Genomic DNA, 57,496 nt, shown 5'->3' on the forward strand with positions numbered 1-57,496 from the left:
GGTAATTGTATAGCAGCGGCTCGCGCTTTTCCTGAAAGAGCTGTACGGCTTCCGCAAAATTCTCAAGCCTCGCAACGGGAGCCGGAGCAGCTGAAGGCATTTCCACCGGACGGCTTACAACCTGGTTGGTCGTAATCAGTGAAACCGGTGCACGCCCCGGCGCAGGCGCGGATGGCGCAGGGCTTCCCGCCCCAGCTGCCCCTTCACCTTTGCGCAAACCACGAATAACATCGGATGGAGACGGAAGTTCGGAACTATGCGCGATGCGTATAAGCGTCATTTCCGCACTGGCAGCCGGGTCCGGCGCAACGCGCGTTTCCTGTAACCCTTTAAGCAGCATCTGCCAGAAGCGCGTCAGCACCGCCACACCGAGCTTCTGTGCAAGCCCTTTGGCAAATTCACGCTCGCCCTGCGAATAAGAAATATCTTCCGCTGCCGAGGGCGTAACCTTGATACGCGTGACAAAATGCACGAGCGCCAGCAGATCCTGCAACAAAATTGCCGGATCAGCACCGCCTGCGTAGAGTTTCCGGAACTCCGACAGGGATTCGCCAATATCGCCGGAGCATAATTTTTCGAGCAGGTTGAACAGCTGCGACTTATCGTTCATGCCCAGCATGTCGCGCACCGTTGCCGTGCGGATAACGTTGTCGCCTCCGGCATTATGGGCAATTGCCTGATCCAGCAGCGACAGCGAATCACGCGCTGAGCCTTCCGCAGCATTGGCAATCAGCGTCAATGCTTCCGGCTCGGCGGCAAGCGATTCTTTCGTGAGAATATTATTCAGATGCTGCGCCAGCTGTTCCGTCTCAATACGCTTGAGCTCAAATTTCTGGCAGCGCGACAAGATCGTCACCGGAATCTTGCGCAGCTCCGTGGTCGCGAAGATGAATTTAACGTGCGGTGGCGGCTCTTCCAGCGTCTTCAGCAGCGCATTAAACGCGCTATTGGAAAGCATGTGCACTTCGTCGATGATGTAGACTTTGACGCGCGCTGAACCGGGAAGATACTGCACCGTATTGATGATATCGCGGATACCCTCAACACTCGTATTGCTCGCAGCGTCCATTTCCAGCACGTCCATATGGCGGCTCTCGGCGATCATTGTGCAGTTCGTGCATACACCGCAAGGCTCGATGGTCGGCCCGCCCTGCCCATCCGTCCCGATACAATTGAGCGCGCGCGCAATGATGCGCGCAGTTGTCGTCTTGCCGATACCGCGAATCCCCGTCAGCAGAAAAGCATGGGCGATGCGTCCGGTGGCGAATGCATTGGTAAGCGTGCGCACTAGCACATCCTGCCCGACAAGATCGGCAAATGTCTGCGGGCGGTATTTACGGGCAAGAACGCGGTATTCCATTAGCAGCTATCGGTATCAGGCTGCAGACTTCAGCAAAACCAGGCAGATGCCTGATGACTGATAGCTGAAACCTTATGTTAAACTATGACTGACGGCGACCCGATAGCCTTATCCGTTACGGCTGCTTCCTCTCGGACCTGACCGGCTTCACGGGGGCACCGCCCGCCGCCAGCCATGCAGTACTATAGAGTAACTTTACGGCAAACTGCAAGCGGAAGAATTCGGCTACTTGCAAATCCGTGCATCCGTCTGCGGAGCGGCCGCACGATCGGAAGGCGGAGTCTGAAGCGCACATGCGCCGGAATCAGTCGAGACGATCACGTTAAACTGCGTACCGTTTGCCGAAGCCGTGCTTTTCATCGCATCTTTGAGTTTTCCCATCTGATCAGGTGAGGCAGCCGATACGCCTTCCACCGTCACACCCTGCTTAAACTGGGTAAACTTCCCTTCGGAAGATTGCTGAACAGCTTCCAATGCCTTGGATGCCGCAGCCGGATCGCCAGAAAAGTCGAATGTGAGCGATTGTGGCATGGTTTTAATCTGTTTTTCATCCACGAGCTTACCCAAATAATTCAAGGCTTCATCAATGCCTTCCGGAGTATTGGGATAAACGGGACTGGTATAATTGCCTATGGAAATCTGGATACCGTCAGATGCAGGGGCCGGATGTATGTTGGCATAAGCGGAGTAATGCGCCTGGGCAGCGGCAGCAGCGGCCGCTTGCTGGGCCCCAACCACTCTTTCATCGACTGCATAGCTGTTGCTGCATATTCCGGCGGCAAGCGCACAAGCTGTCGTGATTCTTAGGGCTACGCGGGCTTTTTTCATAAGATATCTCCTCTTATTAGTGGGCGAACACGCCGACCGCGAGTAAGCCCGGATTCTAACGCAATTATAGCATGCAATCATGACAGTCTCATGACCGGAATGCAATTTTATATTTGAGGATTAACCTAGTTACTAAAATGAAAAATTTGCTGATGCACTTTACCCTTTACACACCCTGCCAGCATCCGTCTGGGGCGCAACCGGCGTATTGTCAGGTGCAACAGGAATAACACATGCTCCCTGATCAGTTGTAACAATAGCATTAAATTGCGTTCCTTTGTTATGTGCAGCCGCGGTTTTCAACATTTCTTTAATATCTGCAACAGGAACTTTACCTCCGCTGGAAACATCCATTCCCTCAAGAATCACACCTTCGGACAAGTTGGAAAGTGTATCTTTCGGCAAACTGGAAATGGTACTTACAGCAGCGGAAGTTGCACCGGGGTTACCATGTAAATCTACGGTAAACGATTTATACCCTCCAGGCACAATCCCTTTTTTTGCCATGATATCTTCAATTGCTCCTCGAATACCTGCCGCATTATCTGGAAATGTCTTTCTGTAATCCCCAACCTCTGCTTCTACTGTGCCACTGCCGCGCGAGATGATATCCGGATAGGGAGAATCGGGAGTACCAACAGTAGGCGTAAGAGGATCTGCCGTTGCCCCTGGATCAGGCGTGGCATTCCCCCCGCCTCTCACGCTGGAAGTCGATGTGCCTCTGGGCGGAGCACCGTTACCGGAAGATGAATTACCACTAAAAACTCCCCCAAACAGAGAGGCAAACCCCGTAGTTGCGGTTAGCAGTCCGGCAGTCACCGCCAGCCCCACTCTAAGTCCCACCCCATGCTTCCGACCGGAATTTTCTGTAGGCGAAATAGAAGCCGCCGATTGCATCGCGCTCTGCGTCCCCTCGCCTGATGCAGGTTGAGGTGCTGATGGATAAGACGAATCAGGAGGCACCCAGCCGAATTGTATGGGTTGACGTGTACCGTCCGAGTCTGAATCCTGCATAAATATCTCTATAGTTCCATTACGGGAAACCGGTTAAGATAATATACCACAAAACGATGACAGAATTATGACAAAGAGCTGCTTATTAATAATTACTCTGCGATTTGCAAAGCTGCCAGAATCTCCTGATGGACGCTTTTTTCATCCTTAGACGCATCAACGATCCGGTAACGTGCCGCATTCGCCTTCGCAAGCGTCAAAAACCCTTCCCGGACTTTCCGGTGGAACGCAATATCGAGATTCTCAAAACGCATCTCTTCCCCCGGACGCGCTTTTGCCCGGCGCAGGCCTGTTTCAGTCTCGATATCCAGAATAATCGTGGCATCAGGTGCAAAATTGCCAATCGTCAAACGGTTGATCTGGCTTATGAATTCAACGCCAAGCCCTCTGGCCATGCCCTGATAGACCAGGCTTGAATCCAGAAACCTGTCGCACAGCACAATATCCCCTCGCGCAATAGCAGGCTTTATAACGCGCTCCATATGCTCCACGCGTGCGGCCTGAAAAAGCAGCACTTCCGCAACTGAACTCCATTTATCGCCGCTACCTGTCAGCAGCAGCTGTCGGATGGCATCGCCCCCTACACTGCCGCCGGGTTCGCGTGTAACCAGCACACGCCTGCCTTCACGCACAAGCGCCTGTTCCAGCAGGGAAATCTGCGTGGTTTTTCCACTCCCCTCACCACCTTCGAACGTAATAAATTTACCTGCCATAATCCCACTTGACGCTTGCAACTTGCTTGTGAGCACTTATAAATAGCCTCCATGATCATCGCAACCTATAATATCAATTCCATCCGCATCCGCCTGAATACTCTCAAGGAAGTGGTGGATAAAACCAATCCGGATATACTGTGCCTGCAGGAAACGAAGGTGGATGATTCCCTATTTCCGCTGGAGAGCGTACAGGCGCTTGGCTATCCCCACATATATTTCAGCGGCCAGAAAAGCTACAACGGCGTGGCGATTCTCTCCCGCATTCCACTGACCAATATACATAATTTAAGCATCGTTAATGACGACCACAAGCGTCACATCAGCGCCACGCTCCCTAACGGCACAGAATTGCATAATTTCTATGTGCCGGCAGGCGGTGACATTCCGGATCGCGAACTGAACGACAAATTCGACTTCAAACTGCGTTTCATGAACTTCATGGCCGAATGGGCGCAGGATATGCGCAACGACAAGAAATCCCTCATCGTGGTGGGCGATATGAACATCGCCCCGCTGGAGCATGATGTCTGGTCCCACAAGCAATTGCTGGGCGTCGTCTCGCATACGCCGGTAGAAGTGGAAGCCATGGAGCTATTCCGTAAGTCCTTTGATTTTGTTGATACTTCCCGGCATTTTGCTCCAGCTCCTGCCAAGCTTTACAGCTGGTGGAGCTACCGCAATCAGGACTGGAAAAAGTCAGATCGCGGCCGCAGACTTGACCATATCTGGGTCACATCCGACCTGCAGCCGAAGCTTAAATCCTCTTATATCCTGCGCGAAGCCAGGGATTTCTCCAATCCTTCCGACCATGTTCCGGTCGTTACCGAATTTGACTGGTAACGAATTCACGAACTGGAAGAAAGATCCACGAAGCCAGTAGGCTGAGCCCTTTAGTCGCGAAGCGTTAGGTTCATCGCGAAGGCCAGGAGGCCGAAGCGGGAACAAAAGAATATTTAAGGCACCGGATCGTGAGTGTATTTCCCCCACGGATGGCATCTCGAAATTCGCCTTACCGCCAGCCATCCCCCTTTAAAAGCACCATATTTTCCTACTGCTTCAGCGGCATATTCCGAGCAGGTCGGCGTAAAACGACAGGCTGCGGGGAGCCAGGGCGACAGGAAATATTTATAGAACCGGATGCAGGCAATCAATATATAGTGCATATTTTCGCTTGAAATACGGATTTGATCCCTATATAAAGCAACCAGTTTAAGAAAAGCAAGAAGGTGGGTCAAAAACCCGCCTTTTTTATTAGCTCAAGCTGCGGACGAGCTCCGCGAGGACTAGCGACCAAGGGGAGCGCAGCCCACGTGGCGCCAAAACGCAAAGCGTTGAACGCGAACTAAAAGAAAACATATGGAATTTTCGATACAGGATAAGATTGTTGCGATTATCGAGCCTTCGCTGAACGGCATGGGGTATAACCTTGTGCAGGTGAAGCTGATCGAAGGCGGAAGACGTACGCTCCAGATCATGGCGGAACGTATCGACGGTCGCAATATGACAGTGGATGACTGCGCCGATATCAGCTACAACGTCTCCGCCCTGCTGGACGTGGAAGACCCGATCAGCGATGCGTATCATCTGGAAATTAGCTCGCCGGGTATCGACCGCCCGCTCGTAAAGCTTCAGGATTTCGAGCGCTTCAGCGGATTTGAAGCAAAACTCGAGACAAAAATGCTGATTGATGGGCGCAAGCGCTTTAAAGGCAGGATCAAAGGAATTCAGGAACAGAATGTTCTGATGGAAACGGAGGAAGGCACGGCTTCCGTTATACCGTTTAATATGGTGCGCTCGGCAAAGCTGCTGCTTACAGATGAATTACTGAAGAAAGCAGCTGCCGGACAGGTAAACAATTAAGACTTTAACCAGAGGTGAATTATGGCTTTAGCGTTATCGACAAGTGGTAATACGGAAATTCTGCAGATCGCAGATGCGGTGGCCCGGGAAAAGGGCATCAGCCGCGAGCAGGTGATTGAGGCGCTGGAAAACGCCGTGCAGGTTGCAGGCCGCCGCAAATACGGCCACGAGCACAATATCCGCGCTGAGATCGACCGCAAGAGCGGAGAAATCAAGCTTTACCGCGTGATCGAAGTGGTTGAGACCGTGGAAAACGAAGTCACCCAGATTTCGCTCGCAGAAGCACATCGCCGTGATAAGACCCTTGAAATCGGCAGCGAAATCCGCGACCGCCTGCCGCCGATCGATATCGGCCGTATCTCCGCTCAGACTGCAAAGCAGGTCATTGTGCAGAAAGTGCGCGACGCAGAACGCGATAAACAATACGAAGAATACAAAGACCGCATTGCTGAAATCATCAGCGGCACCGTTAAACGTATCGAACATAACAACGTCACAGTCGATTTCGGTCGTACGGAAGCTTTCCTGCGCCGCGACGAACTGATCCCGCGCGAAACCTTCCGCGTCGGCGACCGCATTCGCGCTTACGTTTACGACGTGCGTCGCGAAAAATCCGGTCCGCAGATTTTCCTGACCCGCACCCGTCCTGAATTCATGGCGAAACTGTTCGCACAGGAAGTGCCGGAAATCTATGACGGCATCATCGAGATCAAAGCCGTTGCCCGTGACCCGGGTTCACGCGCTAAAATCGCTGTTTACTCGCATGACTCCAGCGTCAATCCCGTGCTTTCCTGCGTCGGTGTGCGCGGTGCGCGCGTACAGGCCGTAGTTGCTGAACTGCAGGGCGAAAAGATCGACATCATCGAATGGTCGCCGGATCCCGCTACCTTCGTCGTCAACGCACTGTCTTCCGCGGAAGTCAGCAAAGTTGTTATCGACGAATCCCGTGAGCGTATCGAAGTCGTGGTGCCGGATGACCAGCTGAGCCTGGCTATCGGCCGCCGCGGTCAGAACGTCCGCCTTGCCTCACAGCTCGTTGGCTGGAACATCGATATTCTGACAGAAGAAGTCGAATCCAACCGCCGCGCCGAAGAGTTCAACACCCTCTCCAAGATGTTCGTTGAAACGCTGAACGTGGAAGAAGTCATCGCGCACCTGCTGGTGACCGAAGGCTTCACAACGATTGAAGAAGTGGCTTACGTGCCGCTGGAAGATATCAGCGCGATCGAAGGCTTCGATGAGAACGTCGCTACCGAACTGCGTAACCGCGCTCGCGAATTCCTGGAAAACAAGAAACAGGAAGAAGAAGCAAAGCTGCGCAACCTCGGTCTGGACGAAAAACTCATCGCTCTGGGCCTGCCCAACGATGTGCTGATCCAGCTTGGCAACAATAAGATCCTCACGCTGGATGACTTTGCGGATCTGTCACAGCCGGAATTTCTGGACATCGTGCCACATTCGCATTTGTCACACGAGGAAATTGATAGTATGATCATGAAAGCGCGTGAACACTGGTTTGCGGAAGAAAAGTAAGGTCTTTGCAGGATAAAGGCGGAATTCCGCCTTTATCCTTAAGGCCGTTTGCTGCATCTGGAAATACCCAACCAACCGTTAGTCATTTAGGATTATGAACGATACAACAAAAAAAGAACCGCTGACAATGTCTCGACCCAACCGCCTCGAACTGACCAAAACAGTAGAAAGCGGCAAGGTTAAGCAGAACTTTCAGCATGGCCGTTCTAAAACCGTAACGGTGGAAGTCCGCAAAACCAGAACCTTCACCAGCAACGACAGTGGCAGCATGGTAGAGCTGAAACGTGCCGCTGCGCTGCAGGAACAGGCTGAAAAAGCGCTTCACAGCGCAACGGAAACGGAAGAGGATACAACGCTCACTTCCGAAGAACGCCTCTCCAGGCTGCGTGCGCTGGAACATGCGAAAACACGCCCCGCTTCTGAACCCAGGCTTATGCCCCTGCCGCCGACGGCACCGCCGGTCGTGGAAGAAAAGCCGGTTGTGGTTGCACCGTCAAAGCCTGCAGCCGCCCCTGCCCCGGCTCCAACCTCAGCTTCGCCGAGCGTAACCGCGGCCCAGGCTCCGATTTACAATAAGAAGCCCCTGAAAGAAATCGTCTTCAAAGAAGAGATCGCAGAAAAGGCTGCACGCAGCGCGGAAACACAATCCAACATCGTGAAACCCATCACGAGCAAGCATGTCGTGAAGTCTCCGGTCTTCCAGGCGGAAGAAGAACCGCGTGCGGCAGAACCCAAACAGTCTAAGATCAAACTGCGCCGCGCCGACGAAGAAAGGCGCAGCTCCGGCAAGATCACGGTCACCCAGGCGCTCAGCATGTCGGATGAACGTGTGCGCAGCCTTGCCTCCTTGCGCCGTCAGCGTGAAAAAGCCAAGCGCTCGGAGCATGGCAACAGCTCAGCCAATCAGGAGAAAGTCTTCCGCGAAGTGGTCATTCCTGAAATCATCACCGTGCAGGAACTCGCTAACCGTATGGCGGAACGTGCGGTCGACGTTGTGAAAGCACTGATGAAGATGGGCACCATGGTCACGGTGAACCAGAATATTGATGCGGATACGGCGGAACTCATCGTCTCCGAATTCGGCCACAAGATGAAGCGCGTCAGCGAAGGGGACGTGGAAAACATCCTGAAGCAGGAAGATGCGCAGGAAGATGCATCCCTGCTGAAACCGCGCGCGCCTGTCGTGACGATCATGGGCCACGTGGACCACGGTAAAACCTCATTGCTCGATGCACTCCGCAAAACGGACGTAGCCGCAGGTGAAGCCGGTGGTATCACGCAGCATATCGGCGCATATCAGGTCACGCTCGGCAACAACCAGAAAATCACCTTCCTCGACACCCCGGGCCATGAAGCTTTCACGGCTATGCGTGCACGCGGCGCCAAGGTAACCGACATCGTAGTGCTCGTTGTGGCAGCTGATGACGGTATCATGGAACAGACGAAGGAAGCGATCAGCCACGCAAAAGCGGCTGGCGTTTCCATTATCGTGGCTGTTAACAAGATCGACAAGCCCGGCGCAGATCCGTCCCGTGTGAAAAACGAACTGATGCAGTATGAACTCGTACCCGAAGAATACGGCGGTGACGTGATCGTGATCGAAGTATCGGCCAAAACCGGTCAGGGCCTGGATAAACTCGAAGAATCCATCCTGCTGCAGGCAGAAGTGCTTGAACTCAAAGCCAACCCGGACCGCACGGCCTCCGGTGCCGTGGTGGAAGCCAAGATTGACCGCGGTCGCGGTGTTGTGGCAACGCTACTCATCCAGAAAGGTACGCTGCGCGTCGGCGATATCGTGGTGGCAGGCGGTGCATACGGCAAAGTCCGCGCCATTATCGACGATAAGGGCCGCACGATTACCGAAGCTCCTCCGGCGCTCCCCGTCGAGATTCTGGGTCTCACCCAGGCTCCCGAAGCGGGCGATGAATTCAACGTGGTGGAAAACGAAAAGATCGCGCGCGATATTACGGAATACCGTCAGCAGCGCAGCCGTACGGCTCAGGCAATGCTGGCCACCAAGTCGCTCGACAGTCTTTTCGCTGCCTCTGCAGGCACAAAAGCCAAGGAATTGCCCGTCATTATTAAGTCCGACGTGCAAGGATCCGCCGAAGCCATTACGCAGAGTGTGCAGAAATTCTCGGGCGAAGAAGTTACTGTCCGTGTACTGCATTCCGGCGTCGGCGCTATCACTGAGTCGGATGTGACGCTCGCTAACGCAACGAATGCGCTGGTGATTGGCTTCAACGTCCGCGCCACCGCGCAGGCACGCGACATGGCCGCACGTGACAAGGTCAATATCCGCTACTACTCGATCATTTATGATGTAGTGGAAGATATCAAAGCCGCGCTTTCGGGCATGCTCTCGCCGACGCTGAAGGAAAACTTCCTCGGCTACGCGGAAATCCGCGAAGTGTTCAACCTCTCCAAGGCTGGCAAGGTCGCAGGCTGCATGGTCACCGAAGGTATCGTCAAACGCGGCGCCAAAGTTCGCCTGCTGCGCGACAACGTGGTCATCCATACCGGCGCGCTCAAAACCCTCAAGCGCTTCAAGGACGATGTCAAGGAAGTCAGCCGTGGCATGGAATGCGGTATGGCGTTTGAAAATTACGACGATATGCGTGTCGGCGACATGATTGAGGCGTACGAGATCGAAGAAGTGGCCAGAACGGTTTAAGTTAAGGCCGCCAGGAAGGAAGTGTAATGTCAGTAGGAAAGCCGCCCAATCAGCGCCAGTTGCGCGTAGGAGAAGAAATCCGCCATGTATTGGCTGATCTCTTCATGCGCGGGGAATGCCATGACCGTGACATTAACAGCACCCCCATCACGGTCTCGGAAGTGCGCATCAGCCCGGACCTGAAAAACGCTACGGCCTATGTAATGCCGCTGGGTGGCCAGAACCGCGATACGGTCATGAGCGCTTTAGAGCGCAATGCCCCTATCCTGCGCAAACTGGTTTCCGATCGTATGAAGCTGCGCTATGCGCCGCGTATCAGTTTCCGCCTCGACACCTCGTTTGAGGAAGCGCACCGGATCGAAACGCTGCTCAACAAGCCGGAAGTGGCGCGCGACCTGGAAAAAGACCATATTAAGTAACCGGGTAGATGCCTAATACCATAACCTCCCCCTCGCCGCTTGAAGCTGACAAGCAACCGTTATCCCACGGGTTCCTTGTCCTCGATAAACCATACGGCATCTCCTCCGCCAAGGCGGTATCGGACGTCAAACGACTACTGAAATGCGCAAAGATCGGTCATGGCGGCACGCTCGACCCACTGGCCTCCGGTATCCTGCCACTTGCCATTGGCGAAGCAACCAAGGCATTCGACTATGTCGCAAGCGCAACCAAACAATATCGTTTCACCACCACCTTCGGTGAAGAACGCACGACTGGGGATGCGGAGGGCGAAGCCACTGCGACTTGCGACTATATTCCCATGCGGGCAACGCTCGAGGCAGTTCTTCCGGCCTTTACCGGCACGATTATGCAAACGCCTCCCGTCTATTCCGCTCTCAATGTCGGCGGCAAACGCGCCTATGAATTGGCAAGACAGGGCCAGGAGGTGCAGCTGGAAGCCCGTCCCATAGAGATTCACCAGCTTGAACTCGTTTCGTTTGCAGACAGAACTGCAACTTTCGGTGTTACCTGCGGCAAAGGCACTTATATCCGCTCGCTCGCGCAGGATATAGCAAGAAAATGCAATAGCTTAGGCTATGTTTCCATGCTAAGGCGTACGTCTGTAGGTAAATTTACCGAAAACATGGCGATTTCACTGGATAATTTGCGGGAAGTTGTGCATAATGCCGCGCCGCTTGAAGCTTGGCTTTCGATTGAATTGGCGCTGGACGACATCCCGGCAATCAATCTGGACGCGAACGAAACGGTAGCGCTGCGCCATGGCAAACAACTTCGTATGGATAAACCGGACGGAACTTACATGGGGCTTCACCAGGGCAAAATAGTAGCTTTGGCGGAAGTGAAAAACGCGACGCTCAGATCGAAACGTATATTTAATTGTTAATTTGTAAGGAGAACTATCGATGTCGATTACTACTGAAAAGAAGACAAAGCTGATTAAAGATTTCGCAACCGGCAAAAGCGACACAGGGTCGCCGGAAGTACAGATCGCCCTGCTGACGGAGCGTATCACCAATCTTTCAAAGCATTTTGAAACGCATAAAAAAGACCACCATTCGCGCCACGGGCTGCTGATTCTGGTCGGTCGCCGCAAAAGGCTCCTGGAATACCTCAAGAACAAAGATTTTGACGGTTATTCCGCTCTCATCAAGAAGCTGGGCCTGAGAAAATAACGAATACCATCCCCGCCACTTTCAACGAGTGGCGGGGAAAATTTTTTGGATGGGCAATTCTCCCCGGCCCGTTTGGAATTGTAGGAAAAAGGGGACGTAGGAAAAGGAAACAAGAATGTTTAAAATTGCAAAGAGACAAATTCAGTGGGGAAATAGCACGCTTACCCTGGAAACGGGGAAGCTGGCACGTCAGGCAGACGGCGCCGTGCTCGCCACTTACGGGGAAACGGTCGTACTGTGTACGGTCGTGGGTCAGAAAAAAGCGAAGCCGGAGACGGATTTCTTTCCGCTCACCGTGAACTACCAGGAAAAAGCCTTTGCCGCCGGTAAGATCCCGGGTGGCTTCTTCAAGCGTGAAGGCCGTCCGACGGAAAAGGAAGTACTGACCTCCCGCTTGATCGACAGGCCGATCCGTCCGCTCTTCCCGGACAATTTCTTTAACGAAGTCCAAGTTGTTTGCACGCTGCTGTCGCACGATCTGGAAAACGATCCGGATGTTGTGGCAATGGTCGGCGCTTCCGCCGCGCTCACCCTCTCCGGCATCCCGTTCATGGGCCCGATTGCCGGTGGCCGCGTAGGCTATATCGACAACCAGTACGTCATCAACCCGACCCGCAGCCAGCTCGCCGACAGCAAGCTCGACCTCGTGGTCGCAGGCACGCAGACCTCCGTGCTGATGGTGGAATCCGAAGCGAAAGAACTTTCCGAAGAAGTGATGCTCGGCGCTGTCATGGCAGGTCATAAGGCATTCCAGCCGGTGATCGAAGCGATCATCTCGCTCGCCGAAGAAGCTGCGAATGATCCGTGGGAACTTGAAGTTAATCCACAGGAAGATGAAATCAAAAGCAAGCTTAAGGAAGCTGGCGAAGCCAAACTGCGTGAAGCCTTCAAGATCACCGCAAAACAGGCTCGTTCCGGGCGTCTGGATGAGATCAAGAAGGAAATCTGCGAACCGCTCGTGGAAGCTGGCCTCCCCGCTGTACAGGTAAAACGCCTGTTCAAGGCACTGGAAAGCGAAGTGGTGCGTCATGATATGGTCGCCACCAAGAAGCGTATCGACGGACGCGGCGAAGCTGACATCCGCCAGATCGTTTCCGAAGTAGGCATTCTGCCGAAAGTGCACGGTTCCGCTCTCTTTACGCGCGGTGAGACCCAGGCACTCGTGGTTGCAACGCTCGGCACCAGCATGGACGAACAGGTGATCGACGCGCTCGACGGCGAATATAAGGAATCCTTCCTGCTGCATTACAACTTCCCGCCTTACTCGGTCGGTGAAGTGGGCCGCATGGGCTCCCCGGGCCGCCGTGAAATCGGCCACGGCAAGCTCGCATGGCGCGCTGTTCGCCCGCTGCTGCCGGCGAAGGAAAACTTCCCCTACACACTGCGTATCGTTTCCGAAATCACGGAATCCAACGGTTCCTCTTCCATGGCCACCGTATGCGGCACCTCGCTCGCGCTGATGGATGCAGGCGTACCGCTGGAACGTCCGGTTGCGGGTATTGCAATGGGCCTTATCAAAGAGAAGGAAGGTTTCGTTATTCTGTCCGACATCATGGGTGACGAAGACCATCTCGGCGACATGGATTTCAAGGTTGCAGGCACTGAAAGCGGCATCACCGCCCTGCAGATGGACATCAAGATCGACGGCATCACCGAAGAGATCATGCAGGTTGCGCTGACGCAGGCGAAAGCAGGCCGTAAGCACATCCTCGGTGAAATGGCAAAGGCACTGACCGGTGCACGCGACAGCGTCAACGATAATGCTCCGCGCATCACCACGATCTCGATCCCGAAAGATAAGATCCGTGAAGTGATCGGCTCCGGCGGCAAGGTCATCCGCGAAATCGTGGAAAAGACCGGCGCGAAGATCGATATCGAAGATGACGGCACCGTCAGGATCGCCGCTGTCAACACCGACCAGGGCCAGGCTGCGCTGGACTGGATCAACGGTATCGTCGCGGAAGCGGAAATCGGCAAGATCTACACCGGTAAGGTTGTACGTATCGTTGATTTCGGCGCATTCGTGAACTTCCTGGGCAGCAAGGACGGCCTCGTACATATCAGCGAGCTGGCCGAAGGCCGCGTAGGCAAAGTAACCGACGTGATCAACGAGGGCGACACCGTGAAAGTGAAAGTCGTCGAAATCGAGCGTGGCAAGGTTCGCCTGTCAATGCGCGTCGTAGACCAGCAGACCGGTGAAGATATCACTGAAAAAGTGGGCGGTGTAAAGCCGCGCCGTGACGACCGCGAAAAGAAACAGGCTTAATTCGCGGGCTATAAGTAACAAGTGACGAGCGGCGGGTAAGGGTTTATACTCGCCGCTTGAAACTCCCAAAGCCTGTTACTGATTATGCCTGAAATCCATTTCTACCATCTGACATCGACTCCGCTGGAACGCGCTCTTCCCAAGCTACTGGAAAAAGCATTGCAGGGTGGCTTTAAATGCGTAGTGCAGGTGGGCTCGGAAGAACAGGCCGAGCATCTTAATAACGCTCTGTGGACCTACGATCCCAATTCCTTCCTGCCGCACGGCAGCGCCAAAGACGGCAGCCCCAACGAACAGCCCATTTATCTGACGACAAGTATGGAAAACCCGAACCAGGCAAACCTGCTTGTAGTGGCAGACGGCTCGGAAATCAGCCAACCGGACGGCTATACGCGCATACTGGATATTTTCGACGGTACGGATGCTGATGCCACCACCAAAGCCCGCAGCCGCTGGAAAGCCTATAAGGAACGCGGGTTTACGCTGGAATACCGCCAGCAAAGCGAGTCCGGCGCTTGGAAAACCGCTTGAAAATAGCGCATATTCCTTTATGACATCGGCCATGACAACATCCCAGGCAGAAACCAGACGTACCTTTGCGATTATTTCGCACCCTGACGCAGGTAAAACCACGCTGACCGAAAAGCTGTTGCTGTTCGGAGGTGCGATCCACCTTGCCGGCGCGGTAAAAGCCCGTGGCGCAGCGCGTAGCGCGCGTTCGGACTGGATGGCGATCGAACAGCAGCGCGGCATTTCCGTGACCGCTTCCGTCATGACGTTTGAATATGGCGGCAATACGGTGAACCTTCTGGATACTCCCGGCCATAAAGACTTCTCTGAAGATACGTACCGCACGCTCACCGCTGTGGATTCCGCCGTGATGGTACTGGATGCCGCTAAGGGTATTGAAACGCAGACGCGTAAGCTGTTTGAAGTCTGCCGCCTGCGTGACACGCCGATCATTACCTTCATCAACAAGATGGACCGCGAAGCACAGGAACCGTTTGCCCTGCTGGACGAAATCGAAAAAACGCTCGCGATTGACGTGACTCCCGTCACCTGGCCCATCGGCATGGGCAAGACGTTCAAGGGATCGTTTGACCTTATTAACGACAAACTGCACCTGTTTGATGCCGGTGAGGGCGCGACCATCGCCGAAAGCATCGAATGCAAAGGCATTGACGACCCCAAGCTTGATGAGTTGATTCCCAGCGGCGAACTCTCCAAGTTCCGCGAAGAAGTGGAAATGATCCGTGCGGCCTGCAAGCCGTTTGACCGTCAGTCCTATCTGGAAGGACATCTGACGCCGATCTTCTTCGGCAGCGCCCTGCATAATTTCGGCGTACGCGAATTGCTGGAAGCGCTCTGCGCATTCGCCCCCTCCCCGCGCCCGCAAAAGACCGACACACGTGAAGTACTGCCAGAAGAACCTAAATTCTCCGGCTTTGTCTTCAAAGTACAAGCGAACATGGACAAGAACCACCGCGACCGTATTGCCTTCGTGCGCATCTGTTCCGGGCGCTATACGCGCGGCATGAAAGTCTATCACGGACGCACGGAAAAAACACTGACGCTGAACAACCCCGTGCTTTTCCTTGCGCGTGAGCGCGAACTCGCGGAAGAAGCTTTCCCAGGAGACATTATCGGCATCCCGAACCATGGCGGCCTCTCCATCGGTGACGCTCTGACCGAAGGCGAAAAACTGCATTTCACCGGCATTCCAAGCTTCGCACCGGAACTCTTTAAGCGCGCACGCCTGGATGACCCGATGCGCGCCAAGCAGCTCAAGAAAGCGCTTGAAGAACTCTCGCAGGAAGGCGCATCGCAGATCTTTAAACCGCTCAACGGCAGCAACTGGATCATCGGCGTGGTCGGCGCGCTACAGTTTGAAGTGATCGCCTCGCGCCTCGACAGTGAATACAAGGTCAAAGGCAGCTTCGAAGAAGTGAGTTACACCACGGCCCGCTGGATCAAATGCGATGATGCGGCACTGCTCAAGCAATTCACCGAACGCAACCTGCACAGCCTCGCAGAAGACGGCGCAGGCGCGCTTGCCTATCTCGCTCCAAACGAATGGCACCTAAACCGCATCCAGGAAGACTGGAAAGGCGTCACCTTCGCCAAGACACGCGAGAACCGCTAGTTTTCTACCCCACTAATTGCCTATAAATTACGTCCTGCACACGCGCGGCACATAGCAGGAAACTTTTGTTCCCCTGCCAGGCATGGAATCCAGTTCCACGCGCCCGCCATGCAGCGCCACAAAGCTCTTCACCATGGAAAGGCCGAGCCCTGCGCCAGATTTATGGGTACTGGTATTGCTGCCGCGCTGGAATTTGTTGAAAATTTCTTTCTGCTCCTCCGGTGAAATACCGATGCCATTATCCTCAATTGTGAATACCAGCTCGTCCCCGCTTTCACCAGTCACCTGCGCCGCCAGCGTAACCTGTCCGCCCGGGTTGGAATATTTGATCGCATTGGAGAGCAGGTTAAAGATAATCTGCTTGATACGCGTTTCATCTGCTGCCATACGACCGATATTGTCGGGGCATTCAATATTGAACTGCAGATTACTCTCGCGCATGCGCTCGCTTACCAGCGAAACGACCGACTGCAGCATCGCCTGGATATCGAACTCGCTGATATTGAGCTTCATATAGCCCGCCTCGATACTCGCTATATCCAGAATATCGTTGATGAGATTCATGAGATGCTGCGACGCTTCATGAATACCCGACATATATTCGCGCTGTTTAGGCGAAAGCGTGCCGAAATAATTCTGCGTCAGCATCTCCGAGAATCCGCTGATAGAAGTCAGCGGTGAGCGCAATTCGTACGATACATTTGCAAGGAACTCTGTCTTAAGTCTGTCCGCCTCCGAAAGCGCTTCATTGCGCTCACGCAACGAGCGCTCCACCAAGATAGAATCCGTCACATCGAAGAAGGTAATAAGATTCGCGCCGTCAGGCAACGGCACCACCACGGAATCCAGCAACGAGCCATCCGTACGCTCGATGCGCTTATGCTGCACTTCACGGCTGAGCAGGCCGCTAATGAATTTTTGCTTATAGCTTTCCCAGTCATCCGCAAAATGCAGCGGTCTGGTTTTTTCAAACAGATCGGCAATGTGCGTGGCAGGTGACAGTACCACCTTTTCCAGCTTCCATAACTGCAGGAAGCGTGGATTATAAAGCCTGAGCCTGCCATCTTCGCCGAATACGACCACACCTTCATGCAGATTATCCAGCGTCGCGCGCTGTACGGCAATGAGCGTATTATAGGATCGCTCCAGCGCCAGCCTGTCGGTCACGTCTTCATAGACGAACAACACACCGCCCAACGCATGCGGAATCGCCAGCACGCGCAACGTTCTGCCATCCGGCAGATAGAAGATTTCTTCCGTCGGCTCTATCAGATCCTTGAACGCCTTCATGCGCTGCTGCTTGAACTGCGGGAAGTTCGCCTGTTCCGGCAGACGGCGTTTCTCGCGCAGCAGTTCCAGAATCTCGCCGAAAGGCGGACTGGTATCGAGCCATGCCTCGTCCAGCCCCCACAGCCGCACATAAGCCTGGTTGAAGAATTTGAGCTTGGTGTCGGCACCGAACACTGCCATCGCGCTCGTCACGCTCTCCAGCAGTTCTGACTGAGCATAGACATGACGCTGTAATTCTTCCTGCACATTCTCAAGCTCGGTAATATCCTGTGCCAGCCCTACCGTGACACGGTCCGCCTTGAGCGGTGTCTCCGTAAATTCGTAAAGCTTGCGTGCGCCTTCCACCACAATATGACGACGCTCCGATTTCACCTGGTCGCCTTCAAATGCAGTCTTTGCAAGCGGCCTCGCATAAGGATGCAATTCCAGCGTCTCGTGATCGTCCTTCTGATCATCGAGATTTTCCTCTGCCGTGATGCTGTAAGCCATATTACAGTAGCGGATGACCTGATCCTCTCCCCTGAGCCAGACCGGCACCGGAAGCGTGTTCAGAATATTCGAGAATTGCTTGATATCGCGCTTGAGCTGTCGGTTCTCGTTCGTCAGCTGGTCATGTATTTTTTGCGCGCCGCTCGTGTCACGTATGAAAATAATAATATGTGTAAGGCGGTGCTCTTCACTTTCATATTTTCCCGTCACACGACATTCAAATTGCCGCCCATCCGGCATATTCATAACAATGATCGTCGGCGTGCTACTCTTCTGCAGATCCTCAACAGCCTGCCTGACAGGTGCGCGGTAAGCTTCTCCCAGTTTGGAAAGTAACGCTTCAAAACCGGTATCTGTTTCGGCCAGTCCCAGCATCTGGCGCAGATGGCCTGAAAGCTGCTCTTCTCCGGAAGCAATATCGCGTAAATAGTAACCACAATCGATATTTTCGATGATACCGGAAGAGAGACTGGTTTGGTCGCCCCGCTTGCTGCGGCGCAAAAAATGCATTGCCGCCGCCCCAACGGACGCTCCGGCCAGCACACTCACAAATGGTATGATGACATCCATAGCGCTATCACTAGCAAAAACCCTGTGCACTGGCTAGCGCTTTGCTGGCTTATAACCTGTTGCAGGAGCAATTTTTATTGGAGCGTGATGTATTTATCCAGCTTGCCTTAAAACGACGCAAACAAAAAGCCCGCAGAGAGGAAGACCTCTCATGCGGGCTATATTGGCAGCAGCTTAAATATTAAGCAGCCGATTCCTCTACGGAGACATAAACCTTGTTGTCGGCTTTGTGGTGGAATTCCACTTTACCGGTCGCAGTTGCGAACAAGGTATGATCCTTGCCGAGGCCTACGTTTTTACCCGGGTAGAACTTCGTTCCGCGCTGGCGAACCAGAATATTGCCGGAAACGACGATTTCACCTTCGTATTTTTTGACGCCAAGACGGCGGCCTGCTGAATCGCGACCGTTGCGTGAACTACCGCCAGCTTTCTTATGTGCCATTGAACTGCTCCACTAACTAAAAATATATTACGCTTTGATTGCCGTAATTTTCAGGGCCGTCAGATGCTGACGATGACCATTCTTACGACGATAGTTGTGACGGCGCTTCTTTTTGAAAATCAGCACTTTGTCACCACGGGTCTGTTCAACGATTTCAGCGCTGACCTGCGCGCCATTGAGCAGCGGCGCACCGATTTTGCCATCAATGGCAAGCACTTCTTCAATTACGACCTTATCACCAGCCGCACCGGCGAGCTTTTCTACCAAAATCACATCTTCCGGGGCAACGGTATACTGCTTTCCACCCGTGCGAATAACTGCAAACATATGTAAATCTCCTGATTCAAGGGTTGCGAATATAGTAAGATAGCGTAGCTTGTCAATCGTTTTTCTGATTTAACATATATAAAAAGAAGCGGTTGACATTTTATCCGCATGCTCTAAAAACACAGCCTCTTTCGTATGCTGACTAACGCATAGGGGGCTCGTAGCTCAGGTGGTTAGAGCGCACGCCTGATAAGCGTGAGGTCGGAGGTTCAACTCCTCCCGGGCCCACCATTTCCAGCCAAAAGGCCGGGAAAAAGACGTCCAGACGGTTGATATATAAAGATCTTTGGTACAGGCGATGAAAAAGTCATTATACGCAGCAGGACTCATCATTGCCGTACTGATTGCGATAAGTGGCTGGTTAATAAGCACTTATACCTCTGAAGGTCCGCTGGAACAGCCCACCACCATCGTTTTTGAACCCAATACGCATTTTACCACCATTGCCGATATGCTGGCCGAACAATCGGTCATCCGGCACCCGTTTATTTTCAAGGTCACGCTTTTCCTGACCGGCCAGTCGTCCCATATTAAAGCGGGAGAATACCGCTTCATGCCTCACATATCGGCCAGGGAAACGGCGCAATTGCTGGCCTCCGGCAAAGGGCTCATTCACCACCTTACGGTCCCTGAGGGCCTCACGACCTACGAAATCCTTGATATGCTTAAACATAACGACCTGCTGGCGGGGGAAATCACATTAGCCCCCAAAGAAGGTGAATTACTGCCGGAAACCTATAATTTCACGCGCGGTGAAAAACGTAACGATCTTATTCTGCGCATGCAGCACGCCATGGAGAAAGCACTGGCCGAGGCCTGGGAACAACGCGCCCCCGACCTGCCCTTTACCTCTCCTGAGCAGGCATTGACACTGGCCTCCATCGTGGAGAAGGAAACCGGCCTTGACACAGAACGTGCTCATGTCGCCGCCGTCTATATTAACAGGCTTAAGAAAGGCATGCTGCTGCAGGCCGATCCGACAACCGCCTACGCTGTCAGCCACGGCAAAGGCAAGATGACGCGCGCCCTGAACCGCAAGGATTTGGAGATGGCCTCTCCTTATAATACTTACCGCTCGGCTGGCCTGCCGCCCGGCCCCATCGCTAATCCCGGCAAAGCCTCTATTCTTGCGACACTGCACCCCCTGCAGTCCGAAGACATATATTTCGTCGCTACCGGTATCGGAGGACATAACTTCGCCCGCACTGCCGCAGAGCATGAGCGCAACGTTAAAAAATATCTGGAGAATCTGCGCAGCAAATAGCAGCGCTATTCTTCTTCCTCGCGCAGCTCATGAGGCACCGCTTCAGGGCGGGAATGCGCAATTTCTTTCATACGCTCCCGCTTGATATCGGATATGTCATAGACACGCTGGAAATTACCGGCATCATCCTTGATGTACCGGACTTCCTCATGCAGATCTTCATGCATGGAATGAAAATCTTCTTTAATGTCGGAGAAGGAGCCTTCCTGCATGGCGCTTCTGAAGCCTTCCCGGAATTCATCAGCAATGCCTTTGAACTGGCCGAACCAGCGTCCGACCGCACGCATGACGACGGGCAGGTCCTTTGGACCCACCACGACAAGCGCCACTAATCCCACCAGCGCCAGCTCTCCGAATGAAAAATCCAGCATATGCTACGCCAGGAATGCGGGATAAGGAAAATTATCCCAGATTGTTTTTGTCATTATTCGAAATCTTCTTTGGATCCTGCTCATCTTCGCCTTTCAGGCCTTCCTTGAGCGAACGGATGCCTTTGCCGATATCGTTCATCACGCGCGGCAGCTTCCCAGCCCCGAACACGAGAAGCACGATAACCAGGATCAGAAGCAGTTTCATTACACTAAGCTCCATGGGCGCAATCCTTCTTTAAGCCGCATTATTCGCAGCGTCCGCCTTGGCAGCCGGAGCTGTAGCAACAGTCACCATCGCAGGGCGCAGGAGGCGGTCATGCAGCTTGTAACCGGCTTGCAGCACCTGCAATACCGTTCCCGCCGCCGCATCCGTGCTTTCCACCTGAGCCACGGCCTGATGGAAATTATGATCGAACTTTTCACCCTGCGGATCAATGCGTTTTATACCATTGCGCTCGAAGATGCCACCCAATTCCTGCACCGTCATATCGATGCCTTCAGCCACCTGGCGGACGATCTCGCTGCCTTCACGCTGTTCCTTCGTAATGCAGGAAGCCGCACGCACGAGGTTTTCAAGGATATTGACCATATCACGGGCAAATTTCGTGGTCGCGTATTTCGCGGTATCCTCGGTTTCACGCTTAGCGCGGGCACGCACGTTTTCCGTCTCCGCCATCGCACGCATATACATATCCTTCAGACGCGCAATTTCTTCCTCGAACTTTGCCGTCTGATCCTGAGGCGCAGTTTCGTCCTGCTCCCCTGCAAAAGCCTGTTCCTGTGCGACTACCGGCTCCGCCTGCTCCGCGTTTTCCTGTGCTTTATTTTGTTCTTCGCTCATAACTCTCTCGTCCGATGTTGTTGGTCAGATATCTCCCCGTTAAGATAGGGCAATATTGCCGGATTTCAATAGGCGCACATTATAAAGCAAACGCTGAAGAAAGCAAATACTTGCATGTGATGATAAAATATGAAAAACAAGAGGTTCCGTATATAGACAGATGAGGAATTATGACACGCCCCGCCGGACGCCAGCCCGACGCCCTTCGCCAGATTATCCTGACTCCGGATGCCAGCCGCTATGCGGAAGGCTCCTGCCTCGTGCAGTTCGGCGCAACGAAAGTGCTCTGCACGGCCTCGGTGGATAGCAGCGTTCCGCCTTTCCTGCGCAACACCGGAAAGGGCTGGATCACGGCGGAATACGGCATGCTTCCGCGCTCCACCCACACCCGCAGCGCACGCGAAGCTGCCAAGGGCAAGCAATCCGGCAGAACGCAGGAAATCCAGCGCCTGATCGGCAGGTCGATGCGCGCTGTGGTCGAACTTAACAAACTCGGCGAGCGTCAGATCACCATCGATTGCGACGTGATCGAAGCTGACGGCGGCACACGCACCGCCTCCATCACTGGAGCCTATGTAGCGCTGCACCGCGCACTCACGAAACTGCACAAGGCAGGCGAAATCAAAGTATTCCCCGCTCATTCCTTTGTCGCCGCCGTCTCCTGCGGCGTGGTAAATGGCGTCCCCGTGCTCGATCTGGAATATACAGAAGACAGCACAGCACAGGTGGACGCGAATTTCGTCATCACCGGCACAGGTAAACTCGTGGAAGTCCAGTCTACGGCAGAAGAAACGCCTTTCAGCGAAGAAGAATTCGCAGCCATGCTGGACCTTGCCAAGAAAGGCATTGGTGAGTTGGTTCTCTTACAGAAACAGGCGCTGGGGCTCGCATGAAGAAACTCGTCATCGCAAGCCATAACGCAGGAAAAGTCAGGGAAATAAACGCCCTGCTCTCCCCGTTCGGGATCGATGTCGTATCGGCGGCGGAACTGAACCTGCCGGAGCCGGAAGAAACCGGCGCAAGCTTTGCAGAAAACGCCAGTATCAAGTCCGAAGCCGCCGCGAAAGCTTCCCATTTGCATGCGCTTTCAGACGATTCAGGTCTCTGCGTGCCTGCAATGGGCGATGCCCCCGGAATTTATTCCGCGCGCTGGGCTGGCAAAACTAAAGATTTCAGCATTGCCATGCAGCGCATTCATGATGAGCTGAAACAGAAGCAGCTTGAACCTACAGGACAGGCTGCGTATTTTATCTGTGTGCTTGCGCTGACATCCCCTGAAGGCAAAACACAGATATTTGAAGGCCGTGTGGACGGCACACTGACTTTCCCGCCGCGCGGAAACAAAGGGTTCGGTTACGATCCCATCTTCATCCCTGAAGGGCGCGAAATTACATTCGCTGAGATGGAAGCGGAAGCAAAACACGCCATCAGCCACCGCGCCCGCGCATTCGCACAATTGATAGAGCATCTGAAAAGGTAAGGCCCATGATCGAGATTTCCGTCGTGATACCGATGTTCAACGAGTCCGAAGTCATGGAGAAACTGTTCGCGCGCCTGAAGCCCTGCATCGAACAGGTCACCACGAATTACGAAATTGTTTGCGTCAATGACGGCAGCCGCGACGATACGCTTCTCAAACTCCGGGAATTCCATCGTCAGGACCCGCGTATTAAGGTCGTGCATCTGTCACGCAATTTCGGCAAGGAAGCAGCGCTCACCGCAGGGATAGACTATACTGTAGGCAGGGTCGTCATTCCGATCGATGCCGATCTGCAGGACCCGCCGGAAATGATTCCGCAAATGATCGCAAAATGGAAAGAGGGCTATAAGGTCGTGCTCGCCACGCGCCGCAGCCGCCCTACCGACTCCTGGCTGAAGCGTAAATCCGCCGGATGGTTTTACCGTGCGATCAACGCCGTCTCGACCGTAAAGATTCCACCCAACACCGGTGATTACCGTTTGATGGACCGCCAGGTGGTGGATGCCGTGAAACGCCTGCCGGAACGCACGCGCTTTATGAAAGGCATTTTCGCTTTCGCAGGCTTCTCCACGACAACAATCTACTTTGACCGCGAATCTAGAGCCGCAGGCACCACAAGCTGGAATTACTGGGGACTGTGGAAATTCGCGCTGGAAGGCATTTTCTCCTTCACCACTGTCCCCTTGCATATCTGGACTTATATGGGCGCGGTGATCTCGCTGGTCTCGTTCTTCTGGGCGCTGGAAATCATCGTCAAGACCATGATCTTCGGCAATCCCGTGCATGGCTACGCCTCCACGATGGTCGCAGTGCTATTCATGGGAGGCGTGCAGTTGCTGAGCATCGGCATCATCGGCGAATATGTCGGCCGCATCTTCACCGAAACCAAACACCGCCCGGTTTACCTGGTGGAAGAAACACTGGGAATACAACAATGAGGGAATAATCCCTTGACAATATAATTCGAAACCTATAAGATATCCGCGCAATAAGATCGCGAGGTATGATGAACTTCCAGCCACTACGCAAACTCACGCTTACTCCCAAAGGCATCATGCTGGATGGAGAATGCCTCAATAACACTTCTTTTGATCAATTAACCGAACGCTCACAGCGTTATATCGCCCGCGCTAATGACCTATTAAAGCGGGTACACCCTGAAGACTGGGATAGCCATATACCGCACGAGATAAACAATGTCCCCGCATTAGCAAAAGCTCATATGATGTTGGCACTGGCCAATCCAATACTATTGGGTAAATACAGCCCGGACCAACCGCGCGACTGGCATGGTAGATGGACAAATGGTTCAAGTGAAGTTAGCAGTATTCCCCATCGTCAAACAGAGTATCAATTCGCTGATAGTGGCCAAATAATAAATGATGCAAATACATCACCCGCAATCGTTAAAAATCCTGTCAAATTGAATGATGGAACAACTGTTAATGACCGACTACAGGCAAATCTATTTTAATGCCTGCAAGTGTGTCCTTATCAGCAAATGCCCAATTTGGTGAAAACATAAAGAACTCTTCTTGGATCAGCAAAGATGCAGTTATGTTTGAGGCTTTTAAACCTAACGGTACTATGGATTATCAAAGAATATCTTCATCGCTCAAAGATAGTAAAGGAGATGTCCTAATAGATAAAGACTACATTAACTTTGGAAACTTCAATTACGGTGTAGTAGCCGCTGCTGCTGGTTATCCACTTGACGATGCATTATCTTATGCTGCCAAGCTGAATCGTTATCACGCACTAACAAACCGGAATATTAACACGTCCGGAAAATATGGCGGAAATGTACGCAATGAGTATTATATCCGTATGGGATACCTAGCTTACACATCAGATAAAATAAAAGGGGCGCAGTAATGACTCCGGCGAAAGAAGTTTTGCGCATCACTTGCTCATTCTTAATCATAAACTGTATCCTCTACTTCGGAACGTTTGCTGGCTACTTCATTATAACAAGCATACAAGATCGTGCATTTCAGGATATTAATTATCAGGCTATGACTTTATTAGCTGATACTGCCATATTCAGTATATTCGCATTCCTGATGACTGTGCCACTCATACTTCTTACATCAGCAGCATTTATCGCAGGTGGATATGCTATATTAGGAAGACTTCCACTATGGTATGGATTGGTATTACTTCCCCCCTGTACAATAGCCCTTGCTATGCAATACCACCTAGATGGCCACTTTTATAGTGAAGTTACCAAAAGATATATCGCTGAAGGGCTTTGCCCAACTATTCTCGCATATCTTATCGTGTACTGGCGTCTCAGAAAAACCGCACCAGCTCGGAAATCCCAAACGCAACAAGCGCCACACCCGTAACACGGTCAATCATTTCACGCACGCGCACGCTGATCACATGGCGGAAATAGGAAACGCTGATAACCACGCCGCTCAGCCACGCGCATGATCCCATGAATATCCCAGCAACCACCGCACCGCAATCAATCGGCTTGAACCCGCCCTGCGGCGCAAGCACCGTGAAGCTGGTCACGAAAAACATCACCGTCAGCGGATTTGCCAGTGTCATAAGCATGGCGCTGCTGAATGCATAAGGGATAGAAATAGTGGAGCGGCACTCTTTGCCCTCAATCTCCGGCTCAGCTTTCGTAAAATAAATCTTTATACCGAAGCCGATGAGAAAGATCGCCGCAAACAGATGGAACGCCACTTCATGCGCCAATAAGAAATCCGAAACCCGCGTAAGCCCGAGCGCGGCAATAGCAGAATATACGGCATCGCTCGCCGCGACTCCCGCCGCTGTTACCACACCGTATTTCCAGCCATAGGCAAGCGTACGGCGCATACACAGCACATTCATCGGCCCCACCGGAGCCGCCACGGCTATGCCGAACATAAGCGCTTTCAGATAGAGCAGTAGCAGCGCCATGACGCCGTCACACCTTCAGCACATGCACATCGAGCACGGGCTTCTTGCCCAGCTCGTCACGCAGAAGTTTGCGGATAGCAGTGCGCACAGCATCGGTGATCTTATCCACCCCGTCCTTCGGACGCATGCGAGAAAGCACATCGTCAATCTCATCGCGCAGCGCAAGGAACAGATCCTTATCTTCGTTCTGATCGAGTGAACCGGGAGCGGAAATGCGCGGCTCAGCCATAAGCTCATTATCCTTGTTGATGACAAGGCTCGCCACCACGCAACCGTCTTCGCGGATCTTGCGACGCGTGCGGATGATAGGGCTGTCAGCGGCAATAAGCGAGTTGCCGTCCACGGCGATATAGCCTGACTGCACCTGCGCGATCTCCATCGCCCTGCCCTGCGCGAGCAGAATCACGGAACCGTTGCGCGCTTCCACCGTCTCCGTCACCTGCAGCGAACGTGCAAGCTTTGCATGTTCATGGATATGACGCGCTTCGCCATGCGTCGGCACGGCGATCTGTGGCCGCACCATCTGGTACATCGCCGTCAGCTCGTCACGACACGGATGGCCGGAAACATGCACATGGTGGCGCCCTTCCGTAATCACCTCGATACCGCGCAGCGTCAGCGCGTTACACGTATAGGAAATCTTGGTTTCGTTGCCGGGAATCTTGCGTGAAGAAAAAATCACCGTATCACCGGGCGAAAGGCGGATATTCGGGTGTTCGCCGCGCGCCACTTTGGAAAGCGCAGCCAGCGGTTCACCCTGACAGCCCGTGCAGATCACGAGGATATCGTTCTTCGCCACATCGCCGATCTCACGCTCACCCAGAAGCGGATTGATATCCTGCAGGTAACCGCTTTCAACGGCAGCGTTGATTACGCGGCGCAACGAACGCCCTGCAATTGCCACATGCCTGCCAGCCGCCTGCCCTGCCTTGATAATGGATTCCAGACGCGCGATGTTGGAAGCAAATGTCGTCACGATAACGCGGTTCTTACAATCCGCGATAATTTTCTGCAGGCTTTCCTGCACGCCCTCTTCCGACCCCGAAGTGCCATCCGAAAAAACATTCGTGGAGTCGCACACCATGGCAAGCACGCCCTCATCGCCATATTTGCGTAGCGTCACTTCGTCCGTCACCGGACCAACCAACGGAGCCGGATCGAGCTTCCAGTCCCCCGTATGCATGACCACGCCTTTATCCGTACGCAGCGCAATCGCCTGCATTTCCGGGATGGAATGGGTGAGTGGAATCATCTCGAACTCGAACGGATCGAGCTGAATCTTCTGGCCGGGACGCACTTCATGCACGGGCATCTTGAAATGAAGTCCTTCATCGGCAAGCTTCGCCTTGAGCACGGCCATCGTAAAAGGCGTCGCATAAAGCGGGCACCCAAGTTCTTCCCATAAATAAGGCACCGCCCCCAGATGGTCTTCATGCGCATGGGTCAACACAATGCCGAGCAGATCTTTCTTGTATTTCGAGATGAACGTGATATCCGGCAGCAGAATATCCACGCCTGGGATATGCGAATCGGCAAAACCGATGCCCAGATCGATCATGATGAATTTGCCCTTATAGGCATAGAGATTGAGATTCATCCCGATTTCGTTAGAACCGCCCAGCGGGATGAACAGCAGTTCGTCCGCGTATTCCTTGATATTAAATGTCATTTTATATTATAGTTCCAAAAGTTAAGCTGTTACGTTCTTTTCATAAATGAGCCGCAGCCCGTCGATTATAAGATCGGGCTCCAGCGCGTCAATCATCGGCGTTGCCTTAGCAAATAAAGGTGCGAGCCCGCCGGTGGCCACTACATCCATTGCCCGTCCATATTCATTCTTGATGCGCGAGACAATGCCTTCAATCAGTCCTACATAGCCGAAATATACACCCGACTGCATGGCCGAAACCGTATCCTTGCCGATCACCTGGAACGGCCGCTCTACCGCAATGTTGGGCAATTTTGCCGCCGCTTTGTGCAATGCTTCCAGAGAGAGATTGATGCCCGGAGCGATCACACCGCCGATATAATCACCGCGTTCATCCACAATATCGAATGTGGTGGCCGTACCGAAATCCACGACGATCATCGGCTTTTTGTATTTATGCCAGGCCGCCACGGCATTGACGAGCCTGTCCGCACCGACTTCGCGCGGACGCTCGATCTTCGCGAGAATCCCCAGTTGCACGTTCGGCTCGCCAACAATCAGCAGCTCCGTATTGAAATAGCGCCGCGTCAGCATTCGTAAGGCAAAATTCGCCTGCGGCACGACGGAAGAAAGAATCGCAGCCTTGATATGTTTGGGTTCGATATTTTCATGGCGCATGATCTGCAGCAGCCAGACGCAGTATTCATCGGCCGTGCGTCGCGCATCGGTCGCCATACGCCACTGCCCTATCAGCTTGTTGCCGTCGAACACTGCGAAAACAGTGTTGGTATTGCCTGCGTCAATGACCAGCAGCATGCGCGTTCCCTCTCTTTTAGCCCACGGCGGTAATTACTGTAAGCATGGTGCGGGTGGAGGGACTTGAACCCCCACAGGTTGCCCCGTCAGAACCTAAATCTGATGCGTCTGCCAATTCCGCCACACCCGCACTTATATGGGGGATTTATTACAGCATCTATGTGGGAAAAACCAGAATTATTCCATACAAATTAATAACCATCTTACAGGCTAGGCCTTAGGCTTGGCAGAAACTTATAAAGATATGTACCACTACACATATCCCTGCAATGGATAACTGTATTTATACAATATTAACTTATATCGATTATTATAAATAGAGATATCATCGAACACGAGACTATTCGAGTTTATCAAAAATCAATAATTACCTTTATATTCAGCATGTTATATAGAAAATACACATATGTATTTTGAAGGATATGGATGGGGCTATAAAAAAGACACCCTGAAAAGTTCTGCAACCGGGGAAACAGGGACTTTATATGATCCTGGAAAAAACACTAATTTTATAACTCCACCCCGTTTTTATATGAAAGATCCTGTTCCTGCGCCAGGGCAGAAGTTTTCAACCGTGCTCGCATGGGAAATCACGCGAGCATTAATTGAAATTGCTGGGGGGGAAGTTCAAGCAAGCGCAGCCAATAGTGTTAAAGATAAAGATATAGGAACGATTTATACTCAGGATCCATTCTTTGTTATCCCTCAGCTCCAAGTGGCTGTTGGAAGAACTTTAAGTTCCGATTCTGCTCAGGACAAAAGCGCAGAGCTCGATCCAGAAGAACAAGAGAAAGATAAATATATAGAACCGGGGAAAACTCAGAAAGCTATACAAAAAGCTTACGGTCATGCGCAGCAAGAGCATGCCAGGATACTCAAATCAGAAGGGTACATGATACTTACTGTGCTCGGCAATGATATCCAGGGAGGAAATCTACTTTACCATGCTGGAAGCAATACAATATTTCAGGGATATTATCCCGATAGGCCCAACGGAAAGGGAACTGAGGCCGACTGCAAGGAATTGGAGCATGTGCTCCGTAAAATGGTAGATCCATCTATCTCTGTAATTCAAGTCCCAGTTATTCAGGATAAATCACGGACAAATTATAGGTATGTTTTTCACATCGATGAGTACATGAACGTACTACCTAAAGGAGAGATACTTCTTGATAGCAACCTTCTTAGCGCTGAAACTATCGAAAAGATTAAGCAGATCGTTGGAGAAGAGAATGTAATCGCAAATGATAATCTAAAGAAGAATCATAATTTTATTACTGTAGGAGATACAATCATTACAGATGGTATGCCAGTTGATTTGCAAAGGGATTTGGTGGGCAGAGGTTATAATATTATGACACGCCTAGATATCGTAGATAATCCTATACTGTTTAACCAAGTCTTTGAAAAGTTAAAGGAATATGATGTTCGCTCCCGGCCTGCCGCTAAAGAATTGGAATGGGGACGTTCACAGTTTGATAAAACGTTTTCTGCACTTGCGAGTGGCAAAGGACTGGACACGATGGAATCTGGTCCCGTTACAGATGATGAGTTTAAGCGTAGGTTGCGTAATTCACTTGCTTCTGGTGAAACCAACTTAACGATAAGAGATGGGGGAATACATTGTTTGGCGCTTCAAACCTCTCTCGGTGAGCGCGATATGGAACGCCCTACACAAGCTATGGCTACTACCAAACTGCCTGATTTGATTAACCAAGCGATGATATCTACACTATTAGAGTATGCATTAGCACAAACCTCAAGCCTTCTTGCTGCCCAAAATAGTGCTCAACCACAAGCACATGAAAGTAAGCCATCCACGCCCACAGCAACTCATGGCTCCTCCGAATCATCAACAGAAAATCGAGCCGCTCTTAGAGAAAACGATGTTGTCCCTCCCGTACCAGCTATGAGTTTTTCTGGATTATCCAGTTTAACTAGCACAGCGTTATTCTCTTCACTCAAGGATAGTTTAACAAAAATGAAAAGCGTAACTGCAGCACAAGCGCATGTAGAAGATACGGTATCCACTCCTGCGGCAACTCCTACTCATGAATCTTCAGGATCACCCATAGCAAACAGCCCTAGTCGCAGAAGATAAACACCGTAAAATAATGCTAATTTCAAAAAGTACTGGAATTGACGCGCGATGATTTCACGCATCCTCATGAATATGATGCCATCAAAAAATCACAGAAGCACACCTAGCGGCTATCCAACTATTCATACAATTAACTACGCTATTTTTGCAGCTTCCCCTCTTGCACCAGCAGATACCCCCGGTTCTCCACCGTGTCGAACGTGCGCATGGCCGCGATCAGATCATTAGCCGGAACCCATACCCAGTTAAACTCCATAGAGTTCACATCCAGCACAAGAAATGAATCAGACTGTGCGTCATATGCTCCAAGCGGAGAGATATGCCCCAACTCCTCCTGCCCAAGCGCCTTGCGTGAATAATTCACGAGCACATAATCACCCGCCTGCTGCAGGTTATCTGTCAACTCCTTGCGGATAACCAGATCGCTGAGCGATGCATCGGCAACACGTTCGGTAACATCCAAGCCGTATGAGCGTAACAGCGCGGCAAGCTGTGACAATTGCAGACCGTAATCGGAAACGGGCTTGCCGTTAATCTGAACGGGTTTTCCCAACACCGCCATCCTGCTTTTGGTATGGCTGTTCAGCAAAGTGTCCTGCGAATAACGATGATAGATGGGATCGAATCCCTTCGGCATGTAACGCCTCTCTGCTTTGGAAAGCAGCGCATTATCCTGCGGCTTGGCGTAGGCAGGATTATGCAGGCGCAGTGTATTGAGCACGATTACGGAAGAAGCCACACCGCAGAATAGTTTATTCTCCTGGCTCTCAAAATGATTGGCGAGTGGAAAGAAATCTACTTTTGCCTGCGAACGCTCAAGCCGCTTCATGCCCTCGGCACTGTCAAAATTGATAAGATCGGCAGCGAATAACGGCTCACTCCACGCAATTACAACAGAAAGAATAAAAAGAACAAGGCGCATAATCTCTCCCTTTTCAATGCCGGTAAATAATAGTGAAAACCGCGCTGCGATAAGCGCGACAGTAGGTAAAGCATCCGCCGGATGATTCCGAAAAAACGGCCAACACGCTATGCGTTCATGCTAACATGAAGAGCACGGATTGCAAGGAAACCCGGCAAATATCTGAGCATTCAGGAAAACTCTTTTTTCAGTGCAAAGTTGCAAAACACGCATTGACGGTCGTCCTATAGTTAGGGTATGGCTATGCCCCTCAGCAAGAACTTGATGACGACGACAGATATGGAACTTACAGCCTTTGATGGACAGAACGTAACGGTAGCCTTCTCGCGCGAAGAGTTTCAAACCCTGGTGCGGATGTGCAGGTTCGTCAGCAGCGCATACGATACAATCGAACGCGAGCTGATTACCATCAACAGCCCTAGACACAAAGTAGATGTTGTCCTGGGTGGAGTGGATACCGTCGCTGCTAAAACCGCCATTAAATAAGACCACTTTAAAACCGCAATAAGACCGCCCGGAGGATATAATGAAACCGCATAAAGAAGATCACATTTTGGCTTTGAACTTATCGGCGAATTCCGGCAGCGGCAAACAACCCGAACATGTAAAAACGCCAGTTCCGTCAAAGATGATGAGCGAAATAGAAATGCTGAACCATCCGGCTTATATCCGCCAGTCCGCCCAGCTCATCAAACAGGCGCTGGATGAGGGCTGCGACGTGCTGCAACTGCCCAACGGCGATATCGTAACCACGATGACCAAAACCGTTGTGACACAATATATCTGGAAAGATGGCAGACTGGTGGAAGTAAAAGCGAAACCAAAGCGGGCAAGAAAGAAACAGCTCCCCAAATGGCAAGACAGGATACTGGTCGCAGCCTAATACATGTAGAGCAGCGAGAGATACACGCGGTTATCGGTGTAATTGTCGCTGGCGAATTCAGAGGTTCTTTTTGAATATTGGTATTGAGGCTTCAAACCGATACCCTCAGCGAGCTTGTATTGAAAATTGATGCCGCTGTAATAGAGCTTCGTATTGCGATCGAATGCAGGATCACCGCCTACGTAATCGACATTGTCCATTCCGCCGAATACCGTTCCGGTCAGGCTGAGCGATAATTTTTGCTCCAGCGAAACTTTATGAATCGTATGAACGACACCGGCAGCGCCTTCGACGGTTTCATCGTTAAAATCTTTATCCATGAACAACGACAGTTTTGTCATATCTGTAAATGTCCAGCCGAGATTAAAACCCAGGTAGGGTTTTCGTGTGGAGGAAGTGCCTTCCTCATAAGTGCGATAGAGGTATCCGCCGAAAACGCTTCCTGCAATGCCGCGCGGAGTGCTGAATTCATAACCTAGCTTATTGTTCGTACCTGCGGAAGTCTGGTCAGGTCCGGAAGGAAGCGAAAAGCGCGTACGGTCATAGAGCGTACTGACGAATATATTGTTATCCGGCATGGTCTCATATTTGATCGTCACACCGGCGCTCTTATCATTGCGATCCAGCACATCGCCAAAGCCTGCAAACCCAGATGGAATCCCACCGGAGAGTGATATATCCTGGTTCTGTCCTGTTACATCAAGCTTAATGGCTGCTACCGAGCGGACGAATTCAACATTCTCCGCTGTCGTCTTATAGGATACCGGCTGCTGGCCGATACTGTTTGCCACCGCTCCAAGTTCCTGATGCCTCTTCACACTGGAAGCACCGACAATGACATAGGTGTCCTGGGCAATATCATATTGTCCGGAAGCGAGCGCACCATAATCAGAGAAACTTTGCTGGTCGTTATTACGGTAAAAGCCGAAATCACCTTCCGCGCCCAGGAAGATAGCATTACGTTCCCAGTTGGACTGTATGCCGAGCGCCGGTTTGACATCTGTAATCCAGTCGGATTTCTTGCCAGAGGGAGTTAGGAAAATATTATCGTCATACGCCGTCTGCAATTCGATGCCTGGGCTAATAAGAAAACCGCCAGCCTTTACGCCGATTGGCAGATTGTCTTCAATTGCCCTTCTACGGACCGTCAACACGTCATCGGGCGTTGTGGATTGTTTCTGCTCAAGCGGCACGTAATCAGGAATAGGTGCCTGATCTTTTTCTTTGCGTAAATCATCGACAGGCGTAGTGGAAGTTTCCTGCCGCTGCAATTGCAGCTGTTGCAATAATTGCTGTTGTGCCGGAGTATCATTGGATGGAAGCGATTGCAGATCCGGATTCACCTCCTGCTGCTGCTCAGCCCATACCGATTCCGGAATAACAAGAAAAGGCACGATGCCAGCGGCAACCGATGCAATAACCCGAAAACACCCTATACGGCATGGCCGCATGTCTTCTCCTAAGCCGCGCTGATTAATTTAGGTAGCAGGAAGTCAGACCCAACCGTGATGGTTTTATACTTGCCGATATCCACTTTATTGATCGCCACGCCCAGCACAGGAGTCGTAATCCCCTGCAGGATCGCAAGCATATTGTTAATGCTTTGGCGCGGGGTCTTGATCCACTCGGTAACCACCATGATGCCATCTGCCTGTTCAGCGATGGAGTTAGCTTCCGAGTTAGCCAGCAGCGGGCAGGAATCGATAAGAATGTAATTATAGTTCTGCTTCAGCTTGTCCAGCAACGTCCGCAGGTTCGTGGACCTCAGCGCATCCGGCGCATGCAGCGCCTGGCCGCCTGCACGCATGACGCAGAATCCGTTCCTGTCCGTCACAATAGCCTTGGACACTAACTCGTTGTCGATCAGCGCATCGGTAAAGCCAAGCCCGTTAGCATCCCCGGTCATCTTGCTGATGGTCGGGAACATGAAGTCGGCATCGATCACCAGCACCTTATGTCCAAGCGACATCAGATAGTAGGCCATGGAAACGGTAAAGGTGCTGCGGCCCTCCTTCGGAAGCGCGGAAGTTACCAGAATCGCGCGGGCTGCACTGTTCATGATACCGGACATATAGATACGCTTGATAGCTTCCTTGTAGATGGTATTTTCGCGGCTGAGCATCGCTGCCAGAGGTTCCGCAATCTGCGGAATAATGCCGATCGGTTTCTGTGCAAGCCTGCGTATATCTTCGAAATTGCGGATACCGCCGCGCATGATTTCCATAAAGAATACGGTAAACAGAGCCAGGCTCACCGAGAACACAGCGACGATAGCAAGCAGCAGGCTCTTGGGCGGTGTCGGGCTATCCGGCGGAACAGCCGGAGAAGCAAGGTAAGCGTCCGGACGGGCCAGCGTTTCCTGCGACTGTATGCTTGCATAGTTTTTCAGCAGATTGTTCAGCAGCTTTTCGCTGGCTTCTTCCTGCGCCTGAAGACCACTGAGCGCAATCTGCTTACCGCGCAGGTCATTTTCCTGCTGGTTCAGAACCTGCAGGCGCTCTCTCAGCATTTTCACCTGAGCCGTCGCTTCGGTATTATCCGTGTAAGCAGATCTCTTGATCAGGTTTTCTTCGCTGGCAATAGCGTGGTTGATCTGTTTCAACTCGCTCTCAGCTTCTATAACCTTAGGATGATTGGGACCGTATTTGGAACGCAATGCGCCCAGCTCTTGCGACGTGGTGCTGGCCTGTGCCTTAAGGTTCTGAATCAGGTTAGAATTGATAATTCCCGGCAAAGCATTTGGATGGGCTTCTTTCTTGGCGCTGTCGATAGCCGTGATTTTCGAATTAGCAGCGTACTGATCACCTTCCGCTACCAGTAACTGCTCAGCAACGTTAGAGATTTCCTGGTATATCAGCTGCTCTTCATTCTTACCGACCACCAGATTCTGCGCGGCGCGATAATCTTCCACCGCCTTGGATTTCTGCTGAACGTCAGCCTGCGCATCCTTGATTCTCGCTTCGAACCATTGGCTCACTTTCGCCAGACGTTCTTTTTTCAGAGTCACCTGTTCATTAAAATATGCAGCGGCATGAGCATTGGCAACTTTAGCAGAAAGTTCCGGGTCATGTGATTTGAAGGACACTTCAACCGCACGCGAGGTTCCTGCATTCTTAACGGTCAGGTGGCTGACAAACTTATCAAGAACATCGTCCATGCTCTTAAGAGACGCATAATCCGGGGCCTTATCGAGCGCCGTTGCCTGAACCGTCTGCTTTGCTACTGCGAGAGAGTTGAGAATATCCACTTCGGTCTGTACGGTGGTCTCGTCAAATTTGGTACCTTCCGTCACATCCTGGAAGTCGGCAAGGTTCAGCGAGTGGTCGCTGAGGATGACGATGGCGGTAGCTTTATAAGAACTGGGAAGAAGGAAGACAACTGATACTCCGAGTATCAAAGTCGTCAGCATAATCTTGAGCATCAGAAAGCGGCGGCGCCACAACATCCACAGGATATCCTGCAAACTGGGAATCGAATCCATCGTATGGGTAGAAGAGGAATTGCTGTACATGACCTGATAATCTCAAAATGGAATAACTCAAACAAGGCGTTTTGCCCATTTTAGGCGCATTCGTCAAGAAATATACTTAAAAAAATGAAATTATTTTACCGCACTTCAACGTTTATTGGATGGAAAAGCTTGCAATCCGTACCTCTTTAGGATATGGCTGCGCATAATTTTAACCCTAAAACTTTCAGTCGGTTAGCATGCTATCTCCTCAAATGACAAACTTAAACGGTAAAAAACAACGTGTTATGGTTGTTGTCGGCACCCGTCCGGAAGCCATCAAGCTGGCTCCCGTTATACGGGCAATGAAAGCAAGCCCACTTCTAGAAGTAGTTGTATGCGCAACCGGCCAGCACACGGACATGTTATTCCCGATCCTCGACTGGTTCAATATTAAACGTGATTTCACGCTCGACGTTATGAGGCACCAGCAGCCTCTTTCGCACCTCGCGGGAAAACTCCTCTCCGGTTTATTCGACGTGATTGAAGAAGTACACCCCGACACCGTCATGGTTCAGGGTGATACCACGTCGGCATTCATCGGCGGTCTGGCCGCATTCTATAGCTATGACCATTTCTGGAAAAACCAGCTGCGCAACACCCCGTTGCATATCGCTCATGTCGAAGCAGGCCTTCGCACCGGGGATAATTATTCTCCGTATCCGGAAGAAATTAACCGTAAGCTTATCGGCCATATGTGCGACTGGAGCTTCGCCCCGACTGACGAATCCGCCGCAGCCCTGCGCCGCGAAGGCATCACCGAAGGGATTTATGTCACCGGGAATACCGTAATCGATGCCGTGTTTGAAACCTGCGAAATGCTTAAACAGGCTCCCCGCGATGTCCTGTCCCATATCGCTCCGGACAGAAAAGTCGTTCTGATCACGAGCCATCGCCGTGAAAACTACGGCAGCGGCCTGGAAGAAATCTGCCGCGCGATCAAAACCCTCTCCGAGCGCTATCCGCACATCGACTTCGTCTATCCGGTGCATTTGAACCATCATATCAAGGAACCCGTGCATGCGATGCTGGGTGGCATGAAAAACGTTCATCTGATCGAACCGATGGGCTATCCCGACTTCGTTGCCCTGATGATGCGCAGCTACCTCATCCTCACCGATTCCGGCGGCGTTCAGGAAGAAGGTCCGTCACTGGGCAAACCCGTACTGGTAATGCGCGATAAAACCGAAAGGCCGGAAGCGATTTCCGCCGGAACGGCAAAGCTGATCGGCGCGCATGCCGACCAGATTGTCAAAGAAACCAGCGCGTTGATCGACAATGAAGTTGCTTACAGGAAAATGGCGCATGCCGTAAATCCTTACGGGGACGGAAAAGCCAGCCAGCGCATTGTGAACCTGCTGACCGGTGAAACCGCAGAAAATAACACATTCCGGTATGCAGCAGGTTAATATGATCGACGCAGCAACTTATCTCGAAAACCCCACACACCGCATCACATTCATGAGCACTCCCATGGACGCGATCACCATGGAAGAAACCATCGCCATTGCAGAACGCGCCATGGTAACGCGCAAGCGTCTTCAGCATGTTGTGGTGAACGTAGCCAAACTTGTGAACATGCAGACAAATAAAGCACTATATGAAGATGTCTGCGCGAGCGACCTGATTAATATTGACGGTATGGGAGTCGTCTGGGGAGCGAGGCTGTGCGGACATAAGGTGCCCGAACGCGTCAGCGGTGTCGACATCATGGAAAACCTGCTAAAACTCTGCGAAGCAAAAGGCTTCCGCCCGTATTTCTTCGGCGCAAAACAGGAAGTTCTGGAACAGGCCGTCGCCAATATCAAACAGCAATACCCGAAGCTGCAGATTGCGGGCTATCGCAACGGCTATTTCACGCCGCAGGAAGAAGAATCGATCATCCGTGATATTGCCGCCTCCAATGCGGACTGCCTCTTCATCGCCATCACCAGCCCGACGAAAGAACGCCTTCTGGCCCAGTATAAGGACATTATCAATGTTCCGTTCCTGATGGGCGTAGGCGGCTCCATTGACGTGAAGGCTGGCTTTGTAAAGCGCGCACCGGTATGGATGCAGCGCATCGGCCTGGAATGGTTCTACCGCCTGGCGCAGGAGCCGAAACGTATGTTCCGCCGTTACTGGAACACCAATGTCAGCTACGCTTTCATGCTATTCAAAGAATGGCAGAAAGCATAATTTAAACTGAACACGAAACTTTAGGAGAAGGTCTATGAAAGCCGTCGATTCCTTACGCATGGGTATAGTATGCATCACGATGCTCCTGGGAGCTTCCATATTGTCTGGTTGCGCCATTCCCGGCGCTGCGTCGCAGGATGCACCTGCGGATGTTAAAAACGCCGCTGCTTATACACTGAATCCCGGCGATGTGATCAAACTGACCGTATACATGGAAGAAAACCTGAACGGCCAATACACGGTGGACCGTCATGGTGCCGTCACCATTCCTCTCATCGGCGATGTAGAGGCACAGGGCCTTTCAAAGGAACAGCTGCAGGCTAAAGTGGCCTCCACCCTTGTTAAAGGCGGTTATCTGAAAACCCCCCTCGTGACCGTAGATGTGATCAGCACGCGACCGTTCTATATCCTGGGTGAAGTAAAGAATCCGGGCAGCTACGTATGGCAGCCCTCGATTGACGTGTTCAAAGCCATCGCAACGGCAGGCGGCTATACGCCCCGCGCTGCTCAGAACAAGATCTTGATTGACCGCGGTGTCGGTGATGAAAAGAAACGTTATAACGCCACGGAAGATACTCCCGTGCTGCCGGGCGATTCTATCACCGTGCGTGAACGGATATTCTAATCTGTTTCCCTCCACATGAAGCTTATCGTTCATAAGATACTCAATAACCGGTTATTTATCCGATTGATAAGCCTGGGTGATCAGGTATTGTTTACAGGCGGCAACTTCCTGCTGACGATCCTGTTCACCCGCTATTACAAAGACACGGAACTGGCTGCATACGGCATGGCCGTTTCAGCCGCGCTGATCCTGCAGGGCGTCCAGCGCAACAGCTATGTTGTACAGAACTCCCTGCTGAGCGCACATGTGCTGATGAGCCGGGGCAGGAAAGTGCTCGCGGAGCAGATTGTCGCCGTAGTTCCCCTGCTCTGCCTGCTTGCAGTACTGTCTGTCATTACATGGATATTCTGGCCGGGCAGTGACTTTTCCCTGATCACTACCGCCTCCACCATCTGTTTCTCCATTTACGCGCAGCTCGAATTCGAGCGTATGATGCTGGTAAAATATAAGAAGATCATTATCCCCTTCATCACTTCCTGCATTTACGTGCTGCTGGTGACTGGACTTATTTTTACCCATGAGACATTCAGCTTCTATGAAGTAATGGTCATACTGCTCGTTTTCACCACACTGAAATCACTCATTATTATCTTCATCGTAGGCAAGCCGGATTTCAAAGGCGGCTGGAACTACCTGCGTAGCGACATGCGCCGCAATGCCATCTCCTCCCTGATGGGCGTGATTGGCTATGCCGGGTATATGCAGGCCCCCGTCATTATTCTAGGTATATTCTGCCCGCAAAAAGTGGAAGTGGCCGCCTATGTGGCCATGCGCGGTGTCATGCAGCCATTGGCACTTGTCATACGCAGCATGGATATTATCGATAAAAGCTATTTCCACGAGAAGTCCACAGGCACAGGCGGTAACATCCGCAAAGTCATGAACGCGCAGATCATGCTCTACGGAGCCGTGAGCCTTGTACTGTCTTTAGGTATATCCATTTTCGGCAAACCGATCGTACAGCTGCTGTATCACGGTAAATATTTGGAATATACAAATAATATTTACTTCTGGGGCGTCATTACCGTGTTCTTTGCCATACTGCAACCCCTCGAAAGCGTTATCATCATCTACAAACAGCTGCCACGCTACAATATCATCCGCCTGTGGATAGGCATCGGGACCTGTCTTCTGGTGTGCCTGACCGCAAAACCATTCGGTGCTCTGGGTGCGGTATTCGTCAGTATGCTTGCAAGCATCGCCGGAGCGGCAGCCGCAATCCTGACCGCCCATAAATATCTGAAAAACACCTAAAAGCAGGACTGATATGCCCGCACGGCAGTATAAAACTTACGAAAACACCAATACTTTGGAAAAGGCACTGGGTAAGCTGCATCAGATAGCTGCTTGCCATTTCAGCAAATCCATGCGCAGCATTCCGCAGGATTTCCGCTGCGTCAGCATCTGCTTCGATGATTTTCCTGAGACCGCCGCCATTGCGGGCGCGGCTGCCCTGGAAGAGGCAGGCGCAAAAGGCACATTCTATACCTGTTTTGGTCAGTTGGGCGAAAATAGCCCCGGCGGAGTATTGGCAACAGCAGAGCAAGTCACGGATCTTGCAAAGCGCGGACATGAAATCGGCTGCCATACTTACGATCACATCAACTGCTCTTTTGAAAGCACACGCAGGGTTACGGCTTCCTGCGAACGTAATATCGAAGCTGCAGCTGCGCACAACCTGAAACTAGCCAATTTCTCCTATCCTCAATGGGGCATGAGCCTAGGAGCAAAGAAACTCGTGCAGCAGCATTATGATTCTGCCCGCAGCGGCATTCAGGGTATCAACGCAGGCGAATCCGATCTTTACTGCCTCAAAAGCGTTCCGCTCTACGAACGCAATAGGGAAACAGTCCGCAATCTCATAGACCAGGTTGCAACCCACGGCGGCTGGCTTATCATCTATACACATGATGTAAGCAATACACCGTCGGAGCATGGCATTTCACCTGCTTCCTTTAAAGGAATCATCCGGCACTGCGTTCAAAAAGGCATCCCGCTAAAGACAATTGCGGATGCCCTTAAATCACTGAACGCTGATGGACGCAGGAGCGTTTGAAGCGGGCTCAACACGTGCTGGCATATGATTGCCAAAAACACTGCCGCTTGCTTCCTTATGCTTGAAATCAAAGAACTTCATCGCATGCTGTGAATTGCCTTCCTCTGTAAATTTATTATCGGCAATTTTCACATCCTTGGCATTCAGGACACTCACCACTCCCGATTTCAGATAACCCGGCGTCCTGGTGGAAACTTCATTACCCACAAAGCGCTGGTTGGAGCTTTTATGGTTAAACTCGCCGATCTGCGCTGCAAAATGCACAGGATCAACAAATTTAGCGCCCTTGGCATAGCTCTGCTGGCCTCTCAGCACCGCCGCAACGCCAAAATGCACAAGCGTAGCCCCCTCAATCCCTGAACCGCCATCTTCATTCTGCGTATAGAACCCGATAGAATCGTTATTCTGCTTACCGCCGGTACCCGGGTCGTTCCTGATGACCTTATGGGTGCTGCCTTCCATAACGAGTTTAGGTCCTGCAATAACCTGGGCTCCGCCGCCGCCGCTGTTGGATACGCATACAGCAAACCCGGTACAATCCATATAACCGCCATTAATCACGACTTTGCCGGGCGCACTGGTCGCATAGTCAATGGCATTGAGATTATGGGTTCCAGCTTCCGTTTCCGGATTATCTGCCACAAAGTCCGGCCCTTTGCGAATATCTACATTCTCAATCGTCCATTGGCCGGATTGAATTTTAATGATCCTGCGCGTATAGCCATTATACCGCGCCACTACGTTATGAATAACGCCGCCTTCCGTGCCCAATTGCGCCTGGAAATAGTCGTTATCCATTTTACCGTCGCCGCCGGACATCTCAAACGTGCCTATATCCACCGGACCGGTGCGCCATAATACAATGCCCCGCACAGCTCCACGGCCGTTTCCATAAGCTCCGACGCCAACGCTATGAAAATCTGCAAAAACCGCTTTACGAATAGCAACGGATTTCGTCCCCTCGAGCCAAAGCCCTGCGACCATATCCGTTGCTGTCTGGCTTGGGTATCCCAGATCGACCATATGCACATCGCCAGCCCTGAAAGTACCATTCAGCACTTTGACGGCCGTCTGCGCCATTCCTTTGCCATCGACATTGATATGCTTGAGAGTAATGTTGGAATTATCAAACTGCCACAATACGTTAACCTGGGATGCAGGTTCAAGCACCGCCCTGTCCGCAAAATCAATTGTCAGGTTTTGCCCGGAAACATGCACCTCGCCGGTCTTGACCGTCCCCTGGAAAACATAATCACCGCCTTTATTGAAAAGAGCCTGTATTTCCCTGGTTTGATCCGTTCCGTCGCCCGTGAAAACAGTGGGGTTAGCAAAAGTTGCTCCAGCGCAAAAAAAGCTGCTGCAGAGCGCCATAAGCATTATTTTATAATGTTTGTTCATATTTATAAATTGCCACAAGTTATAAAGGACTATAGATAATAGGGGCTTTTAATATAAGCACAACCACCAATTTGGCACAGCCAGGCGCCCATGCAAGTCACTAACAAATTAAAAAACATAACGAAATTCGTATTATTTATTAATGCATTCGCCATTGAAGCCGTATTTCGCGCCAGGTCCATTGCAGATAAATCCATCGACCTGCAGGTGATTATCAAAATGGGTATCTGGGTGCTGACATTCATGTTCTGCATCGGCTCATTCAAACTCTGGGGTAGAAAGCTTCTCCGAATCGACAATATCTGCCTTTTCATGCTGTTGATCCTGATTACGGCATCGTGTTTTTACGCGCCTGATTTTCTCTATAGCGCAGCAGCGGCATTTTCACTATTTTCAATTATTTTCTTGATGCTTATGGTGTCGGAGGTGCTGGATAACCGGGAAATGCTTCTGCCTATTATCTACGGCTGTACGCTGGTGATGGCGATTTCCATTGTGGTGTATTTCGTCAACCCGGACTTTGGGCGCATGAAAGACTGGGATGGCGGGCAGCTGGTCATGACAAGAAGGCTCACCGGCATCGCGGGCAACGCGAATACTGCTGGCTACATCTCCGCCATCTGCCTGCTTACGCTGTATTATTACCGGGAATATATCCCCGGCAGACTACCGATGCGATACTGGTTATGCGTCGTCATAAATTTCGCAACATTGCTGATGAGCAATAGCCGTACCTCCCTGATGGCACTGTTCATCTCCATCGGCATTGCAGGACTTATGAAACCGTTTCCTGCCCGCCTGGCGGCTATCTTCGGCTGCATATGTGTGGCCATGTTGTTCATTTTTGCTGTCCAGCTCAACTGGATCAATATCGACGCATTATTCGCCCTCGTAGCACGCTCCGGTAGCGCGAGCGAAATTGAATCCGGCACCGGCAGAACGGCAATCTGGGCAGTGGTCATAGAGATGATTCACCAGCGCCCCTTCTTCGGATGGGGGTATGGCTCCACAACCAAACTGATTCCTGAAGCAAGCGCCCAGGTGGGCTTTACTGCCGACCATGCCCATAACGCGCTTCTGCAGGTTGGTGTATCGGTCGGACTGGTCGGGCTGGCACTATTCATCACGGTTATCTTCACCAAGCTTTTTTACTCCGTAAGATCCGGCGTACAGTTAAACGTGGCCTTCATCGTATTCCTGCTCATCGACGGCCTCACGGAACCTATTGCATTCCAAGGGGTAGCCACTACAACAACCCTGGCGCTGGCGACAGTGCTTGCTCTAAACTATGGTAAGGAAAATGCGTCCAGTAATCGTTCATATCAGCAATGACTATCCCGATCCGCTGCAGCCGGATAAAACGTTAGCCATACGTAACCTGGTGGAAGCCACGCCGGAATTTCGTCATGTGGTCTATTCGCTGAACCGTGTTAATGGCCTCGGGGGCATTACGAGCATTCCGTTCGGTGAAGACCGCACTGCGGTCGCTTACGGCGCGCTTCCTAAAGGACTGTTCTGGGAGCGCAGACTGGAAGCCGTGGCGGACTGGATCAGCGCCGACATGAAGCAGAAGAACATCGTGCCGGATCTTATCGAAGCGCATAAGATCACCGTGGAAGGCATCATCGGCCAGAAACTGGCTGCCGAATATAACTGCAAGCTGGTGTGCGACATCCAGGGCGGCTCGGATTACAAACTGCTTAAATTCAAACGCAATCTCTGGAAACGATTCGGCGAAATCGCCAAGGCATCTACCCTTATTTTTCCCTATGCACCATGGGTCGTTCCGCATTTTGAAAAAGCAGTGGGCCTTGACCCCAGCAAATGCCGCAATCTTCCTGTCCTGCCGGGTTTTGACGCCCTCTCCTCCTCCAGTGTCAGTTCAGCGCCACGCCTGATTACGCTGCTGCGCTTCAGCGACAGGAAAAATAAAAACATCGCAAGCACCATTGCGGCCGTAAACCAGCTCGCCGCGAAATACCCTGCAATCACTCTGGATATCTACGGTGGTGGCGGCGCAAAAGACCTGATGGAATTGCGCAAAGTTATTGACAACGACAATATTGACGGGCGGATCAACTTCAAAGGCCCGATTGCCAACAATGTGTTGACTCAGATCATGGGGCAATACTCTGCCCTTGTTATGCCGTCTTTTACGGAAACCTACGGACTCGTCTATGCCGAAGCGTTATTCTGCGGCGTTCCCGTTCTGTTCACCAAAGGCCAGGCTATTGACGGCTACTTCGATACAACGAAAATCGGCTATGCCTGTAACCCTGCCTCCGTGGAAGATATCGCTGCGGGCATTGAGCATCTGCTGAAGAACGAAGCGGAATTAAAACGTAATATCGCTCAGATGCAGGCATCAGGTGCACTGGATTTTATCCGCAGGAAAGACATTATCGATACTTACAGAAATGAATTGCTGAAGCTTCTGCCCTCTTCCGCTGCGCAGTAGCATTAACTTGCAGGAGGTAACTATGCCCGCCAAACAAAAGCTCATGGCAAGAACGAATGAAACCCCATTCACAAAGCTATATCGTCTTTTTACCTTTTTTCTCTATATCGCCATATTCAGGCATACGCCGGAGGATTACAGACCGTACGCGCTTTTCTTTCCGCATATACGCAATTTCCTTGTCAGGCAGTTTTTAAGCCAGTGCGGCTCAAAGATCCGTGTTAAAAGCGGTGCCGACATTTCTCCCAATATCTCCATCGGCAATGAGAGCGAACTGGGCACACGCTGCGTCATCGCAAAGAACGTAACGATCGGCGATAATGTCATTATGGGGCCGGATGTAAAAATATACAGCGGTAACCATGTTCATGATTCGCTCGACGTTCCTATCCAGAAACAAGGTGATGTCTGGCATAGCGTCACTATCGGCAACGATGTCTGGATCGGCGCCAACGTCATTATCCTGCCTAAAAGAAAAATCGGCAATCACGCTATTCTTGCAGCTGGCTCAGTGATTACCAAGGATGTGCCGGATTATGCCATTGTCGGTGGGAACCCGGCCCAAATCATAAAATTCAGAAAACCACAGGCTGCCTGAATAAATTATTGCGCCTGTTTAAGTTTTCTTAACAATTTCCAATTACAATGAGCTTATACTAACTCATCCAATAATTGTTTCATTACGAGAAAAAATTTTCGGATAAAAAGATAAGACTGTTATTAATCAATAGGATATGTAAAACAAAAAGCAGTGACAATTTCTTCCTAATCGTGCATATAGTAGGACTTAGTAAACACTCATTAATGATATTATGTCACCACTTATAACATACGTTAAAAAAGGTCTCAGCACTTGTTATATGCCGGAGAAGGGCTGTTGGTCCTATATTTATCATCTGGACGGCCGTGAAGCTCCGAACGAATCCCTGCCGGCATGGGACACATTTTATTCGCTGAATGTCATTCTGGGACTGGCAGCTTGCAGCCATAACCATGAAGAAAAAAGCTATGATCTGGAAATGATGCTGAAGCAGAATGCTCAGCATCTGCTGGAACGCCCCGTCCCGACATATGCCTTTGGCATGGCCCTCTGGGCGGCCGCAGAACTGGGAAAGTCCCTTGAAGCGCCCGTTTACTCCCGCATCCGCAACCTGGTGTTCAACCGCAAAGGATGGGTGGAATTCCGTGCGCAGGATATCGGCCTGCTTCTGTCCGGCATCTCGCAGCAGAAAATGAAAGGCTCTAACGATTTTGAAGAAGAAGCGCATGCGCTTTACCACTGCATCAAGCAGCATTACCTGGCCCCGTCCGGTCTTTTTTATGATACCGCAACGGGCTTCCGGAAGAATTTCTCATCTTTCGCTACCCAGACCTATCTGATTACCTCTTTTTATCACTACGGCACCGCCTACGGGAATGAAGAAGCGCTGGCACTGGCAGACGCATCCGTCAAAAAGCTGATGCTATTGCAGGGTCCTGAGGGGGAATGGCCGTGGTTCTATAATTCCTCCAGGGGAATTGTCATTGATAATTATGAAGTTTATTCCGTCCATCAAGGCGGCATGGCGCCATTATTCCTGGCTTTTGCTGAAAAACGCGGCATTCCCGGAGCACATGAAGCCATCATCAAAGGCTTTAATTGGCTGTTCGGCAATAACCAGCTTAAGCAGAGCATGATGATCCCGGAAAAAGGAATGTTTTACCGATCCATCATACGAAAAGGCGAATTAATAAGCAAAAAGAGACGCATAGCCAGAGCCATCGTTAATAGCATTACGGGAACTTCGGATCACTATGCACCACCATCGCAATTGACACTACGCAAAGAGTGCCGTAGCTATGAGCTGGGATGGATGCTGTATTCTTTTGGCAGCCGCACGGACCTGCCGCAGATTACAGAACATCCGGAGTTTATAACCGCTAATAACAGGCACAGTTAATTTTCATGAAATACGATCTTACTATTCTCGGGCTCGGCTATATCGGCCTGCCGATGGCCGCTGTCTCCGCCAATGCCGGCCTTAATGTTCTCGGCGTGGATATTGTCGAACATATTGTTTCCACCGTAAATGCCGGTAAAGTGCATCTGGAGGAACCGGGCCTGCCCGAAAAAGTGGCTTCCGCCGTGCAGAGCGGAAAGCTGAAGGCAGCTACCGCTCCCTCCGCTTCCAATATTTTCATGATTGCCGTACCGACCCCGGTCGACCATCACACACACCAGCCGGATATGTCGCTCGTCGTATCGGCAGCGACCATGATCTCTAAGGTCGTTCAGGAAGGCGATCTCGTTATCCTGCAGTCTACCTCTCCGGTCGGCGCAACGGAACATAACGTAAAAGCCACCATTGAAGCCAAAAGGCCGGAACTCGTAGGCAAAGTTGATTATGTCTACTGCCCCGAACGCGCTATTCCGGGTAAGACGATGCATGAAATGATCTTTAACGATCGCGCTGTCGGTGGCCTGAGCCCGCGCGCGACCCAGCGCGGCATCGAATTCTATAGCAAGGTTGTCAAAGGCAAGCTGCTGGAAACGGATGCTAAAACTGCTGAGATGGTCAAGCTGGTGGAAAACGCCTCGCGCGACGTGCAGATCGCTTTCGCTAATGAGCTCTCCCTCGCCTGTGATGCTATGGGCCTCAATGTATGGGAAGTGATTAAGCTTGCCAATCATCACCCCCGCGTAAATATTCTGCAGCCCGGCCCCGGCGTAGGCGGCCACTGCATCGCGGTCGACCCCTGGTTCATTATCGATGCTGCTCCCAAGCACACGCCGCTGATGCGCACGGCGCGTCTGGTGAATGACGGCAAGCCGGACTGGGTAATCGAGAAAGTGAAGGAAGCTGCGAAAGGGATTTCCAATCCCATTATCTGCCTGCTCGGCCTTGCCTATAAGGAAAATGTGGACGATTTCCGCGAATCCCCTTCTGTTACGGTAGCCGACAAGCTGTTACAGGCCAATCTGGGCTCTGTCATCGTAGTAGAACCGTTCATGAAGCAAAGCGACCGTTATACGCTCGTTCCGCTGGAAGAAGGTATTGCGCAGGCAGATGTTGTCGTACACTTGACCGCGCATGACGCTTTCAAAGTCGTCACTAAGGCGCAACTGAGCAACAAGAAAGTGATCGACACTAGAGGATCGCTCGCGTTAGCGTAAGCAAAGAACCGCCAGCAAAAAAGGGGTTTCCAATGATGGAAACCCCTTTTTATTTACCTATACTAGAGTCTCTAGAAAGCGCTTTCTTTTTCCAGCAATGCGGGCAGCGTCTTAATCATAATGACGATATCCATCCATAAGCTCCAGTTACGGGCATAGCTGCATTCAAGGCGCACGCGCTCAGGGAAGGTAAGCTTATTGCGTCCGCTGACCTGCCACGGGCCGGTAATGCCGGGGCGCACGCTTTCGTAATAGACGAAATCATCCCCGTAAAAATCTTTCTGCTCCGGCGTGATCGGACGCGGGCCTACAAGGCTCATATCGCCTTTAAGCACATTGATAAACTGCGGCAGCTCATCAATGCTGGCCTTGCGGATGAACTTGCCGATCTTTGTGATGCGCACGTCGTTCTTGAGCTTCTGGAACTTCTGCCACTCCTCAGCCGCCGCCGGATTCTCCTGCAGGTAGGTTTTCAGGAATGCTTCCGCGTCAACACGCATGGAACGGAATTTATAGCACTTAAACGTCTTGCCATCCTTGCCGACGCGATCCTGCAGGAAGAACGCCGCGCCACCATCTTTCCTGACCAGATGGATAACGACGGCAAACAGAGGCAGCAGCATCAACAGCGCCAGGCTGGAGCAGAATATATCGAATCCGCGCTTCAACAGTCTCGGAACCGGAAGGTAGAGCCTGTTGGTATCATGCAGCAGCAGAACGTCATGCATCAGGAAGTGATGTTGCGAAAGCGTGCCGGTGGGCAAACCAAGCCAGGGCGGAATGATAGAGCAAGGCAGCCTTTCCCTGACCAGGAATTTCAGTGCGTGACTCTGCGATTCGAATTCAGCGGATTCCAGCGCAAGGAAAACATGTCCCGCATCGTATTCCGCCAGCAGTTCCTTCCAGGCATTCGGATACGTTCTGTTCTGAATTTCCTTCGGGTTCATCTGCACAGTGATATAGAATCCCATGCTCGGCTCACGGCTGAGCGCATGCATGACGGCAGCAGCCGAAGGCCCGGTACCGATCAAAATCGCCGGGATTTTCCATTCTCCCCTGGAATCAAGCCATCTCTGCACGATGCTGCGATTCCCCGCCAGCAGTATGATAAACAGTGTCCAGCTACCGCCGAACCAGGCATAAGAGATCGTATTATCCGCGAGCATTTCACCAAAAATACTGGCGACCACACCAAGACCGGCAATCAGCAATATATGCGAAACTTTCTCCCAGTAAGGAAGCCTGTGACGGTAATGCCCTTTAGCGCCAAGCCAGAAAAGTGAAAACATGCCTACATAGAAGAAGATCAGCGCCTGGCGGTGGATGAAATATACCCCTGTAGGCAATACCCCCGCCTGATAATAGTAAGGAAGCTTGATAATACCTGCCACAAGCTCACTGATCGTAAAGGCAGCTGTGAGCGCAACGACATCGCCAAACAGTAGCCACAAGGCAGAATTTTTAAAAATACGCGAGATATTGTTCATATAATTTTGACTGAATGATCCTGCTATGCCATGCTGTTTTTCAGATACTAAAGTCCGCCTCTCATACAGCAGGCGCACCCAGCATCACATTCCCAAGACACCCACATTAGCACAAAAAATTCCTTCATGCCTTAAGTGTGATGCCATTATGGCATGATAAAAAATTTATATTTTATAAACAAAATGATATGCCACGCTTATACAAGAAATCTTTTTACACGCAAGTGTCAATCCATAACACCCTCATCTTTGCTACCTATAGTAGCAATGATGCATATATATCACACTCAGAATAGTGAGCATAATTAAACTATCCATCTGATATACATGAAAAAGGGGCACAGCTTCTGCCGCGCCCCCTATTTTAGATAATAATGGGTTATTGGGTAACGATCTTACCTTCTTTGACATTAAATGTCGTATCGTCCTTATTGGTGAGCACTCCGTCCGGAGCTACGTTTTTTGAACCGTCCGGATTGATTAAGGTGATGGTATTATCGCTGCCGACTTCATATTTTGTGCCATCCTTCAGCGTACCGCCGGTCGGCTTGGAAGACGTATCCGTAACGGTTGTGGAAACGGATGTTCCGGTAGTGACGCCCGGAGCCACCTGATTAACAGCCGCAGTCGGCGACTCAATCGTCGTTTTGGTGGAAGCTCCGACAGTTGCATCTGCTGCAAACGCGGTCTGGGCAAAAGCGACAGAACTGGCCAGCACTAACAGGGAAAGTATGTTTTTCATGACTGAACTCCTTGTGATTTCGGTTAAAGTGATCATACTCGACCACACAATTGCTACTATGCCATACTGTCCTTTTCATCATGATGGAATCAGCATTACAAGTACGTAATCCACGCTTTCGGATATTACACGGCCTCTTTATATATTGCTTTCTGCTGCTGCCTGCCCTTGCCGCACAGGCACAGGAAGAGATTCGGACTGTTAAATCCGTGATAAACGGAAAATCATTCATCACCGATTCCGGTGAAACCGTAAGGCTGGCGGGAATTGAAGCGCCGAATGCACAGGAAGCCAATACGCCATCGCATCACGGCCGCCTGGGTGAACCGCTCGGCGATGAAGCAAAACAGACGCTAAGTTCGCTTATCCTCAGCCGGAAAGTTCGCATCCAATATGCAGTGGCTAAACCAGATCGCCATAACCGGATACTTGCACAAGTATACGATATGCAGGGGCACTGGATACAGGGCGCGATGCTCGAAGCCGGAATGGCAATGACCTACAGCTTCACTGATACTCCTTCTGACGTTATCGAGAAGATGCTGGCAGCAGAACATAAAGCTCAACGTAAAAATATAGGCCTGTGGGCCAATCCGTACTACCGGATCATCACCCCCCAGGAAACCGCCGAGTTCATCAACCGCTTTAAACTGGTCGAAGGTAAAGTTGTCAGTATCAACCATTATCACGGTCATATTTACATCAATTTCAGCGAATACTGGAAAGGCAACTTTGCCGTGTTTGTCTCACAAAAATACGCGAGCGCTTTCACCGATAAATACCTGCAATCCTTAACAGGCAGTAAGGTGCGCGTGCGCGGCTGGATACATTATTATCATGCTCCAATGATGGATATAACGCACCCGGAACAGATAGAAATCATCCATTAACATATTGAGAACAGTACACTAAGATAATTAGGGACGATTCCGGCTTGCTTTCTGATATTTATGGGATATGTTTTCACATCCCGATAACTACAAATAGGGAAAACATGGTGAAGTTTTTTTCACGCGCACGTTTCCTTTTGTTACTGGTGGCCACAGCAATTTCAGCCGCCGCTGCTCTTACTGCACCGGCACTGCTGACCGCCATGCAAGACAATGCGAAACCCGCACCGACCGTATCACCGGTCGTAACTGCTGCTGCCGAGCAGAAGCAGATTGAACCGACAGAAGTCAAAGTTGCTCGCCGCAACGAACCCAGCAACTTGCGTGAACTCGCAGGTGCCCGCTGGAAAGCAGGGCTCGCTGCTTTCGCAAAACAGGATGCAGCACAGGCTGCACAATATTTCTGCGCCATACTGGACAATACCAAACTTCCCACAGCGGACCGCGCTACCGTAGCCTTCTGGGCATACCGCGCTTTTACCGCCGCCGGGAATGAAAAATCCGCCAAGCATTATCTTGAAATGGCTGCAGCGGAAGATACAAGTTTCTACAGCATTCTGGCACGCCATCTCAATGGCAACTCCACCGTGTCGCCGAACGTACAGCTGAGCATGGCGATCGAATATGCCACGCGCAAGAGCGACGCCAATAATCTTTACCCTATGCCGGACTGGAAACCCGCTTCCGGTTATAAGCTTGAACCTGCTTTGCTGTTTGCCATCATGCGGCAGGAATCGGCATTTAACCCGCATGCGCTGAGCCCCAGCGGCGCAATCGGCGTGATGCAGCTCATGCCGGATACGGCGCACGCAATGGCGCGCAGTGTCAGGGTACGCGGCTCCATCGGCGAACCTGCGGTCAGCATGGCGCTCGGCCAGCAATATGTTCAGCACCTGATGGAAATGAACTCCATCGGCGACAATCTCGTCTACCTGCTTGCCGCTTATAATGCAGGTCCGGGTGCACTGGAAAAATGGCAGCATTCTATCGAACAGAAAGATCCGCTGCTGTTTATCGAATCCATCCCCTATGCCGCAACGCGTGATTATGTCGTCAACGTGATCGGCAATTACTGGGTCTATTCCGAACTGTTCGGCAATGCTAATTTTTCACTCAGCATGATTGCACAGAACGAATGGCCGCTCTATACCAGTTCTGTGGAACGCTTCGCTTCCAAATAAACTGCCGCTGCATGAGCCTAATGCCCATCCGGGCATAACATAAAGGAGACCGTCCATTGCCCTGCTCGCTAGGCTTCGACAGTGAAATGGAATATACCGGCATTGTTGCCGGTGTTGACGAAGTTGGGCGGGGTCCCTTAGCCGGACCGGTAGTAGCCGCCTGTGTGATACTGGACCGACAGAAAATACTGCCTGACGGTATCGACGACTCCAAGAAACTGCTCAAGGCCAGGCGCGAGGCGTTATACAGCCATCTTATGGCAGAAGCCCATGTAGGTATCGGCATCTGCAGCGTCGAAGAAATCGACGAGCATAATATATTAGGCGCCTCCAAACTGGCCATGCGCCGTGCATTTGAATTGTTGCCGCTGCGCCCCGATGTCGTGCTGGTTGACGGCAACCAGCTGCCAGACCTTCCCTGCGACATGCACGGCATTATCGGAGGCGATGCATTATGCGTCTCTATCGCCGCTGCCTCCATCATCGCCAAAGTAACGCGTGATAGAATTATGGAAGAACTGGCAAAGGAATACCCACATTATGGCTGGCAGCACAATGCCGGTTACGGCACGAAACTGCATCATGAAGGGCTTGCGATGTTCGGCATTACGCCACATCACCGCAGGAGCTTCGCTCCGATCCGCCAGATAGTGGAAATGATGCAGGCCCAGAAAGTCGCCGGCTGATGCTCTCCCCGTTCCATATCGCCATTCCTATAAATGACATACAGACTACCAAAGATTTTTACATCAACCTGCTCGGCTGCACCACAGGTCGTGAAGCGGAACGCTGGGTAGATTTCAATTTCTTCGGCCACCAGTTATCTGCGCATGTGAAGCCGGAAGAAACCGCAACCGCTGCCAAAAACGCAGTGGATGGGAAAGATGTGCCGGTACGCCATTTCGGTGTAATCCTGCCGTGGGAGGAATGGCACAAGCTGGCTGAACGGTTGAAAGGCAAAGTAGATTTCATCATTGAGCCTTACATACGCTTCAAAGGTGAAACAGGTGAACAGGCAACGATGTTCTTCCTCGATCCCAGCGGCAACGCGCTGGAATTCAAATCCTTCCAGGATCAGACGCAGATTTTTGCGAGATAACTTACCCCACGAGATTGCTTTGAAAGTCGCTAGGCCGCTAGTGAGAATGGCTTTTTTCAGGGAACCGCAGCGCAGCGTACGTAAAAGTAGGTGAGCAGCGGAAGGCCTGAAAACAACTATTCGCAACAAGGCATAGTAGACTTTACAAGTAATCTCTAACCGTAATACCGCTCTACCGATTGCACCTCTTCCTTCCCACGCAGCGATGCCACGATGGAATTCAGATGGCGGATATCTTTCACCTCAACGTCGATCAGCAACTCGAAGAAATCCGAGGAACGGTTAAGGATCTTCAGGTTCGTGATATTGCCCATATCTTTGGCGATAACGGCTGTCACCGTTGCAAGCCCGCCCGCTTCATGCAGCACCGTCACCTTGATGCGCGCCACATGCGGAATACCGGTGCTGCTGTCCCACGCCACGTCGATCCAGCGTTCCGGCGTTTCCGAGAAATTCTCGAGCGTCTCGCAGGACGTCGTATGGATGGTAATGCCCTTCCCTGTCGTCACAATGCCGACAATCTTATCGCCCGGAATCGGGTGGCAGCATTTGCCGAAATGCATCGCCATGCCGGGAATCAGCCCCTTGATCGGAATCGCATCCGCAGGTGACGTCGGCTTCTTGCGCAGACGGGCAAGCAGCGAGCCCTTCTTCGTCTGCACGGAAGTCAGCTTGCGGTCGGGAAAGATCGCCTCGAACACATGCGTGCGGTTCAGTATCCCCTCGCCCACTTCCGCGTAAATATCGTCCGGCGTCTTCTTGCCGAACTTTTCTCCCGCGGCTTCCATCATCTTGTCGGTCAGGTCTTCATTTTCCTGCTTGAAGGTCTTGGTCAGGATCGCCTTGCCGAGATTGATATACTCCGCGCGCTGCTGCGTGCGGATAAATTTGCGTATTTCCGAACGCGCCTTACCGGTGACGACGAAACGTTCCCAGGTCGGTGAAGGCGTCTGCGTTTTGGAGGTAATGATTTCCACCTGGTCGCCATTTTTCAGCGGCGTGCGCAACGGCACAATACGGCCGTTGATCTTCGCACCGACGCAGGTATCGCCCACGCCCGAATGCACGGCATAAGCAAAGTCCACCGGCGTTGCCCCACGCGGCATGGCGATAATGTCACCTTTAGGCGTGAAACAGAATACCTGGTCGTGATACATTTCGAGCTTCGTGTGCTCGAGGAATTCTTCCGGGTTGGAAGAGCGATCGAGAATATCCAGCAGCTCGCGTATCCATCGATACTGCTTGCCCTCTTTTTTATAATCATGGCGCTGCTTATAAGACCAGTGCGCCGCCACACCGTATTCCGCGATGTCGTGCATCTCCTTCGTGCGGATCTGCACTTCCACGCGGTGCTGCCCCGGTCCGATCACCGAAGTATGCAGCGACTGGTAGCCGTTGTTTTTCGGCGTGCTGATATAATCCTTAAAACGTCCGGGAATCGTGTGATATGCTGAGTGGATCGCCCCCAGCACCTGATAACATTCCGGAATCGTATTCACCACAACGCGGAAAGCGATAATGTCGCTCAACTGCTCGAAGCTGACATTCTTCGTCTCCATTTTCTTCCAGATCGAGTAAGGACGCTTTTCACGACCGCTGATCGTGAAATGCTCGATCCCCGCTTCCGTCATCGTCTTGTTGAGGTGGTTCTCGATCTTCTCGACCAGTGCCTTATCCTGTTCACGCAGGTAATCCAAACGCTTAACGATAGATTCACGCGCTTCCGGGTAAAGCTCGGCGAATGCGAGATCCTGCAATTCTTCCTTCACCTTGCGCATACCGATGCGCTCGGCTAGCGTCGAGTAGATATCGAGCGTCTCCCGGGCGATGCGCTGGCGCTTTTCCGGCGATTTGATATATTTGAGCGTACGCATATTGTGCAGGCGATCCGCCAGCTTCACCATCAGCACACGCAGATCTTCCGACATCGCCACGAGCAGCTTGCGGAAATTCTCAGCCTGCTTGGCATTTTCGGACTTGGTTTCGATGCGTGTAAGCTTCGTTACGCCGTCTACGAGCGAGGCCACTTCCTTACTGAAATACTGCTCGATATCCGCAAGCGTCGCTTCCGTATCCTCCACCGTGTCATGCAGTAGTGCCGTGACGATGGAAGCCGTGTCGAGCTTAAACTCGGTCAGCATATACGCCACTTCTACGGGATGAGAGAAATACGGGTCGCCCGAAGCGCGTTTTTGACTGCCATGCGCTTTCATGGCAAATACATAAGCGCGGTTGATCATGTCCTCATCCGCATCCGGATCGTAGGACTTCACGCGCTCCACCAGTTCAAATTGTCGTATCATATTTATTCAATATAGTATATTCAGGCGCTTGTCACAATGCCGTAGAGGGCAGAAAATCCATTAATCCTATTTAACTAATACTCTAAGAAATGGCCGACCGCGTACTGATTAGCCTGGAAGATGTAAACCTCACTTTCGGCGGAAAACCGCTCTTTGAAGAGCTAAAAATGCATATCGCCGAGAATGACCGTATCTGCCTTGTCGGCAAGAACGGCGCCGGCAAGACGACATTGATGCGCCTGATTACAGGAGAGCTGGACCCGGATACGGGCAAACGCTTCGCCTATCCCGGCCTCACCATCGGCTATCTCGCACAGACGATCGACAGCAATCCGGACGATACCGTCCGCCAGTTCGTGCTTTCCGGTTTGGCGAAGGAAGAGCAGACTGAAGATAAGCAGCATCTGGCCGATATCGTTATCTCCCCGCTGGATTTGAATCCAGAGGCACTGATGGGAGCGCTTTCCGGCGGCCAGGCCAGACGCGCAGCCCTTGCGCGCGCGCTCGTGGCCGGACCGGAGGTGCTCCTGCTGGATGAACCGACCAACCATCTCGATCTCGGCGCAATCGAATGGCTGGAAAAATTTCTTGCCGCTTACCGCGGCGCAGTGGTCTGCGTAAGCCATGACCGCGCATTCCTGGCCAACGTTTCACGTAAAGTCTTCTGGATCGATAAAGGCGGCATTCGCGTCTCCCCCGGCGGCTACGCGCAGTTTGACGACTGGATGGAACAGATTGTCGAGCACGAAGCCCGCGCATTGCAGAACATGCAGAAGAAACTGGAAGCGGAAGTGGACTGGACGCAAGGCGGTGTTACGGGACGACGTAAACGCAACCAGCGCCGCCTTTCGGAACTGCGCCGCCTGCGCGAAAAACTGAAATCCGACAAGGAAGCGTTTAACAAGCGCATGAAGAAGATTGAGCTGGATGCCGTCGCACCAGTGCAATCCTCCAAAATCGTCGCCGAGTTCAAAAGCGTCAGCAAATCATTCCGGCACGGTAACGACAACCTCCCCATCCTGAATGATTTCAGCCTGCGCATACTGCGCGGCGACCGCATCGGGATCATAGGCAAGAACGGCTCGGGCAAATCAACGTTCATTAAGCTGCTGACAGGCGAAATCGAGCCGGATGCCGGACGCATCTCGCGCGGCAAAACAGTGGATTTCAGCTATTTCGACCAGAACCGCTCCGGTGTCAATCCCGGCCTAAGCCTCTGGGAAACGCTCTGCCCGGAAGGCGGCGACCGCGTGAGCATCGGGCACGGCGAAGAACAGCGCACGGTTCATGTCTGCGGTTACCTAAAAATGTTCATGTTTGATCCCCAATCCGCACGCGATAAGGTGGGAACCCTTTCCGGTGGACAGCAGAACCGGCTGATGCTGGCAAAACTCCTCTCCAATCCGGGCAATGTGCTGATCCTCGACGAGCCGACAAACGACCTGGACATGGATACGCTCGACATGTTGCAGGAACTGCTGGCAGATTACGAAGGCACACTCATTGTCGTAAGCCATGACCGCGACTTCCTCGACCGCACCGTGACCGAGATCCTCGCCTTTGAAGGAAATGGGATAGTAGAAGGTTGCCTGGGCGGCTATAGCGACTACCATCAGGCAAAACAGCAACGGATCGCCGCAGCACGCAAAAAAGAAGTCCCGATTGCAAAAGAAGAAAACATTGTTGCCCCCGGAAAGCCCGCAGCACAGAAAATATCCTTTAAGTTCAAGCATGAACATGAGAAACTGCCGGAAAAGATCGCCGATCTGGAGACCGAACTGGCGCAGCTTAAGGAAATGCTGATGGACAGCACACTCTACAACCAGAATCCAGATGCTTTTGATGAAATAACAAGGCGTTATACATCAGTTCAGCAGGATCTTTCCAAAGCCGAAACACGCTGGCTGGAACTGGAGGAAATGCTCGGGGCAAAATAGCGCATCAGCTGTTGACATTCCTGACAATTGTCACTATAAATCGCGCCTCAAAGCTATATATTCTAGGAATTCAGTCATGAAACGTACTTATC

At 51.7% G+C, this 57,496-nt stretch carries 55 protein-coding genes, 2 tRNA genes, 1 other RNA gene and 1 pseudogene (2 of these 59 only partly in view); 36 read left to right on the forward strand and 23 right to left on the reverse strand.

Features of this window, described 5'->3' with window-relative positions; all coding sequences use genetic code 11:
* The 5 genes from VFT64_08905 to tmk form a co-directional block, all read right to left on the reverse strand.
* Positions 1–1,360 carry the 5' portion of a DNA polymerase III subunit gamma/tau gene (locus VFT64_08905; GenBank protein HEU5047945.1) on the reverse strand. 290 nt of this gene lie to the left of the window's left edge, so only the first 1,360 of its 1,650 coding nucleotides appear in the window; the start codon lies at positions 1,358–1,360; the stop codon falls past the left edge of the window.
* 80 nt (positions 1,361–1,440) lie between these two features.
* Positions 1,441–1,537, reverse strand: an RNA gene (gene ffs / locus VFT64_08910) — signal recognition particle sRNA small type.
* 48 nt (positions 1,538–1,585) lie between these two features.
* Complete coding sequence (locus VFT64_08915; GenBank protein HEU5047946.1) at positions 1,586–2,188, reverse strand: hypothetical protein; 603 nt, start codon at positions 2,186–2,188, stop codon at positions 1,586–1,588.
* A gap of 159 nt (positions 2,189–2,347) precedes the next feature.
* Entirely contained in the window at positions 2,348–3,202 is an 855-nt protein-coding gene (locus VFT64_08920; protein ID HEU5047947.1) for a hypothetical protein, read from the reverse strand.
* Positions 3,203–3,294: 92 nt separating this feature from the next.
* Complete coding sequence (gene tmk / locus VFT64_08925; protein ID HEU5047948.1) at positions 3,295–3,915, reverse strand: dTMP kinase; 621 nt, start codon at positions 3,913–3,915, stop codon at positions 3,295–3,297.
* A 51-nt stretch (positions 3,916–3,966) separates the two neighbouring features.
* Here tmk and xth point away from each other — a divergent pair, with 51 nt between their 5' ends.
* Entirely contained in the window at positions 3,967–4,758 is a 792-nt protein-coding gene (gene xth / locus VFT64_08930; GenBank protein HEU5047949.1) for an exodeoxyribonuclease III, read from the forward strand.
* Positions 4,759–4,871: 113 nt separating this feature from the next.
* Here xth and yidD read toward each other — a convergent pair whose 3' ends face one another.
* Positions 4,872–5,081, reverse strand: coding sequence for a membrane protein insertion efficiency factor YidD (gene yidD / locus VFT64_08935; protein ID HEU5047950.1), 210 nt, complete (start codon positions 5,079–5,081; stop codon positions 4,872–4,874).
* Positions 5,082–5,274: 193 nt separating this feature from the next.
* Between yidD and rimP the strand changes: the two genes are divergently transcribed.
* From rimP to VFT64_08980, 9 genes and pseudogenes are all read left to right on the forward strand, one after another.
* Entirely contained in the window at positions 5,275–5,778 is a 504-nt protein-coding gene (gene rimP, locus VFT64_08940) for a ribosome maturation factor RimP (protein ID HEU5047951.1), read from the forward strand.
* A gap of 21 nt (positions 5,779–5,799) precedes the next feature.
* On the forward strand, positions 5,800–7,311 hold the full coding sequence (gene nusA, locus VFT64_08945; protein HEU5047952.1) for a transcription termination factor NusA: 1,512 nt from the start codon (positions 5,800–5,802) through the stop codon (positions 7,309–7,311).
* 94 nt (positions 7,312–7,405) lie between these two features.
* Positions 7,406–9,985, forward strand: coding sequence for a translation initiation factor IF-2 (gene infB / locus VFT64_08950; GenBank protein ID HEU5047953.1), 2,580 nt, complete (start codon positions 7,406–7,408; stop codon positions 9,983–9,985).
* Between the two features lie 26 nt (positions 9,986–10,011).
* The gene (rbfA, locus tag VFT64_08955) at positions 10,012–10,404 is read left to right on the forward strand and encodes a 30S ribosome-binding factor RbfA (GenBank protein HEU5047954.1); all 393 of its coding nucleotides are present in this window, start codon (positions 10,012–10,014) and stop codon (positions 10,402–10,404) included.
* A gap of 8 nt (positions 10,405–10,412) precedes the next feature.
* The gene (gene truB, locus VFT64_08960) at positions 10,413–11,330 is read left to right on the forward strand and encodes a tRNA pseudouridine(55) synthase TruB (GenBank protein ID HEU5047955.1); all 918 of its coding nucleotides are present in this window, start codon (positions 10,413–10,415) and stop codon (positions 11,328–11,330) included.
* A 19-nt stretch (positions 11,331–11,349) separates the two neighbouring features.
* Complete coding sequence (gene rpsO / locus VFT64_08965; protein ID HEU5047956.1) at positions 11,350–11,619, forward strand: 30S ribosomal protein S15; 270 nt, start codon at positions 11,350–11,352, stop codon at positions 11,617–11,619.
* A gap of 115 nt (positions 11,620–11,734) precedes the next feature.
* Positions 11,735–13,910 (forward strand): annotated as a pseudogene (gene pnp, locus VFT64_08970) (polyribonucleotide nucleotidyltransferase).
* Between the two features lie 59 nt (positions 13,911–13,969).
* Entirely contained in the window at positions 13,970–14,416 is a 447-nt protein-coding gene (locus VFT64_08975) for a DNA polymerase III subunit chi (GenBank protein HEU5047957.1), read from the forward strand.
* Positions 14,417–14,447: 31 nt separating this feature from the next.
* A complete protein-coding gene (locus VFT64_08980) occupies positions 14,448–16,028 on the forward strand; it encodes a peptide chain release factor 3 (protein ID HEU5047958.1) in 1,581 nt (526 codons plus the stop codon).
* A gap of 27 nt (positions 16,029–16,055) precedes the next feature.
* On the opposite strand, the gene VFT64_08985 is transcribed toward VFT64_08980, so the two are convergent.
* From VFT64_08985 to rplU, 3 genes are all read right to left on the reverse strand, one after another.
* Entirely contained in the window at positions 16,056–18,377 is a 2,322-nt protein-coding gene (locus VFT64_08985) for an ATP-binding protein (GenBank protein ID HEU5047959.1), read from the reverse strand.
* Positions 18,378–18,558: 181 nt separating this feature from the next.
* Positions 18,559–18,819 (reverse strand): 50S ribosomal protein L27, encoded by a 261-nt coding sequence (gene rpmA, locus VFT64_08990; GenBank protein ID HEU5047960.1) that lies wholly within the window; start codon positions 18,817–18,819, stop codon positions 18,559–18,561.
* A gap of 27 nt (positions 18,820–18,846) precedes the next feature.
* Positions 18,847–19,146, reverse strand: a complete 300-nt coding sequence (gene rplU, locus VFT64_08995; GenBank protein ID HEU5047961.1) for a 50S ribosomal protein L21 — start codon at positions 19,144–19,146, stop codon at positions 18,847–18,849.
* Between the two features lie 154 nt (positions 19,147–19,300).
* On the opposite strand from rplU, the gene VFT64_09000 reads away from it, so the two are divergent.
* A tRNA-Ile gene (locus tag VFT64_09000) sits at positions 19,301–19,377 on the forward strand.
* A 67-nt stretch (positions 19,378–19,444) separates the two neighbouring features.
* Entirely contained in the window at positions 19,445–20,410 is a 966-nt protein-coding gene (mltG, locus tag VFT64_09005) for an endolytic transglycosylase MltG (GenBank protein ID HEU5047962.1), read from the forward strand.
* A gap of 5 nt (positions 20,411–20,415) precedes the next feature.
* Here mltG and tatB read toward each other — a convergent pair whose 3' ends face one another.
* The 3 genes from tatB to VFT64_09020 are packed head-to-tail and all read right to left on the reverse strand — an operon-like array spanning position 20,416 to position 21,622.
* Complete coding sequence (gene tatB, locus VFT64_09010; GenBank protein ID HEU5047963.1) at positions 20,416–20,781, reverse strand: Sec-independent protein translocase protein TatB; 366 nt, start codon at positions 20,779–20,781, stop codon at positions 20,416–20,418.
* Positions 20,782–20,812: 31 nt separating this feature from the next.
* Positions 20,813–21,001 carry a twin-arginine translocase TatA/TatE family subunit gene (tatA, locus tag VFT64_09015; GenBank protein HEU5047964.1) on the reverse strand — a complete coding sequence of 63 codons (189 nt, stop codon included), beginning with the start codon at positions 20,999–21,001 and terminating at the stop codon, positions 20,813–20,815.
* A 15-nt stretch (positions 21,002–21,016) separates the two neighbouring features.
* Positions 21,017–21,622: a nucleotide exchange factor GrpE gene (locus VFT64_09020; GenBank protein ID HEU5047965.1), complete on the reverse strand. Its 606-nt coding sequence runs from the start codon at positions 21,620–21,622 to the stop codon at positions 21,017–21,019.
* Positions 21,623–21,792: 170 nt separating this feature from the next.
* Here VFT64_09020 and rph point away from each other — a divergent pair, with 170 nt between their 5' ends.
* From rph to VFT64_09045, 5 genes are all read left to right on the forward strand, one after another.
* On the forward strand, positions 21,793–22,515 hold the full coding sequence (gene rph / locus VFT64_09025) for a ribonuclease PH (GenBank protein ID HEU5047966.1): 723 nt from the start codon (positions 21,793–21,795) through the stop codon (positions 22,513–22,515).
* Positions 22,512–23,102 carry an RdgB/HAM1 family non-canonical purine NTP pyrophosphatase gene (gene rdgB / locus VFT64_09030; GenBank protein HEU5047967.1) on the forward strand — a complete coding sequence of 197 codons (591 nt, stop codon included), beginning with the start codon at positions 22,512–22,514 and terminating at the stop codon, positions 23,100–23,102. Before rph ends, rdgB begins: the two co-directional genes overlap by 4 nt.
* A gap of 5 nt (positions 23,103–23,107) precedes the next feature.
* Entirely contained in the window at positions 23,108–24,040 is a 933-nt protein-coding gene (locus VFT64_09035; GenBank protein HEU5047968.1) for a glycosyltransferase family 2 protein, read from the forward strand.
* Between the two features lie 65 nt (positions 24,041–24,105).
* Complete coding sequence (locus VFT64_09040) at positions 24,106–24,576, forward strand: hypothetical protein (GenBank protein HEU5047969.1); 471 nt, start codon at positions 24,106–24,108, stop codon at positions 24,574–24,576.
* Positions 24,576–24,977, forward strand: a complete 402-nt coding sequence (locus VFT64_09045) for a hypothetical protein (protein HEU5047970.1) — start codon at positions 24,576–24,578, stop codon at positions 24,975–24,977. The genes VFT64_09040 and VFT64_09045 overlap by 1 nt, the downstream gene beginning before the upstream one ends.
* Positions 24,978–25,394: 417 nt before the next feature.
* Here VFT64_09045 and VFT64_09050 read toward each other — a convergent pair whose 3' ends face one another.
* The 4 genes from VFT64_09050 to VFT64_09065 form a co-directional block, all read right to left on the reverse strand.
* A complete protein-coding gene (locus tag VFT64_09050) occupies positions 25,395–26,018 on the reverse strand; it encodes a LysE family transporter (protein ID HEU5047971.1) in 624 nt (207 codons plus the stop codon).
* A 7-nt stretch (positions 26,019–26,025) separates the two neighbouring features.
* Positions 26,026–27,687: a ribonuclease J gene (locus VFT64_09055; GenBank protein HEU5047972.1), complete on the reverse strand. Its 1,662-nt coding sequence runs from the start codon at positions 27,685–27,687 to the stop codon at positions 26,026–26,028.
* A gap of 21 nt (positions 27,688–27,708) precedes the next feature.
* Complete coding sequence (locus tag VFT64_09060; GenBank protein HEU5047973.1) at positions 27,709–28,482, reverse strand: type III pantothenate kinase; 774 nt, start codon at positions 28,480–28,482, stop codon at positions 27,709–27,711.
* Positions 28,483–28,527: 45 nt separating this feature from the next.
* A tRNA-Leu gene (locus VFT64_09065) sits at positions 28,528–28,612 on the reverse strand.
* A 276-nt stretch (positions 28,613–28,888) separates the two neighbouring features.
* Between VFT64_09065 and VFT64_09070 the strand changes: the two genes are divergently transcribed.
* Complete coding sequence (locus VFT64_09070; GenBank protein ID HEU5047974.1) at positions 28,889–30,583, forward strand: hypothetical protein; 1,695 nt, start codon at positions 28,889–28,891, stop codon at positions 30,581–30,583.
* 139 nt (positions 30,584–30,722) lie between these two features.
* Here the strand turns inward: VFT64_09070 and VFT64_09075 are convergent, their stop codons facing one another.
* Entirely contained in the window at positions 30,723–31,505 is a 783-nt protein-coding gene (locus VFT64_09075) for a phytochelatin synthase family protein (GenBank protein HEU5047975.1), read from the reverse strand.
* Between the two features lie 264 nt (positions 31,506–31,769).
* Here VFT64_09075 and VFT64_09080 point away from each other — a divergent pair, with 264 nt between their 5' ends.
* The gene (locus VFT64_09080) at positions 31,770–31,991 is read left to right on the forward strand and encodes a hypothetical protein (GenBank protein HEU5047976.1); all 222 of its coding nucleotides are present in this window, start codon (positions 31,770–31,772) and stop codon (positions 31,989–31,991) included.
* 40 nt (positions 31,992–32,031) lie between these two features.
* The gene (locus VFT64_09085) at positions 32,032–32,388 is read left to right on the forward strand and encodes a DUF2671 domain-containing protein (GenBank protein ID HEU5047977.1); all 357 of its coding nucleotides are present in this window, start codon (positions 32,032–32,034) and stop codon (positions 32,386–32,388) included.
* Here the strand turns inward: VFT64_09085 and VFT64_09090 are convergent.
* Together VFT64_09090 and VFT64_09095 are read right to left on the reverse strand one after the other, a co-directional pair.
* Entirely contained in the window at positions 32,385–33,839 is a 1,455-nt protein-coding gene (locus VFT64_09090; GenBank protein HEU5047978.1) for an outer membrane beta-barrel protein, read from the reverse strand. The two genes, VFT64_09085 and VFT64_09090, sit on opposite strands and share 4 nt — an antisense overlap.
* 8 nt (positions 33,840–33,847) lie before the next feature.
* Positions 33,848–35,899: a polysaccharide biosynthesis tyrosine autokinase gene (locus VFT64_09095; GenBank protein HEU5047979.1), complete on the reverse strand. Its 2,052-nt coding sequence runs from the start codon at positions 35,897–35,899 to the stop codon at positions 33,848–33,850.
* Between the two features lie 245 nt (positions 35,900–36,144).
* On the opposite strand from VFT64_09095, the gene wecB reads away from it, so the two are divergent.
* Genes wecB through VFT64_09120 form a run of 5 tightly spaced genes read left to right on the forward strand, consistent with a single transcriptional unit; the run spans position 36,145 to position 40,755 of the window.
* Entirely contained in the window at positions 36,145–37,305 is a 1,161-nt protein-coding gene (wecB, locus tag VFT64_09100; GenBank protein HEU5047980.1) for a UDP-N-acetylglucosamine 2-epimerase (non-hydrolyzing), read from the forward strand.
* 1 nt (position 37,306) lies between these two features.
* Complete coding sequence (locus tag VFT64_09105; protein ID HEU5047981.1) at positions 37,307–38,074, forward strand: WecB/TagA/CpsF family glycosyltransferase; 768 nt, start codon at positions 37,307–37,309, stop codon at positions 38,072–38,074.
* A 34-nt stretch (positions 38,075–38,108) separates the two neighbouring features.
* A complete protein-coding gene (locus VFT64_09110) occupies positions 38,109–38,699 on the forward strand; it encodes a polysaccharide biosynthesis/export family protein (GenBank protein HEU5047982.1) in 591 nt (196 codons plus the stop codon).
* 15 nt (positions 38,700–38,714) lie between these two features.
* On the forward strand, positions 38,715–39,953 hold the full coding sequence (locus VFT64_09115) for a hypothetical protein (protein ID HEU5047983.1): 1,239 nt from the start codon (positions 38,715–38,717) through the stop codon (positions 39,951–39,953).
* 13 nt (positions 39,954–39,966) lie between these two features.
* Positions 39,967–40,755 (forward strand): polysaccharide deacetylase family protein, encoded by a 789-nt coding sequence (locus VFT64_09120; protein HEU5047984.1) that lies wholly within the window; start codon positions 39,967–39,969, stop codon positions 40,753–40,755.
* Here VFT64_09120 and VFT64_09125 read toward each other — a convergent pair.
* Positions 40,723–42,153 (reverse strand): hypothetical protein, encoded by a 1,431-nt coding sequence (locus tag VFT64_09125; GenBank protein HEU5047985.1) that lies wholly within the window; start codon positions 42,151–42,153, stop codon positions 40,723–40,725. The two genes, VFT64_09120 and VFT64_09125, sit on opposite strands and share 33 nt — an antisense overlap.
* Positions 42,154–42,243: 90 nt before the next feature.
* Between VFT64_09125 and VFT64_09130 the strand changes: the two genes are divergently transcribed.
* The 5 genes from VFT64_09130 to wecC all read left to right on the forward strand — a co-directional run bounded on the left by VFT64_09130 (position 42,244) and on the right by wecC (position 47,765).
* Positions 42,244–43,485, forward strand: a complete 1,242-nt coding sequence (locus VFT64_09130) for an O-antigen ligase family protein (protein HEU5047986.1) — start codon at positions 42,244–42,246, stop codon at positions 43,483–43,485.
* The gene (locus VFT64_09135; GenBank protein ID HEU5047987.1) at positions 43,454–44,611 is read left to right on the forward strand and encodes a glycosyltransferase family 4 protein; all 1,158 of its coding nucleotides are present in this window, start codon (positions 43,454–43,456) and stop codon (positions 44,609–44,611) included. Before VFT64_09130 ends, VFT64_09135 begins: the two co-directional genes overlap by 32 nt.
* Before the next feature lie 22 nt (positions 44,612–44,633).
* Positions 44,634–45,209 (forward strand): acyltransferase, encoded by a 576-nt coding sequence (locus VFT64_09140; GenBank protein ID HEU5047988.1) that lies wholly within the window; start codon positions 44,634–44,636, stop codon positions 45,207–45,209.
* Between the two features lie 262 nt (positions 45,210–45,471).
* Positions 45,472–46,551, forward strand: a complete 1,080-nt coding sequence (locus tag VFT64_09145) for a hypothetical protein (protein HEU5047989.1) — start codon at positions 45,472–45,474, stop codon at positions 46,549–46,551.
* A 5-nt stretch (positions 46,552–46,556) separates the two neighbouring features.
* Positions 46,557–47,765: a UDP-N-acetyl-D-mannosamine dehydrogenase gene (wecC, locus tag VFT64_09150; protein ID HEU5047990.1), complete on the forward strand. Its 1,209-nt coding sequence runs from the start codon at positions 46,557–46,559 to the stop codon at positions 47,763–47,765.
* 71 nt (positions 47,766–47,836) lie between these two features.
* On the opposite strand, the gene VFT64_09155 is transcribed toward wecC, so the two are convergent.
* A complete protein-coding gene (locus VFT64_09155) occupies positions 47,837–49,252 on the reverse strand; it encodes an exopolysaccharide biosynthesis polyprenyl glycosylphosphotransferase (GenBank protein HEU5047991.1) in 1,416 nt (471 codons plus the stop codon).
* A 379-nt stretch (positions 49,253–49,631) separates the two neighbouring features.
* Positions 49,632–49,994, reverse strand: a complete 363-nt coding sequence (locus VFT64_09160) for a hypothetical protein (GenBank protein ID HEU5047992.1) — start codon at positions 49,992–49,994, stop codon at positions 49,632–49,634.
* A gap of 80 nt (positions 49,995–50,074) precedes the next feature.
* On the opposite strand from VFT64_09160, the gene VFT64_09165 reads away from it, so the two are divergent.
* From VFT64_09165 to VFT64_09180, 4 genes are all read left to right on the forward strand, one after another.
* Positions 50,075–50,884: a thermonuclease family protein gene (locus tag VFT64_09165; GenBank protein ID HEU5047993.1), complete on the forward strand. Its 810-nt coding sequence runs from the start codon at positions 50,075–50,077 to the stop codon at positions 50,882–50,884.
* 104 nt (positions 50,885–50,988) lie between these two features.
* Entirely contained in the window at positions 50,989–52,065 is a 1,077-nt protein-coding gene (locus VFT64_09170; protein HEU5047994.1) for a lytic transglycosylase domain-containing protein, read from the forward strand.
* An 86-nt stretch (positions 52,066–52,151) separates the two neighbouring features.
* Positions 52,152–52,751 (forward strand): ribonuclease HII, encoded by a 600-nt coding sequence (locus tag VFT64_09175; GenBank protein HEU5047995.1) that lies wholly within the window; start codon positions 52,152–52,154, stop codon positions 52,749–52,751.
* Positions 52,751–53,164: a VOC family protein gene (locus VFT64_09180; protein ID HEU5047996.1), complete on the forward strand. Its 414-nt coding sequence runs from the start codon at positions 52,751–52,753 to the stop codon at positions 53,162–53,164. Before VFT64_09175 ends, VFT64_09180 begins: the two co-directional genes overlap by 1 nt.
* Before the next feature lie 155 nt (positions 53,165–53,319).
* Here VFT64_09180 and VFT64_09185 read toward each other — a convergent pair whose 3' ends face one another.
* A complete protein-coding gene (locus VFT64_09185; protein ID HEU5047997.1) occupies positions 53,320–55,467 on the reverse strand; it encodes a bifunctional (p)ppGpp synthetase/guanosine-3',5'-bis(diphosphate) 3'-pyrophosphohydrolase in 2,148 nt (715 codons plus the stop codon).
* An 89-nt stretch (positions 55,468–55,556) separates the two neighbouring features.
* Here VFT64_09185 and VFT64_09190 point away from each other — a divergent pair, with 89 nt between their 5' ends.
* Together VFT64_09190 and rpmH are read left to right on the forward strand one after the other, a co-directional pair.
* Complete coding sequence (locus VFT64_09190; protein ID HEU5047998.1) at positions 55,557–57,404, forward strand: ABC-F family ATP-binding cassette domain-containing protein; 1,848 nt, start codon at positions 55,557–55,559, stop codon at positions 57,402–57,404.
* A gap of 76 nt (positions 57,405–57,480) precedes the next feature.
* Positions 57,481–57,496 carry the beginning of a 50S ribosomal protein L34 gene (gene rpmH, locus VFT64_09195; protein HEU5047999.1) on the forward strand. It continues 119 nt past the right edge of the window, so 16 of the gene's 135 nt are visible here — the first part of the coding sequence; its start codon is at positions 57,481–57,483; the stop codon falls past the right edge of the window.

The organism is Rickettsiales bacterium (assembly GCA_035765535.1).
Lineage (GTDB): Bacteria > Pseudomonadota > Alphaproteobacteria > Rickettsiales > JABCZZ01 > JABCZZ01.

Bases quoted from the DNA above. Each gene is read 5' to 3' on its own strand.
- VFT64_09170 (HEU5047994.1), top strand. From the start codon at position 50,989: ATGGTGAAGTTTTTTTCACGCGCACGTTTCCTTTTGTTACTGGTGGCC.
- VFT64_09180 (HEU5047996.1), top strand. From the start codon at position 52,751: ATGCTCTCCCCGTTCCATATCGCCATTCCTATAAATGACATACAGACT.
- VFT64_09055 (HEU5047972.1), bottom strand. From the start codon at position 27,687: ATGACATTTAATATCAAGGAATACGCGGACGAACTGCTGTTCATCCCG.
- VFT64_09185 (HEU5047997.1), bottom strand. From the start codon at position 55,467: ATGATACGACAATTTGAACTGGTGGAGCGCGTGAAGTCCTACGATCCG.
- VFT64_08980 (HEU5047958.1), top strand. From the start codon at position 14,448: ATGACAACATCCCAGGCAGAAACCAGACGTACCTTTGCGATTATTTCG.
- VFT64_09160 (HEU5047992.1), bottom strand. From the start codon at position 49,994: ATGAAAAACATACTTTCCCTGTTAGTGCTGGCCAGTTCTGTCGCTTTT.
- VFT64_08975 (HEU5047957.1), top strand. From the start codon at position 13,970: ATGCCTGAAATCCATTTCTACCATCTGACATCGACTCCGCTGGAACGC.
- wecC (HEU5047990.1), top strand. From the start codon at position 46,557: ATGAAATACGATCTTACTATTCTCGGGCTCGGCTATATCGGCCTGCCG.
- nusA (HEU5047952.1), top strand. From the start codon at position 5,800: ATGGCTTTAGCGTTATCGACAAGTGGTAATACGGAAATTCTGCAGATC.
- VFT64_09020 (HEU5047965.1), bottom strand. From the start codon at position 21,622: ATGAGCGAAGAACAAAATAAAGCACAGGAAAACGCGGAGCAGGCGGAG.
- wecB (HEU5047980.1), top strand. From the start codon at position 36,145: ATGGTTGTTGTCGGCACCCGTCCGGAAGCCATCAAGCTGGCTCCCGTT.
- truB (HEU5047955.1), top strand. From the start codon at position 10,413: ATGCCTAATACCATAACCTCCCCCTCGCCGCTTGAAGCTGACAAGCAA.
- VFT64_09090 (HEU5047978.1), bottom strand. From the start codon at position 33,839: ATGCGGCCATGCCGTATAGGGTGTTTTCGGGTTATTGCATCGGTTGCC.
- VFT64_09190 (HEU5047998.1), top strand. From the start codon at position 55,557: ATGGCCGACCGCGTACTGATTAGCCTGGAAGATGTAAACCTCACTTTC.
- rpmA (HEU5047960.1), bottom strand. From the start codon at position 18,819: ATGGCACATAAGAAAGCTGGCGGTAGTTCACGCAACGGTCGCGATTCA.
- VFT64_09105 (HEU5047981.1), top strand. From the start codon at position 37,307: ATGATCGACGCAGCAACTTATCTCGAAAACCCCACACACCGCATCACA.
- VFT64_09060 (HEU5047973.1), bottom strand. From the start codon at position 28,482: ATGCTGCTGGTCATTGACGCAGGCAATACCAACACTGTTTTCGCAGTG.
- VFT64_09110 (HEU5047982.1), top strand. From the start codon at position 38,109: ATGAAAGCCGTCGATTCCTTACGCATGGGTATAGTATGCATCACGATG.
- tmk (HEU5047948.1), bottom strand. From the start codon at position 3,915: ATGGCAGGTAAATTTATTACGTTCGAAGGTGGTGAGGGGAGTGGAAAA.
- rpsO (HEU5047956.1), top strand. From the start codon at position 11,350: ATGTCGATTACTACTGAAAAGAAGACAAAGCTGATTAAAGATTTCGCA.
- VFT64_09175 (HEU5047995.1), top strand. From the start codon at position 52,152: ATGGAATATACCGGCATTGTTGCCGGTGTTGACGAAGTTGGGCGGGGT.
- rdgB (HEU5047967.1), top strand. From the start codon at position 22,512: ATGAAGAAACTCGTCATCGCAAGCCATAACGCAGGAAAAGTCAGGGAA.
- VFT64_08915 (HEU5047946.1), bottom strand. From the start codon at position 2,188: ATGAAAAAAGCCCGCGTAGCCCTAAGAATCACGACAGCTTGTGCGCTT.
- VFT64_09165 (HEU5047993.1), top strand. From the start codon at position 50,075: ATGATGGAATCAGCATTACAAGTACGTAATCCACGCTTTCGGATATTA.
- VFT64_09140 (HEU5047988.1), top strand. From the start codon at position 44,634: ATGCCCGCCAAACAAAAGCTCATGGCAAGAACGAATGAAACCCCATTC.
- rimP (HEU5047951.1), top strand. From the start codon at position 5,275: ATGGAATTTTCGATACAGGATAAGATTGTTGCGATTATCGAGCCTTCG.
- VFT64_09050 (HEU5047971.1), bottom strand. From the start codon at position 26,018: ATGGCGCTGCTACTGCTCTATCTGAAAGCGCTTATGTTCGGCATAGCC.
- rph (HEU5047966.1), top strand. From the start codon at position 21,793: ATGACACGCCCCGCCGGACGCCAGCCCGACGCCCTTCGCCAGATTATC.
- VFT64_09125 (HEU5047985.1), bottom strand. From the start codon at position 42,153: ATGAACAAACATTATAAAATAATGCTTATGGCGCTCTGCAGCAGCTTT.
- VFT64_09070 (HEU5047974.1), top strand. From the start codon at position 28,889: ATGTATTTTGAAGGATATGGATGGGGCTATAAAAAAGACACCCTGAAA.
- rbfA (HEU5047954.1), top strand. From the start codon at position 10,012: ATGTCAGTAGGAAAGCCGCCCAATCAGCGCCAGTTGCGCGTAGGAGAA.
- VFT64_09035 (HEU5047968.1), top strand. From the start codon at position 23,108: ATGATCGAGATTTCCGTCGTGATACCGATGTTCAACGAGTCCGAAGTC.
- VFT64_09040 (HEU5047969.1), top strand. From the start codon at position 24,106: ATGATGAACTTCCAGCCACTACGCAAACTCACGCTTACTCCCAAAGGC.
- VFT64_09135 (HEU5047987.1), top strand. From the start codon at position 43,454: ATGCGTCCAGTAATCGTTCATATCAGCAATGACTATCCCGATCCGCTG.
- mltG (HEU5047962.1), top strand. From the start codon at position 19,445: ATGAAAAAGTCATTATACGCAGCAGGACTCATCATTGCCGTACTGATT.
- VFT64_09120 (HEU5047984.1), top strand. From the start codon at position 39,967: ATGCCCGCACGGCAGTATAAAACTTACGAAAACACCAATACTTTGGAA.
- VFT64_09045 (HEU5047970.1), top strand. From the start codon at position 24,576: ATGCCTGCAAGTGTGTCCTTATCAGCAAATGCCCAATTTGGTGAAAAC.
- yidD (HEU5047950.1), bottom strand. From the start codon at position 5,081: ATGCACTATATATTGATTGCCTGCATCCGGTTCTATAAATATTTCCTG.
- xth (HEU5047949.1), top strand. From the start codon at position 3,967: ATGATCATCGCAACCTATAATATCAATTCCATCCGCATCCGCCTGAAT.
- VFT64_08920 (HEU5047947.1), bottom strand. From the start codon at position 3,202: ATGCAGGATTCAGACTCGGACGGTACACGTCAACCCATACAATTCGGC.
- VFT64_09155 (HEU5047991.1), bottom strand. From the start codon at position 49,252: ATGAACAATATCTCGCGTATTTTTAAAAATTCTGCCTTGTGGCTACTG.
- VFT64_09115 (HEU5047983.1), top strand. From the start codon at position 38,715: ATGAAGCTTATCGTTCATAAGATACTCAATAACCGGTTATTTATCCGA.
- VFT64_09130 (HEU5047986.1), top strand. From the start codon at position 42,244: ATGCAAGTCACTAACAAATTAAAAAACATAACGAAATTCGTATTATTT.
- VFT64_09085 (HEU5047977.1), top strand. From the start codon at position 32,032: ATGAAACCGCATAAAGAAGATCACATTTTGGCTTTGAACTTATCGGCG.
- tatB (HEU5047963.1), bottom strand. From the start codon at position 20,781: ATGCTGGATTTTTCATTCGGAGAGCTGGCGCTGGTGGGATTAGTGGCG.
- VFT64_09080 (HEU5047976.1), top strand. From the start codon at position 31,770: ATGACGACGACAGATATGGAACTTACAGCCTTTGATGGACAGAACGTA.
- VFT64_09145 (HEU5047989.1), top strand. From the start codon at position 45,472: ATGCCGGAGAAGGGCTGTTGGTCCTATATTTATCATCTGGACGGCCGT.
- rplU (HEU5047961.1), bottom strand. From the start codon at position 19,146: ATGTTTGCAGTTATTCGCACGGGTGGAAAGCAGTATACCGTTGCCCCG.
- VFT64_09075 (HEU5047975.1), bottom strand. From the start codon at position 31,505: ATGCGCCTTGTTCTTTTTATTCTTTCTGTTGTAATTGCGTGGAGTGAG.
- tatA (HEU5047964.1), bottom strand. From the start codon at position 21,001: ATGGAGCTTAGTGTAATGAAACTGCTTCTGATCCTGGTTATCGTGCTT.
- infB (HEU5047953.1), top strand. From the start codon at position 7,406: ATGAACGATACAACAAAAAAAGAACCGCTGACAATGTCTCGACCCAAC.
- VFT64_09095 (HEU5047979.1), bottom strand. From the start codon at position 35,899: ATGTACAGCAATTCCTCTTCTACCCATACGATGGATTCGATTCCCAGT.
- VFT64_08985 (HEU5047959.1), bottom strand. From the start codon at position 18,377: ATGGATGTCATCATACCATTTGTGAGTGTGCTGGCCGGAGCGTCCGTT.